Below are 56,551 nucleotides of genomic sequence, written 5' to 3' on the forward strand. Positions count from 1 at the left end.
CGACCTTTCGGTGCAGTCGATGGCCAACATGATCACGGTCATCGCCTCGATCTACCTCGCCTCGCTGGGGGCGTGGGTGGCGGTGCTGTGCATCGCGGCGGGTTTCGGGCTTGGCATGGTGTCGGGCTTCCTGACCACGCGGCTGTGCGTGCCCTCGTTCATCTCGACCCTGGCGGTGGGCGGGGTCTGCTTTTCGATCGCGCAATGGCTGTCGGGCAACCGCGCCCTGAACATGGATGCCGAACAGAGGAACGCCGTCTTCGGCTGGATGATCGGCCATACCGGCATCGTCCCGAACGAGCTGTTCCTGGCCGCCGCCCTGCTGGCGCTGTGCCTGTTCATCGAACGGCGCACCATCCTGGGCCGGGTGCTGAAGGCCGTGGGCGCGGGTGAGCCGGCGGCGAAGGCATCCGGCATCGATGTCGGGCGCTACAAGATGCTGGCCTTCGCGATTTCCGGGGCGCTGGCGGCGATTGCGGGGCTGTTGTTCTCGGTCAAGCTGTCGGGCGGCGCGCCGACCATCGCCAACGGCTTCCTGCTGCCCGCCATCGTCGCGGTGCTGGTCGGCGGCACCCCCCTGACCGGGGGCGTCGGCGGCGTGCTGAACACGCTGATCGGCACGCTGATCGTCGCCGTCATCCGGGCCTCTATGCTTTATCTGGGGGTCGAGGCGACGCAGCAGCAGATGCTGTTCGGACTGGTGCTGATCGGCGCCATCGCCCTGACCATCGACCGCTCGAAACTGCGCACGGTGAAGTAAGCCATGACCATGATGAAAGCAGCCGTCCTGACCGCCCCGCGCCGCTTCGAGCTGCGCGAGGTGCCGCGCCCCCGGATCGGCGCGGACGAGGTGCTGATCCGCGTGATCCGAACCGGGATCTGCGGCACCGACCTGCACATGTTCCACGGCCATTATGCCGCCGACGACCTGCCGATCATTCCGGGGCACGAATTTTGCGGCATCATCGAGGAGGCCGGCGCAAACCAGCGCCATCTGGCGCCGGGCCGGATGGTGGTCGCCGACATCAATATCGGCTGCGGGCATTGCTACTGGTGCCGCCGCAACGAGGTGCTGAACTGCCCCGAGATGGCGCAGCTTGGCATCACCCGCGACGGCGCCTTTGCCGAATGCGTCGCGCTGCCCGGTCGGCTGGTCATTCCCGCGCCCGATGACATCGCCCCCGAGATCCTCGCCCTGACCGAGCCGGTCGCCTGCGTGGTCCGCGCGGCGCGCAAGGCACAGGCCGGGATCGCGCAATCGGTCGTGGTGCTGGGTGCGGGGCCGGTCGGCAACCTGCATGTGCAGATGATGCGGCTTGTGGGGGCTGCGCCGATCATCGTGGCCGACCTGTCCGCGGAACGCTGCGCGATGGCTTTCGATGCCGGCGCCGATGCCGCGGTCAGCGATCCCGCGCGACTGAAGGCCACGGTGCTTGAGCTGACCGGCGGCCGGGGTGCGGATCTGGTGATCGAAAGCGTGGGCCATCCGGCGCTTTACGCCACTGCATTCGACCTGATCCGCAAGGGCGGCCATGTCGCCTTCTTCGGCCTGACCGGCGCTGACGCGGCGGTGCCGGTGCCGATCCTGCGCACGATCCTTGAAGAAAACAGCCTGAAAGGTTCGGTCGCAGGCATGGGTCAGGACATGCATGATGCGCTGGCGCTGCTGGCGCATGGCCGGTTTCGCACCGATGCCTTCACCACGGCCTCTTATCCGCTTGAGCGCATCCAGGAGGCTTTCGAGACCCTGGCCGACCGCCCCGCCGACCTGAAGACCCAGATCGTCATTTCGCAGAACTGACATTGCAGCATTCCCGAGGAGCCCGACACGATGGACCAGATCGCCCGCACCCTTTCCCTTCCGGAGTCGCCGCGCGAATTCGGCTTTTTCATCGACGGCGAATGGCGGCAGGGCCGCGAATTGGCCGAACAGCGCTCGCCCGCGCATGGCGTGCCGGTGACGCGGGTGGCGCGCTGCACCACGGGCGACCTGGACGATGCCGTTGCCGCCGCGCGTCGCGCCTTCGAGGACCGCAGCTGGGCCGGCATCTCGGGCGGCGAGCGTGCGGGCGTGTTGCTGCGCGCGGCCGAAATCCTGCGCCGCCGCCGCGACGAGGTCGCCTATTGGGAGGTGCTGGAAAACGGCAAGCCGATCAGCCAGGCGCGGGCCGAGGTCGAAGGCTGCATCGCCTGTTTCGAGACTGCCGCCGGCGCCGCCCGGCTGCTGCATGGCGACAGCTTCAACTCGCTGGGCGACGGGCTGTTCGGCATGGTCCTGCGCGAGCCGATCGGCGTGGTCGGGCTGATCACGCCCTGGAACTTTCCCTTCCTGATCCTGTGCGAGCGGGTGCCCTTCATCCTCGCCTCGGGCTGCACGATGGTGGTGAAGCCTTCCGAAGTGACCAGCGCCACCACGCTGATCCTTGCGGAGATCCTGACCGAGGCCGGCTTGCCCAAGGGTGTCTACAACGTCGTCACCGGACCCGGTGGCACCGTGGGGCAGGCGATGGCCGAACATCCCGACATCGACATGCTGTCCTTTACCGGCTCGACCGGGGTGGGGCGGTCCTGCGTCCACGCCGCCGCCGACAGCAATTTCAAGAAGCTGGGGCTGGAACTGGGCGGCAAGAACCCGATCATCGTCTTTGCCGACAGCGACCTTGAGGATGCCGCCGACGCGGCGGCCTTCGGCATCAGCTTCAACACCGGGCAATGCTGCGTTTCTTCCAGCCGGCTGGTCGTCGAGGCGTCGGTGGCCGACGAGTTCGAGCGCCTGCTGGTCGAGAAGATGCGCCGCATCCGCATCGGTGACCCGCTGGATGAGGCGACCCAGGTGGGCGCCATCACCACCGAGGCGCAGAACCGGACGATCCTGGGCTATATCGACAAGGGCCGGCAGGAAGGGGCGCGCCTTCTGACCGGCGGCGAGGTGCTGGAAATCGGCGCGGGCCGCTTCATCGCGCCGACGCTGTTCTCGGGCGTGCGCCGGGACATGGCCATCGCGCGGGACGAGATCTTCGGCCCGGTCCTGTCCTCGTTCCGCTTCGAGACCGTGGACGAGGCCATCGCCATCGCCAACGATACCGTCTACGGGTTGGCGGCCTCGCTGTGGACGAAGGATCTGGACAAGGCGCTGACCGTGACGCGGCGGGTTCGTGCGGGCCGGTTCTGGGTCAACACGATCATGGCGGGCGGGCCGGAAATGCCGCTGGGCGGCTTCCGGCAATCCGGCTGGGGCCGCGAGGCTGGCATCTATGGCGTCGAGGAATATACCCAGATCAAGTCGGTCCATGTCGAGATCGGCAAGCGCGCGCATTGGATCAAGTAAGGGGGCGGCGTAATGGCGCAGGGTTACGACTACGTCATCATCGGCGGCGGTTCGGCCGGCTGCGTGCTGGCCGCGCGGCTGTCCGAGGACAGCCAGGCGCGGGTCTGTCTGATCGAGGCCGGGGGCAAGGACAGCAACCCGCTGATCCACATGCCGGTGGGATTCGCCAAGATGACCACCGGGCCGCTGACCTGGGGGCTGGTGACCGCGCCGCAGCGCCATGCCAACAACCGCGAGATCCCCTATGCCCAGGCCCGCGTCCTGGGTGGCGGCTCCTCGATCAATGCCGAGATCTTCACCCGCGGCCACCCGTCCGATTACGACCGCTGGGTCGAGGAGGGCGCCGAGGGCTGGGGCGCGGAGGAGGTGCGGCGCTACTTCCGCCGCTCGGAAGGGAACACGATCCTGTCAGGCGAATGGCACGGCACCGAGGGCCCGCTGGGGGTGTCGAACCTGCCCAGCCCCAATCTCCTCAGCCGCGCCTTCGTGCAAAGCTGCCAGGAGGCCGGCATCCCCTATAATCCCGATTTCAACGGGCCGATGCAGGAAGGCGCGGGCATCTATCAGACGACGATCCGCAACAACCGGCGCTGTTCCGCGGCCGTGGGCTATCTGCGCCCGGTGCTGTCGCGGCCGAACCTGACGGTGCTGACCGGCGCGCTGGTGTTGCGGCTGGTCTTCGAGGGCAGCCGGGCGGTGGGTGTCGAATATGTCGCCGGCAAGGGTGGCGCGCCGGTGGTGGCGCGGGCCGAGCGTGAGGTGATCGTGACCTCGGGCGCCATCGGCTCGCCCAAGCTGTTGATGCTGTCGGGGGTCGGCCCCGCCGATCACCTGCGCAGACACGGCATCGAGGTGGTGCAGGACTTGCCGGGCGTGGGCCGGAACCTTCAGGACCATTTCGGCATCGACATCGTGGCCGAGTTGAAGGGGCATGAAAGCCTCGACCGCTACGGCAAGCCGCATTGGATGGTCTGGGCCGGGATGCAATACCTGCTGTTCAATTCGGGGCCGGTGACTTCGAACGTGGTCGAGGGCGGGGCCTTCTGGTATGCCGACCGCGACGCGCCTTGCCCTGACCTGCAATTCCATTTCCTGGCCGGCGCGGGGGCCGAGGCGGGCGTGCCCTCGGTGCCGAAGGGGTGTTCGGGGATCACGCTGAACAGCTATACCCTGCGGCCGAAATCGCGGGGCACGGTGACGCTGCGGTCCTCCGATCCGCGCGACAATCCGGTAGTCGATCCGAACTTCCTGGCCGAACCCGAGGACCTGCGCATCTCGACCGAGGGGGTGAAGATCAGCCGCGAGATCTTCGGCCAGCATTCGCTGGGGAAATATATCCGCGAATTGCGCTTTCCCGATGCGAGCGTGCGCACGCAGGCGGATTACGAGGCCTATGCACGCCAATACGGCCGCACCTCATACCATCCGACCTGCACCTGCAAGATGGGCCGCGACGAGATGTCGGTGGTCGATCCGCAGCTGCGCGTTCACGGGCTGGACGGGCTAAGGATCTGCGACAGCTCGGTCATGCCCTCGCTGGTCGGCTCGAACACCAATGCACCGACGATCATGATCGCCGAGAAGGCATCCGACATGATCCGGGGCAATCGCTGATGCTTTGCCGGGCGCGGCGATTGCCGCGCCCCTGTATCAGTCCCATACGGGCGCGCAGGGCACCCGGTCGCGATCCACGATGCGGTAATTCGTGCCGTTCAGCGTGTCGATCCGGGCCATCTCATCCGCCGAGAGCGTGAAATCCATGATCTCCAGATTGGCCCGGATATTCTCCGGCCTGGTGGACATGGTGTTCATGCTGAGGCCCTTTTGCAGGATCCAGCGCAAGACGACCTGAGCGGCGGATTTCCCATGCGTCCCGCCGATTTCCCCAAACAGCGGGTATTTAAAGACCTCGCCACGCGCCAGTGAACAGTATGACGACAGCGGAATGCCGGTTTCCCTGGCCGCCTCCAGCAGGCGCGACTGATCCAGCAGGGGGTGGAATTCGACCTGGTTCGTGACCAGTGGCACATCGACCACCGCACGCGCCTGGCGCATCATTGCGGCGGTATAGTTCGAGACGCCGATATGGCTGGCCAATCCAGCCTCATATGCCTTTTGCAGCAGGTTCAGCGACGGCGTGATGTCGCCTCCGGCCGGCGGCCAATGCAGAAGCAGCACATCGATCCGGTCGATTCGCAAGGCACGCAGGCTGGACTCGACCGAAGGCAAAAAGCGCGATTCGCTGAAATTCTCGGGCCTGACCTTGGTGATGATGCAAAGACGGTCGCGCGCGATCCCGGTCTCGGCCAGGGCGGCGCCGGTGTCCGCTTCGTTCTCATAGCCCTGCGCGGTGTCAAAGGTCCGGTATCCCGCCTGGACCGCCGTATGGATCGCGTCACGCAGAGCGCCACCCTTTAAGGGAAACGTGCCGAATCCCTGCAGGAATCCGGGTTGCAGCAGAATGTTCATCGCGATCCTCCTCATCATGTTCCTGCGTCGCGCCGATCCCGGTTTTCCTCTTGCCGGGAGGGGCGGATCACAGATATATAGATAACCAGTTAGTTACTTAAGATGCAATTGCGAAGGAGGAGCGCAATGTCCAAGATCCGCACCGCCCATCAGGCGGCAGAACTGGTCCGCGACGGCGCGGTGATCGCGGTGAATTCGTCCTCGGGATTGCTGTGCCCCGATCATGTCCTGGCGGCCCTGGGCGAGCGCTTTGCGCAGGAAGGTGCCCCGCGCGGCCTGACGACCATCCATCCGATCGCTGCCGGGGACATGTTCGGCACCCCCGGCGTGGACCATATCGCCCATCCCGGCATGATCGCGCGGATCATCGGCGGTTCCTATCCCTCGGGGCCGTCCAATGCCGAGCCGCCGAAGATCTGGCAGCGCATCCTGGCCGAGGAGGTTGCGGCCTATAACGTGCCCTCGGGCATCGTCTTCGACATGCTGCGCGAGGGGGCGGCGCAGCGGCCCGGCGTGCTGACCAAGGTCGGCATGGAGACCTTTGCCGATCCTGCGCTGGACGGCTGCGCGATGAACGCCACCGCCCGCGCCGCGCCCATCGTCAAGCGCCTGGCCTTCGAGGGCGAGGACTGGCTGTATTTCCCCGCGTTGCGACCCGACGTGGCGCTGATCCGCGCGACCACGGCGGACGAGAACGGCAACCTGACCTTCGAGGACGAGGGCGCGACCCTTGGCGCGATGGAAATGGCGCTGGCCGCGCATAACTGCGGCGGCATCGTCATTGCGCAGGTCCGGCGTGTCGCCGCGCAGGGCACGCTGAAGCCGCATGACGTGAAGGTGCCGGGCATCCTGGTCGATGTGATCGTCGAGGCGCCCGATCAGTTGCAGACCACCGCGACGCCGCACGACCCCGCCATCTCGGGCGAGGTCTTCCGGCCGCTGTCCAGTTTCCGCGCGGCGGATTTCAATCCCGGCAAGATCATCGCCAGGCGCGTCGCGCAAGAGCTGCGATCGGGATGGGCGGTGAATATCGGCTTTGGCATCTCGGCCAATGTGCCGCGCATCCTGATCGAGGAGGGCCTGCATGGCGCGGTGACTTGGGTCATCGAGCAGGGCGCGGTCGGCGGCGTGCCGCTGCTGGATTTCAAGTTCGGCTGCGCCAGCAATGCCGAGGCTTTCGTCGCTTCGCCGCATCAGTTCTGCTATTTCCAGGCGGGCGGTTTCGACTGTTCCCTGCTGTCCTTCCTGGAAATCGACGCCGAGGGCTCGGTCAACGTCAGCCGCCTTGCCGCGACGCCGCATCGGACGGCGGGGGCGGGCGGGTTCGTGGACATCACGGCGCGGGCGAAGCGGATCGTCTTTTCGGGCAATTTCAATGCTGGGGCGAAGATGCGGCTTGAGGGTGGCAGGCTGGTCATCGACCGCGAGGGCAAGGTTGCCAAGATCGTGCCCAAGGTCGATCAGGTCAGCTTCTCGGGCCGTCGCGCGGTGGCGCAGGGGCAGCAGGTCATCTATGTCACCGAGCGCTGCGTGTTGCGCCTGTTGCCCGAAGGGCTGACGGTGGCCGAGATCGCGCCTGGCGTCGACCTGCAACGGGACGTGCTGGACCAGGCCGCGACGCCCTTGCGCGTGGCGGATGACCTTGGGGAAATGGATGCAGCGCTGTTTCGGGACGCGCCGATGGGCCTGGTGCTGTGAGCGAAGATCCGCGCCTCGACCTGCGGATCGGGGCGGGCATCGCGCGGCTGGCCATCCGCCGCCCGGACAAGCTGAACGCCCTGGACGCCGAAATGGTGGACGGATTGCTGCCCCTTTGCCAGCGGATCGAGCGATCCGATGCGCGGGTGGTGATCCTGACGGGCGAGGGCGGGCGCTCGTTCTGCGCGGGCGGTGATATTGCCGCCTGGTCGCAATTGTCGCCCGACGATTTCGGCCGCCGCTGGCTGCGCGACGGCCATGCCGCCTTCGACGCGCTGGCCCGCCTGGTGCAGCCGGTGATCGCGGTGCTGAACGGGCATTGCCTTGGCGGTGGGCTGGAGCTGGCGGCCTGCGCCGACTACCGCCTGGCCGAGGCGCATGTGCGGCTCGGCTTGCCCGAAACCTCGCTTGGCATCATCCCCGGCTGGTCGGGAACGCAACGTGCGGTGCGTCGATTCGGTGCCGGTGCGGTGCGTCGGATGGCGCTGTTCGGCGAGGTTTTCGGCGCCAAGGAAGCGCAGCGCCTCGGGCTGGTCGATCAGGTCGTCCCGACGGGCGCTGGCATGGCTGCCGCCGAGGCGCTGGCCGCGCGGGTGATTGCCCGCGCCCCGCGCGCAACGGAAATCACCAAGATGCTGGTCAACGCCGCCGAGGGCGAGGAACGCGAGCGCGTGCTCGAGGCGCTGGCCGGCAGCGTCGCCGCCGCATCCGGCGATCTGCGGGAAGGGCTTGCGGCGTTCCGCGAAAAGCGCTCTGCAAGGTTCGGAGCGACGGGTCGAGAGGGGGAGATGGAATGAAAGCCGAGGATCGCGATTTCCTGGCCGGGCTTTTCGACGCGGCGGTGGCTGCTGCCGATCCCGAAACCGCGCTGGCCGGGCATCTGCCGGATCGTCCCAGGGGCCGCACGGTCGTGGTCGGCGCCGGCAAGGGTGCGGCGCAACTGGCGGCGGCGTTCGAGCGCCTGTGGGACGCGCCGGTCGAGGGCGTGGTGGTCACGCGCTACGGCTATGGCTGCGATACCCGCAATATCCGCGTGATCGAGGCCGCGCATCCCGTTCCCGATCAGGCCGGGCTTGCGGCAGCCGAGGCCTTGTTCCAGGCCGTCCGCGGGCTGAGCAAGGACGATCTGGTCGTGGCGCTGGTCTGCGGCGGCGGCTCGGCGCTGCTGCCGGCGCCGCCCGAGGGGCTGACGCTGGAGGACGAGATAGAGCTGAATCGCATCCTGCTGGCCAGCGGTGCGCCGATCTCGGTGATGAATGCGATCCGCAAGCAGGTCTCGCGCATCAAGGGCGGCAGGCTGGCGCTCGCGGCGCATCCGGCGCGGGTGGTGTCGCTGGTCGTCTCGGACGTGCCGGGCGACGATCCGGCGCAGGTCGCCTCGGGTCCGACGGTGCCGGACGGGGCGACCCGCGAGGAAGCGCGGCGCATGATCGAGGCATGGCGGATCGCGCTGCCGCCGCGGCTGGCAGAGTGGTTCGCGGGTCAGGATGGCCTGCCGCCGGATCCCGCCGATCCCCGTTTCAAGGGGCATGAGGTCCGCGTGGTGGCATCGGCACGGCTGTCGCTTGAAGCGGCTGCCGCGCGGGCCGCGGCGGCGGGGGTTCCGGCGGTGATCCTGTCGGACGCGATCGAGGGCGAAGCGCGCGACGTGGCCCGCGTTCATGCCGCCATCGCGCGCGAGGTGGCGACCCGAAGCCGGCCTTTCGCGCGCCCCGTGGTGATCCTGTCGGGCGGCGAGACGACCGTGACCCTGCGAGGCCGGGGGCGCGGCGGGCGAAACAGCGAGTTCCTGCTGGCGCTCGCCTTGGGAATCGAGGGCCTGCCCATCGCGGCGCTGGCCGCCGATACCGACGGCATCGACGGGTCCGAGGATAACGCAGGCGCCTTCGCCGATGGCGGCAGCATGGCGCGGCTGCGCGCCTTGGGCCTTGACCCCGCGGCGATGCTGGCGGGCAATGATGCCTGGTCCGCCTTCGCCGCCCTGGGCGATCTGTTCGTGCCCGGTCCGACCGGCACCAATGTCAACGATTTCCGGGCCATCCTGATCCGGTAAAGGCGGCGCCGGTGGCGATAACCGGCGCCGGCAAGCTCAGGCCGGAACCGGCGCATCCCCGCGCAGCAGGCCCTTGTCCTTCAAGGCCTGCCAGAACTCGGCCGGGATCGGGTGATCCATCCAGGCGAGGTTCTGCTCCAACTGCCGGACGGTCCGCGTGCCGGCGCAGAAGGACGGAACCGCCGGATGTGCCACCACGAATTGCAGCGCCGCGGCGGGCAGCGGGACGTCGTATTCGGCGCAGACCGCCTCGATCTTCGCCACCCGGTCCATGATTTCGGCCGGGGCGGGGGCGTAGTTGTATTTCGCGCCCGGCTTGGCACCCGTCGCCAGAATGCCCGAGTTGAAGCCGCCGCCGACGACCACGGCCGCGCCGCGTTCCTCGCAAAGCGGCAGGAACTCGTCCAGGGCGTCCTGTTCAAGCAACGTATAGCGGCCGGCCAGCAGGAAGCAGTCGAAGTCGCGCTGCTTCAGCGCCTCGTGGCAGACCTGCCATTCGTTCACGCCGACGCCGATGGCCTTGACCATCTTGTCGTCGCGCAACCGGGCCAGCGCCTTGTAGCATCCATCCATGGCCTGGCGGAAAACCTCGGGCTGCTCGCTGCCGCGGGTATAGACGTCGATGTCGTGGATGAAGAGGATGTCGATGCGTTCCAGCGCCAGCCGCTGCAGGCTGTCCTCGAAGGCGCGCATCGTGCCGTCGTAGCTGTAGTCGAACTCCATCGTGAAGGGTGCCGCATTCACCCAGGGGGCAAAGTCGATGCTGTCGCGCCGGGCCGGGCGCAGCAGGCGGCCGACCTTCGAGGACAGCACGAAATCGTCGCGGTTTCGCCAGCGCAGCGCCTCGGACGTGCGCAGTTCCGACAGGCCGTGGCCATACATCGGCGCAGTATCGAAATAGCGCACGCCGGCATCCCAGGCGTGATCGAACATCGCGCGCGAGGTCTGGTCGTCGATCTCGCGGAATATGTTCCCCACCGGGGCGGTGCCGAAGGCGAAACCAGTCACCTCGAGGTCGGTGCGGCCGAACTTGCGCATATCCGAGGGTTTCATCCATGTCCTCCCATAAGTAACCATATGGTTATTAACTGCCACATTTCGCGATCCCCGGCAAGGGCCGCGATTTTGAGGTTGACGCCTTGGCGCCGGCGAAAATAAAGTAACCAGATAGTTACATATCCGAGGGGGGATTCGCAGATGTATTTGACCGAGACCCAGCTGCAGGTGCGAGACATGGCCCGCGCCTTCGCTGATGAGGTCATCCGGCCTGCAGCCGAGGCGCTAGACCGCGACGAGCGTTTCCCCGCCGAGATCTATGACGAGATGGCCAAGCTGGGCCTGTTCGGCATCGGCGTGCCGGAAGGCATGGGCGGGCCCGGCTTCGACACGCTGACCTATGCCGTGGTGATGGAAGAGCTGTCGCGCGGCTATGCCAGCGTGGCCGACCAGTGCGGTCTGCTGGAGCTGATCTCGACGCTTCTGGTGCGCCACGGCACGGATGCGCAGCGCAAGCTGCTGCCCGAGATCCTGGCGATGCGCCGCAAGGTCGCCTATTGCATCACCGAGCCCGAGGCGGGGACCGACGTTTCCGGCATTCGCACCACCGCGCAGCGCGACGGCGACGGCTGGGTGCTGAACGGCGGCAAGATCTGGATCCACAACGCGCCCGTCGCCGACCTGGGCTTCGTCCTGGCCCGCACCGACAAGGATGCCGGCAATCGCGGCATGTCGATCTTTGTCGTCGATCTGCACGCGGCCGGGGTCGAGCGCGGCCCCAAGGAACACAAGATGGGCCAGCGCGCCAGCCAGGTCGGGGCGCTGACCTTTACCGACGTGCGGCTTGGCGCCGATGCCATGCTGGGCGAGCCGGGGCGCGGCTTCCACATGATGATGAGCGTGCTGGACAAGGGCCGGGTCGGCATCGCCGCGCTGGCCGTGGGCATCGGCCAGGCGGGGCTCGAGGCCGCGCTGGACTATGCCGGGACGCGCAAGCAGTTCGGCAAGCAGATCGTCGAGTTCCAGGGCGTGCAATGGCTTCTGGCCGACATGGCCAAGGACATCGAGGCCGCGCGCCTGCTGGTCCACTCGGCGGCGTCCAGGATCGACAACGGCCAGGACGCGACCAAGGCCTGCTCGATGGCGAAATGCTTTGCCGGCGACATGGCGGTGGCGCGCACGGCGGATGCGGTGCAGGTCTTCGGCGGCTCGGGCTATATCCGCGGCTTCGAGGTCGAGCGGCTGTATCGCGACGCCAAGATCACCCAGATCTACGAGGGCACGAACCAGATCCAGCGCATGATCATCGCCCGCGAATTGCTGAAGAAGGGCGCGCAGGCATGAGACAGGCCGCCCTTGTCACCGGCTCCTCGCGCGGGATCGGCCTGGCCGCGGCCGAGGCGCTGGCGCGCGAAGGTTTCGCCATCGCCGTGAACGGCCCCGCCGACGATGCCGAATTGCAGGCCGCCGTGGCCCGCATCGCCGCGCTTGGCGTGCCGGTCGTCGCCGCGCCTTTCGACGTGACCGGCATCGCCGGCCATGACGCGGCGCTTCAACGGATCGAGGACGCGCTCGGCCCCCTGACCACGCTGGTCAACAACGCGGGTGTGGGCGTCATGCAACGCGGCGACCTGCTTGAGGTCAGCGAGGCAAGCTGGGACCGCTGCCTGGCTGTCAACAGCAAGGCGATGTTCTTCCTGTCGCAAGCCTTCGCCCGCCGCCTGCTGGCGCGGAAACGCCCCGAGGCGCTGTTCCATGCCATCGTCAACGTCACCTCCTCGAACGCGGTGGCGGTGGCGGTGCAGCGCTCGGAATATTGCGCCTCGAAAGCCGCCGCCGCGATGGTGTCCAAGGCGCTGGCGGTGCGGCTGGGCCCCGAAAACATCGCCGTCTACGATGTGCAGCCCGGCCTGATCGCGACCGAGATGACCGCCCCCGTGATCGACGCCTATCGCCAGCGCGCCGAGCAGGGCTTGACGCTGTTTCCCCGCGTGGGCCAGCCCGCCGACATGGGCGCCATCATCGCATCGCTGGCCTCGGGCCGGCTTCCCTATACCACCGGACAGGCGATCTCGGCCGACGCCGGGATGCTGGTTCCGCGCTTCTGAAAGGTGCCGCCATGAAGATCGCACTTCCCGATACCCAAGGCCGTCTGGCCGACTACACGCTGACCGGCACCCCCATCGCGCAGGCCGTGCTGCCCGCGAATCCGGCCCGCATCGTCTATTCCGCCGCCCATGTGGTGGCCGATCCCTTCACCGCCAGCGATCCCTCGGGGCGCGCCGCGGTGGATTGGGACAGGACGATGGCGTTCCGCCGCTACCTGGCGGGCCTCGGCCTTGGCATCGCCGAGGCAATGGATACGGCGCAGCGCGGCATGGGCCTCGACTGGCCCGGTGCGCTGGAACTGATCCGCCGGACCAAGGCGGAACTGCCCGAGGCGCTGGTCGGCAACGGCTGCGGCACCGATCACCTGGACCCGTCGGAGGCGAAGACGCTGGACGACGTCATCCGCGCCTATCTGGAACAGGTCGAGGCGATCCAGGCCGTCGGCGGCCGCATCGTGCTGATGGCCAGCCGCGCCCTGGCCCGCGTCGCGACCTGCCCCGAAGATTACCTGCATGTCTATGGCAAGGTGCTGTCGGCCTGCGACCAGCCGGTGATCCTGCACTGGCTGGGCGAGATGTTCGACCCCGCCCTGGCCGGCTATTGGGGCGGTTCGGATTTCGACGCCACGCTGGAGACCGTGCTGGCGGTGATCGAGCAGAACCTCGCCAGGGTCGACGGCATCAAGATGTCGCTCTTGGACAAGGACAAGGAGATCGCCTTGCGTCGCCGCCTGCCCGCGGGCGTGAAGATGTATACCGGGGACGATTTCAACTATCCCGAACTGATCGAGGGCGACGACCAAGGCTTCAGCCATGCCTTGCTGGGGATCTTCGACCCGCTGGCCCCCGCCGCCGCCTATGCCGTCAACCGGCTGGCCGAAGGGGACAGGGCAGGTTTCCGCACCGCCCTGGACCCGACCGTTCCGCTGGCCCGCACGATCTTTCGCGCCCCGACGCAATACTACAAGACCGGCGTGGTCTTCCTGGCCTGGCTGAACGGTTTCCAGGATCATTTCATCATGCTGAACGGCCACCACGCCATGCGGCCCTTGCCCTATTTCACCGAAGTCTTCCGCCGGTCGGACGCCTGCGGGTTGCTGCGAGACCCGGAACTGGCGGTGCGTCGAATGAAAGCGCTGCTGGCAGTTCACGGGGCATAGGAATGCGTGATTTCAGCCGCGACATGTCCGCATTGGCCCTGAACACCGCCACGCTTGGCCATAATGTCGAGGGGGCAGGCGCCGGCTGGTCGCCCGAACGCACCATCGACGCCTGCGCCGAGCGCGGCTATGGCGGCATCGTCTTCTGGCGGCGCGAGATCGGATCCCGCGCCGCAGGGATTGCCGCCCATGCCCGCGCCGCCGGGCTGACGGTGGCCGGGCTGTGCCGGGCCCCGTTTCTCGTCGGACCCCTGGCGCCACGGGGCAGGCAGGCGGTGATGGATGATTTCCACGCCTCGATCGACATGGCGGCAGAGCTTGGCGCGCCGGTCCTGACCATCGTGACCGGAGGGGTCGAGCCGGGCACGCGCGGCGTTGCCGAAAGTCTGCGCCTCGTCGCCGACCGCGTGGCCGAGGTTGCCCCTTACGCCGCAGAACGAGGCGTGCGCCTGGCGCTTGAGCCGCTGAATCCCGTCTATGGCGGCAACCGCTCCTGCCTGACGACGCTGCGCGACGCCCTGGATATTTGCGACGCGCTTGACGCGCCCAATGTCGGCGTGGCGGTCGATGTCTACCATGTCTGGTGGGACACTGACCTGCCACGGCAACTGGCCCGCGCCGGAAAGCGCATCCTCGGCTACCACCTTTGCGACTGGCTGGCCGATACCTCGGATGTGCTGCTGGATCGCGGCATGATGGGTGACGGCGTTGCCGATCTGAAAGCCATCCGTTCCGCGGTCGAAGCGGCCGGCTACCAGGGCCTCTGCGAGGTCGAGATCTTTTCGGCAGGCAACTGGTGGAAGCGCGATCCAGCCGAAGTGCTCGATACCATCGTCACGCGCTTCCGATCCGTCTGTTGATTGTTCCAGGAGGAAAAACCATGAAGATCCTCGTGCCAGTGAAGCGCGTGATCGACTACAACGTGAAGGCCCGTGTGAAGGCTGACGGGTCTGGCGTCGATCTTGCGAATGTGAAGATGTCGATGAACCCGTTCGACGAGATCGCGGTCGAGGAGGCGATCCGGCTGAAGGAGAAGGGCCAGGCCTCCGAGGTCATCGCCGTCAGCATCGGCGTGAAGCAGGCGGCGGAGACGCTGCGCACGGCCTTGGCGATGGGCGCCGACCGCGCCATTCTCGTCACCGCTACGGATGACGTGCAGCAGGACATCGAGCCCTTGGCGGTGGCGAAGATCCTCGCCAAGGTCGCCGAAGCCGAGGGCACCGAGCTGGTCATCGCCGGCAAGCAGGCGATCGACAACGACATGAACGCGACCGGGCAGATGCTGGCGGCGCTGCTGGGCTGGGCGCAGGCGACCTTCGCCTCGAAGCTCGAGATCGACGGGGGCAAAGCGAAAGTCACCCGCGAGGTCGACGGCGGGCTGCAGACCATCGCGGTGGCGCTGCCGGCGGTGGTCACCGCCGACCTGCGCCTGAACGAGCCGCGCTACGCCAGCCTGCCGAACATCATGAAGGCGAAGAAGAAGCCCTTGGAGGAAAAGACCGCAGCCGATTACGGCGTCGACGTCGCGCCGCGGCTCGAGGTGGTCTCGGTGCGCGAGCCCGAGGGCCGCAAGGCCGGCATCAAGGTCGGCTCGGTGGACGAGCTGGTCGGCAAACTCAAAGAAGCGGGGGTGATCTGATGGCTGTTCTGCTGCTTGGAGAGGTGACGAACGGGGTGCTGAACCGCGACGCGACGGCGAAGGCGGTGGGCGCGGTCAAGGGCCTGGGTGATGTCACGGTGCTCTGCGCCGGCGCCTCGGCGAAAGCGGCCGCCGAGGAGGCCGCGAAGATCGCCGGGGTCGCCAAGGTGCTGGTGGCGGAAGACGCGCTCTACGGCCACCGCCTGGCCGAGCCGACGGCGGCGCTGATCGTGGGCCTTGCCGGCGATTACGACCACATCGCCGCCCCGGCGACGACGGACGCCAAGAACGTCATGCCGCGCGTGGCGGCGCTTCTGGACGTGATGGTGCTGTCGGACGTCTCGGCGGTGATCGACGCGGACACGTTCGAGCGCCCGATCTATGCCGGCAACGCCATCCAGGTGGTGCGCTCGAAGGACGCCAGGAAGGTCTTCACCATCCGCACCGCGAGCTTCGAGGCGGCGGGGATCGGCGGTTCGGCCAGCGTTGCCGAGACCGCCGCCGCCGCCGATCCCGGCCTGTCGGCCTGGGTTGCCGACGAGGTTGCCGAGAGCGACCGCCCCGAGCTGACCTCGGCCAAGCGGGTGGTCTCGGGCGGCCGCGGCCTGGGCTCGAAGGAGAGCTTTGCCATCATCGAGGCGCTTGCCGACAAGCTCGGCGCCGCGGTGGGCGCCTCGCGCGCGGCGGTGGACTCGGGCTATGCCCCGAACGACTGGCAGGTGGGCCAGACCGGCAAGGTGGTGGCGCCCGAGCTCTACGTGGCGGTGGGCATCTCGGGCGCGATCCAGCACCTTGCGGGGATGAAGGACAGCAAGGTGATCGTTGCGATCAACAAGGACGAGGAGGCACCGATCTTCCAGATCGCCGACTACGGCTTGGTGGGCGACCTGTTCAGCCTGGTGCCGGAACTGACCGGCAAGCTCTGAACTTCTCTGTTCCGCAAATACTCCGGGGGGAGCGCCCCTGCGGCCCCATCGAGGGGCCGCTGGGGCGCGGGGGGCAGAGCCCCCCGCCCCGCCCCGCAACCGCCACCAGCCAGCCAGGGAGGCCGAGCCATGTCCGAAATTGAACGCGAGTCGATGGAATACGACGTTGTGATCGTCGGCGGCGGCCCGCTGGAAGCCGGCGCGGCGCGGAAACCCCCGCGCTGCAGGTGCCCGGCGGATTATGCCACCGACCCCCACCATGGGGCGAGACTTCCGCGCCAAGCCCCGCTAGGCTGGCAACTCGTGTCTGGAAACCATGCCATTCCGGCGGGTTGCAAGGGTGCGATGGTCTTCAGCCTCGGCGCGGGCGCAGGGTCCATGTTGCCGCCTACGGCGGAGCCGACTGGATCAGGCGAAGGCCATCAGGGGATAATGAATTGCCGATCACTCGCCGGATCAGGGAGTCCTGACGTTTCAGGTGCGATCTTGGGACCGGAAGTATTTCGGGACAAGGCTACGCGGCCCAGTATCCCGCGGCCTGCCAGCCACAGGCAAGCATTTCTGAAAGCGCGCCTCTCGCGACCACCGTGATTTGCCTCAAGCCCGTGCCACCCGCGGGGCATCACCTGCTTCCCGCAAAGCGACAGGATTGCGCCCCGTTCGCCGTAAAGATCGATCCTCTGGCCCTTCGTTTCCGGCTGGATCACCGTCTTCTCGATCAGTCCGCGCAGGATGGTCGCCGCTTCAGCCCGCGTATCGCCGCGGTCAGCGCAGCCACGTCCTGCCCGCAGATCGGGGCGATGCCGGGTGGATCACCGCAGGCGAGCGCCGGGGGCATGGTCTTGCTGAGCAGCTCGTCGCGCATCCGCCCGTTGAAGCCTTCCACGAAACCGTTCCGCATCGGCTTGCTCGTTGCGAGAGAATGCCATTCCCCGCTGCCCGAGGCAGCACCGCTGAATGGCATTCGAAGTCGGTCCCGCGCCGTGGTTACATGCCGATGGGATCGGAAGGGCCTGGCATCGCCGGCGACGACCATGCCTGACCGTTGACATCCCCATCCCACATTCGCATGCTGGCCACTCCACCAGGGGTGTCCCGACAAGGGGCTGAGATACTGCTGGGCCGCAAGGCAGCGCAGTGACCCTATGAACCTGATCCAGTTCATGCTGGCGTAGGGACGGTGCGGATGCCTTGCCGGTCGCGTGCGGCCAAGGGGGCATTCTTTTCCTTCCTGTCAGTGCTGGGTCTCCAATGCTGCGACGCGAGGAGCCTCGACATGACATCCAAAGAAACCCCGACGGTCACCACCGGACCGCTGCCCGTCTCGACCAAGGTGTTCAAGCCGGGTGTGCTGCATCCCGACATCCGCGTGCCCATGCGTGAGATCGCCTTGCATCCAAGCGCGGGCGAGCCGCCGGTGACGGTCTATGATTCCTCGGGGCCCTATACCGATCCCGGTGCCGAGATCGCCATCGAACGCGGCCTGCCACGCCTGCGCGAGGGCTGGATCATGGCGCGCGGCGACGTGGAATCCCATGAGGGGCGGCATGTGAAGCCCGAGGACAACGGTTTCGTCTCGGGCGACCGGCTGACGCCCGAGTTTCCCATCCGCCACCGGCCCTTGCGGGCGCGGAGCGGCAAAGCCGTCACCCAGCTTGCCTATGCCCGCGCAGGCATCGTCACGCCCGAGATGGAGTTCATCGCCATCCGCGAGAACCTTGGCCGCAAGGCCGCAAAAGAGGCGCTGGCCCGCGACGGGCAGGATTTCGGCGCGGCGATCCCCGATTTCGTGACCCCCGAATTCGTGCGCGACGAGGTGGCGCGCGGGCGGGCGGTCATCCCGGCCAACATCAACCACCCCGAGGCCGAGCCGATGATCATCGGCCGCAATTTCCTGGTCAAGATCAATGCCAATATCGGCAACTCGGCGGTGACTTCCTCGATGGCCGAGGAGGTCGAGAAGATGGTCTGGGCGACCCGCTGGGGCGCGGATACGGTGATGGACCTGTCCACGGGCCGCAACATCCACAACATCCGCGAATGGATCATCCGCAACGCGCCCGTGCCAATCGGCACCGTGCCGCTGTATCAGGCGCTGGAAAAGGTCGGCGGCATCGCCGAAGACCTGACATGGGAGGTGTTTCGCGACACGCTGATCGAGCAGGCCGAGCAGGGCGTGGACTATTTCACCATCCATGCCGGGGTGCGGCTGCACATGATCCCGCTGACGGTGGACCGCGTCACCGGCATCGTGTCGCGCGGCGGCTCGATCATGGCGAAATGGTGCCTGCATCACCACCGCGAAAGCTTCCTCTACGAGCGTTTCGAGGAGATCTCGACATCATGCGCGCCTATGACGTCAGCTTCAGCCTGGGCGACGGGCTGCGCCCTGGCTCCATCGCCGATGCCAACGACGCGGCGCAATTCGCCGAGCTGGAGACGCTGGGCGAGCTGACGCAGATCGCCTGGGCCAGAGATTGCCAGGTGATCATCGAAGGCCCCGGCCACGTGCCGATGCACAAGATCAAGCAGAACATGGACAAGCAGCTGGCCGTCTGCGGCGAGGCGCCGTTCTATACCCTCGGCCCGCTGACGACCGACATCGCGCCGGGCTACGACCATATCACCAGCGGCATCGGCGCGGCGATGATCGGCTGGTTCGGCACGGCGATGCTGTGCTATGTCACGCCCAAGGAACATCTGGGCCTGCCCGACCGCGACGACGTGAAGACCGGCGTCATCACCTACAAGATCGCCGCCCATGCCGCCGACCTGGCCAAGGGGCATCCGGCGGCGAAGATCCGCGACGACGCCCTGTCCCGCGCCCGGTTCGAGTTCCGCTGGGAAGATCAGTTCAACCTGTCGCTGGACCCGGAAACGGCGCGGGCCTTCCATGACGAGACCCTGCCCAAGGAGGCCCACAAGGTCGCGCATTTCTGCTCGATGTGCGGGCCGAAGTTCTGCTCGATGCGGATTTCCCACGACATCCGCGCTGAGGCGCAGAAAGAGGGCCTGGCCGCCATGGCGCAGAAATACCGCGAGGGCGGCGATCTTTACATGCCTGTGCGCGAGGCGACGTAAGCGGTAGGGGCGGTTTCGCGCCTGCACGAGATCGCATCGCTCCTCCGCCATCTCGCGGGGGAGTGCTGCGATCTCTGGCCGTCCTGCATCTGCCGAAGCTGGATCAGGCGGCCGCAGCTGTCATCCCAGCCGGCCAGGCGAACCCTGCCCGCATCCCGCGGGTCCAGGGTGAACCGGATGCCGGACGGGCGCAGCCGCTCGAATGCGCCGGCTGGCTGGAGCTGTTCCATTCCCTCGCCACCCTGCTCGGTGCCGCAAGGGCCGATGTTCTTGGCGGTGATGCGCGGTGCATATCCCAGCGCCTTGAGCCTTGAGCCTTGAGCCTTGAGCCGGGCCGCTGCTGCGGCGGCCGGCATGGCTCATCCAGCCGCATCGCGACGAAGCCGGGGGTTTTCCTGCAGAATTCCAGCACCGGCCGAAAGGTGAAGCCCGGCGGCGGTTTCCAAGCCCGCAGGACCACGGTCGCCCCGAAACTGCGGTGCGGGGAACCTTGGAATCGAAATCCCGCGGTAATTGCCGGGGCGTCTTCTGGCCGGAGGAGGCATCAATCCGCAAATATCCGGCCCCGGTTCAGGATGCCGCGGGGGTCCAGTGCGCCTTTCAGCGCCTGCATGGCCGCGATCTCGGCCGGGCTGCGCGCAAGCGGCAGCCAGGGCTTCTTGTCGATGCCGATGCCATGTTCGGCGGAAATCGACCCGCCATATGCAGCGACCAGGCGCATCAGGCAATCCACCGCCCGGTCCTTGCATCCGGTCTGAAAGACGTAATGCAGATTGCCGTCCGCAAGATGGCCGAAGATCAGGAACCGCGCCGCGGGGTCGATCTGCGCCAGCACGCGCCGGCTTTCATTCAGGAATTCGGCAATGCGCGGCACCGGCACGCTGATATCGCCGTTCGCGATATTGTCCTGTCCGCGCAGGTAATCCGCGCAGGCGTCGCGCAATTCCCACAGGGTCAGGAATTCGCGCTGCGACTGGGCGATGACGGCGTCCAGCGCGACCCCATCCTCAAGCGCCGCGGCCAGGCAATCCATGAAGGCAGCCGGGGCGGCCTCGCCCGCGGTTTCGGACTGGATCTCGGCCAGCACATAGATCGGGGCGGGGGTCGCCAGCGGCGGGGCCATGCCCAGGTGGCCGGCGACGCCGCGATAGATCGTATCCAGCATGATCTCGTAGGCCGAGAGCATGCCGCCCACGCTTTTGCGCAGGCGCCACAGCAGGTCCAGCGCCGCCTCGACCGAGGGAAGGGCCAGCAGGGCGTTCGTCTCGACCGCCGGGCGGGGATGGAGCCGCAGCAAGGCGCGCGTCACCACGGCGAGCGTGCCCTCGCTGCCGATGAAAAGCTGGTTCAGGTCGTAGCCGCTGTTGTCCTTGTCCAGCCCGCGCATGCAGGCGAGGACGGAGCCATCGGCCAGCACCGCCTCCAACCCCGCCACCTGCGCACGGAACATGCCATAGCGCAGCACGCGGATGCCGCCGGCATTGGTGGCGATATTGCCGCCGATGGTCGCGGTGCCGCGCGCGCCGATATCGACGCCGAAGATCAGCCCGGCCTGGTCCGCGGCCTCCTGCACACGCTGGAGCGGCACGCCGGCGTCGGCCAGGATGGTCCGACTGTCAGGATCGGGCGCGGCCAGTTCGGTCAGCCGTTCCGTGGACAGCACCGCCTCGCCCGGCCGTACGCGATGGGCGCCCGACAGGCCGGTGCGCCCGCCCTGCACGACCAGCGGTTGGCCGAAGGCATTGCAGGCCGCAAGCGCCGCCGCGACCTCGGCGGTGCTGCCAGGGCGCATCACGAAACGCGGCGGGGCAGAGAAGCGGTCGCGCCGATCCTCCTGGTAACGCGGGGCGACGGCATCGCCGGTCAGCAGCGCCGCCGGCGGCAGAACCCGGCCGAGCCGGTCGAGCAACGCCAAAACGTCCGGGTCTTGCGGCTTTGCCATGCGATCCTCCCTTGTTGCCGGGAAGGGTGCCGGCATTTTTATATTTGTCAAACCTTTTATGTTTTATGTGGCCCTGCTAGCCTGCCCGAAACGGCGGAGAATCGGATGGCGCTGCAATATGACGAGATCGTGCGGGGAGGGCTGGCCCGGCAAGTGGCTGATCTGATCCGCGATGCGATCATGCAGGGGCGGCTGGCGACGGATGAGCGCCTGCCGACCGAAGAGGAGCTGGCGCGCCGCTTTGGCATCTCGCGTCCGACGGTGCGCGAGGCGCTGAAGGTTCTGGCGGCGCAGAACCTGATCCGCTCGCGTCGCGGGCCGACGGGGGGCACCTTCGTCAACGCGCCCGACGACGATGCGGCGGCACGCAGCATCACCGACACGGCGACGCTGCTGGTCGGCATGGGCCGTTTCGACATCGACGAGATCGTGACGGCGCGGATGCAGACCGAGGCCCTGTGCTGCCGCCTGGCCGCGCAGAACCGCGGCGACGACGACCTTGCGGCAATGGCCGCCGAAATCGCCTTGCAGCAGGACGAGGCATTGCCGGACGAGGATTTCTGCGCCTCGGACGTCCGCTTTCATCGCGCCGTGGTGCAGGCCACGGGCAACGGCCCCTTGCAGCTGATGATGCACGCGATGATCGAAAGCTTCATCCCGATCACCAACATGCTGATCTATCGCGATCACGAGCGTCGCCGCACCGTCGCCGCGCATGAGCGCATCCACATGGCCATTGCCGCCCGCGATGCCGAGACGGCCGCGCAACTGATGCGGGGCCATGTCGAGGGGATGCGCGCCGTGCTGGACCAGGCGCTGGCCCGCCGCAATGCCGACAAGCCCCGAGGAGGAACCCCATGACCGAAACATTCCGCGCCCTGCTGATCGAGGATCGGGACGGCAAGCCCGTGGCGGGCTTCCGCGACCTGACCCGCGACGCGCTGCCCGACCACGAGGTGCTGGTCGAGGTCGCCTATTCGACCCTGAACTACAAGGACGGATTGGCGATCACCGGCAAGGGCCGCATCGCCCGCCGCCTGCCGATGGTGGCGGGGATCGACATTGCCGGCACGGTGGTCGAAAGCCGCTCGGACCGCTGGCAGCCGGGCGACAAGGTGATCGTGAACGGCTGGGGCCTGTCGGAAACCGAATGGGGCGGCTACAGCCGGTTCCAGCGCCTCAAGCCCGAATGGCTGACCCGCCTGCCCGAAGGGTTTTCGCTGCAGGATGCCATGGCCATCGGCACCGCGGGCTATACCGCCGCGCTTTGCGTCGATGCGCTGGAGGATTGGGGCGCGATCCGGCCCGGCGGTGCCGAGGTGCTGGTGACGGGCGCGGCCGGCGGGGTCGGCTCGACCGCGATCAGCCTGCTGTCGGCCAAGGGCTATGCCGTCACCGCCGCCACCGGCCGCCCCGAGACGCATGACTATCTGGCCGGGCTGGGCGCCACAGGCTTCGTGGATCGCGCCACCTTGGCCGAAAAGGGCGGCCCGCTGCAAAAGGAACGCTGGGCGGGGGCGGTGGACAGCGTGGGGTCCACCACGCTGGCCAATGTGCTGGCGCAGACCAATTACGGCGGCGCGGTCGCGGCCTGCGGGCTGGCAGGCGGCTTCGACCTTCCGGCGACGGTCATGCCGCATATCCTGCGCGCGGTCGCGCTCTTGGGCATCGACAGCGTGATGGCGCCGCAGGCGAAACGCGACCGGGCCTGGGCGACGCTGGCCGCGCATCTGGACAAGGCGCATCTGGCCAGCATCGCGCGGGTCGAACCCATGTCGAAGCTGCCCGAACTGGCCGCCGACATCGTCGCCGGCCGCATCCGGGGCCGCGTGGTCATCGACGTGGCCGGCTAGGGCCGGCGCGGGGCCGGGGGGCGGCAGAGCCCGCTCCCCGCCCGTCAGGCCATGGCCTGCGCCAGTTCGGCCGCGCGCGCGCGCAGGGCGAATTTCTGGATCTTTCCGGTCGAGGTCTTGGGCAGGGGTTCGAACACCACCCGCGACGGGCATTTGTAGCCCGCAAGCCCCGCCCGGCAATGGGCGATCATCGTGGCCTCGGTTTCCGTGCTGCCCTCGCGCAGTTCCACGAAGGCGCAGGGGGTCTCGCCCCATTTCTCGCTGGACATGGCGACCACGGCGCAAAGCGCGACGGCGGGATGGCGGTAGAGCTGTTCCTCGACCTCGATCGAGGAGATGTTCTCGCCGCCCGAGATGATGATGTCCTTCGAGCGGTCCTTGAGCTGGACATAGCCGTCGGGATGCATCACGGCCAGGTCGCCGGAATGGAACCAGCCGCCGGCAAAGGCCGCCGCGGTCGCATCCGGGTTCTTCAGATAGCCCTTCATCACAACATTGCCGCGAAACATCACCTCGCCCAGCGTTCGGCCGTCGGCCGGCACGGGCAGCATGGTGTCCGGGTCCATCACCGCCAGCTCGTCCAGCGACAGATAGCGCACGCCCTGCCGGGCCTTGCGCGCCGCCTGCTCCGAAGCCGGCAGCCCGTCCCAGCCGGGATTCCATTCGTTCACCACGGCCGGGCCATAGGTCTCGGTCAGGCCGTAAAGATGGGTGACGCCGAATCCGGCCTTCGCCATGGCTTGCAGCACCGTCTCGGGCGGCGGTGCGGCGGCGGTGTTGAACATCACCTGCTGCGGAAAGCGGCGCTTCTGGTCGGCCGGAGCGTTCAGCAGGGTGGACATGACGATGGGCGCCCCGCACAGATGCGTGACGCCGTGATCGGCGATGGCATCGAATATCGCGCCCGCCCGCACCCAGCGCAGGCAGACCTGCGTGCCCGCCTGCACCGGCACCGTCCAGGGAAAGCACCAGCCATTGCAGTGAAACATCGGCAGGGTCCACAAATAGACCGGATGCCGGCCCATCCCGGCATGGATGACGTTGTTCAACGCCATCAGCGCCGCCCCGCGATGGTGACAGACGACGCCCTTGGGATTGCCGGTCGTTCCCGAGGTATAGTTCAATGAGATCGCGTCCCATTCGTCGCCGGGCAGGGTGCCCGGGTGATCCGGGTCTCCCTCGGCCAGGAACTGGTCATAGTCGAGGCTGCCGATGCGCGCGCCCTTGGGATGGGGGGCATCCCCGGGATATTCGGCGTCGTCGAAGTCGATCACCAGCGGCCGGACCTGGGCCCGCGCCAGCGCCTCTGCCGCCAGCGCCGAAAACTCGCGGTCGACGATGAGCACGCGCGATTCCGCGTGGTCCAGCTGGAAGGCGACGGTCGCGGGATCGGAGCGGGTGTTGATCGAATGCAGCACCGCGCCCCCGGCCATCGGCACGCCGAAATGGGCGTGGATCATCGGCGGCGTGTTCGACAGCAGGACCGAGACGGTATCCCCGTGCCCGATGCCCCGTCTTGCCAGGGCCGAGGCGAGCCGGCAGCAATCGGTCCACAGCCGGCCATAGCCGTGGCGCTGGCGGCCGTGGATCACCGCCGGATGATCGGGAAAGGCCTGCGCCGCCCGCCGGAGGTAAGAGATGGGCGTCATCGGCTGATGGTTGGCCGCCGTTCGGTCCAGCCCCTCGTCGTATTTGGTCATGCTTCTCCCCCCAATTTGTTGCCTCGCCCGGTGGTCTAGCCCTTGGCGTGCCGTTCGGCCACCGGCTGGCCGGCCCTGCGCCATTCCCCGAAGCCGCCGCGCAGGGAGCGCGTGTCCAGCCCCATCTCCTGCGCCACCCGTGCCGCCAGCAGCGAGCGCCAGCCCGAGGCGCAGTAGAACACATAGGTCCCGCCCTCGGCAAAGCGGGGCTTGTGATAGGGGCTTTCGGGGTCGATCCAGAACTCCAGCATCCCGCGCGGGGCGTGGAAGGCGCCGGGGATCATCCCTTCGCGCTCAAGCTCGCGCGGGTCGCGGATATCGACCAGGACCACCTGCGGATCGTCCCGCATCCGGGCCGCCTCGTCGACCGTGACCGATTGCACCACGGAATCGGCCTCGGCCAGCATCTGCTTGTAGCCGACAGCCATGATCAGCGGCCCATCGCATAGAATTCGTCGTTGGGCCGCATGCTGGACACGTTGGCCAGCCGGTTCGACATGCCGAAGAAGGCGGCGATGGCGGCGATGTCCCAGATGTCGTCCTCGTCGAAGCCATGGCCGCGCAGGGTGGCGAAGTCATCGTCCCCGACCTCTTGCGCGCGGGCCGAGACCTTCATGGCGAAATCCAGCATCGCCTTTTGCCGCGGCGTGATGTCGGCCTTGCGATAGTTGATTGCCACCTGGTCGGCGACCAGCGGGTTCTTGGCGCGGATGCGCAGGATCGCGCCATGGGCGATGACGCAATACTGGCACTGGTTCACGGTCGAGGTGGCGACGACGATCATCTCGCGCTCGGCCTTGGTCAGGTTGCCGGGGCGGTCCATCAGCGCGTCGTGATAGGCGAAGAAGGCGCGGAATTCGTCCGGCCGGTGCGCCAGCGTCAGGAACACGTTGGGGATGAAGCCGGATTTCTCCTGCACCGCCTCGATGCGGGTGCGGATGTCCTCGGGCATGTCGGCAAGGCGGGGAACGGCAAAGCGGCTGACGGGGGCGTCGGCGGTTTCGGTCATGGGGTCTCCTCCGGGTTGGGCAGGATGTCTGCCAGTTGCGATTGATAGGTCCGCATCGGGTCGCGGTTGTCGCCGGCATGGGGGGCGACGCGGATCAGGCACGTATGGGCGGAACAGCCCTGCCCAAAGGCCGAGGTGCCGATGTCGAGCGTCAGCACATTGGGATTGCCCGAGATTTCCGGGCCGTCCCCGACGGGCGTGAACCAGGCTCCGGTCGGCAGCACCGCGACGCCGGGTGCGGTGTCGCTGCTCAGGCAAGCCGTGGCAAGGCAGGCGCCGCGCGCGTTCCACAGCCGCACCGTCGCCCCGTCGTTGATGCCGCGCGCCTGCGCATCGGCGGGGTTCAGCCGCAATTGCTCGCGCCCGTGGCGCTTGCCGGCCATGCTGGCGGCGCCGGTTTCCAGCTGGCTGTGCAGCCGCCCCTGCGGCTGGTGCGAGATCAGGTGCAGCTCGTCCCCCCTGGCCTTGCCCAGCCATTCGGCGGGCAGCAGCCAGGCCGGATGCGCCGGGCAGTCGTCATGGCCCAGCCGCTCCAGCGTCTTGCTGCCCAGCACGATCCGCCCGCTTTCCGTGTCCAGCGCATGGCCCGCGGGGTCGTGGCGAAAGCCGGCCAGATAGACATGGTCGCGCTGCACCGGCACCGGGGCATGGCCGCGCTCCCAGAAGGTCTCGAAATCCGGCATCGGGAAGCCATGCGCGCGCAGGGCATGGGTGCGGCTTTCGTCGTAGAGATGCCGGATCCAGCCCATCTCGTCCCGGCCCTCGTTGAAGGCGGGGCCGACGCCCAGGCGTTGGGCCAATGCGTCGAAGATGTCGAAATCCGAGCGCGCCTGGCCCAGCGGCGCGATGGCCTGCCGCATGGCCAGGATCAGGTCGCAGCGCTTGTTGCCGGCCAGGTCGTTGCGCTCGATCGAGGTCGAGGCCGGCAGCACGATATCCGCCCGCCGCGCGGTCGCGGTCCACATCGGATCCTGCACGACGATCGTCTCTGGCCGGGTCCATGCCTGAGACAGCCGGTTCAGATCCTGGTGGTGGTGGAAGGGATTGCCGCCCGCCCAATAGACCAGCCGCGTGTCGGGATAGTGCCGCGTCTCGCCCTGATAGGTAAAGGGAGCGCCGGGGTTCAGCAGCATGTCGCTGATCCGCGCCACCGGGATGAAGCTGTCGATGGGCTTGACCCCCTGCGACATGCCCGGCGACTTGCCGACGGAAAAGGGCGCGCCCACGCCGCCGAGCGAGCCGTAGCCGTATCCGACCCCGCCGCCGGGCAGGCCGATCTGGCCCGCCACGGCCGCAAGCCCCAGCGCGGCCCAGAAGGGCTGCTCGCCATGATGGGCGCGCTGCAGGGCCCAGCTGACGGTCAGCATGCTGCGGCTGTCCACCAGCCGCAGCGCCAGGGCCCGGACCTGTTCGGCGGGCAGGCCGGTGATGGCCGCGGCCCAGGCGGCGTCCTTGCGCTGCCCGTCCGGTTCGCCGCGCAGATAGGCCAGGAATTCGTCCGAGCCGCTGGTGCAGCGGGCAAGGAAACCGGCATCCTGCCGCCCCGCCGCCACGATTTCGCCCGCCAGGCCCAGCATCAGCGCCGCGTCGGTATTGGGCCGGATCGGCCACCATTCCGCGCCCACCCAATCCGGCAGGTCGTCGCGCAGCGGCGAGACATGGATCACCCGCACCCCGCGTTCCGCGATCCGGCGCAGATAGCCTTCCAGGTAATGCGCGCCGATGCCGCCGGCCTCGCTTTGCGCGGTGCGGGGCGACATGGCGCCAAAGACCACCAGCGTTTCCGTATTCTCGGCGATGTCGTCCAGCGTATTGGCCTGCCCGCCACAGGCGCGGTCGTCCCCCAGCACATGGCGCAGGATCACCGGCCCGGCGGCGATGGAATAGGTATCGACATGGCCGGTATAGCCGCCGGCCAGGTTCAGCATCCGCTTCAGCAGCGAAGAGGCATGGTGGAACCGCCCGCAAGAGGTCCAGCCGTAGCTGCCGGCAAAGATCGCGGCATTGCCGTGGGTCTTGGCCACGCGCGCGATCTCGCCGGCGACAAGGTCCAGCGCCTCGTCCCAGGGGAGGGCCAGGAAACGCTCGTGGCCCCGGCCATGGCGGTCGCTACCTTCGCGCTTGGCCAGCCAGCCTTCGCGCACCATGGGGCGCAGCACGCGGCGGTCGGGCTTCGCCCATTCGGCGACGGAATGGATGATGGCCGAGGGCGCGGGGTCCATGGCCAGCGGTTCCACGCCTGCGATCCGGCCGTCCTCGACCAGGATGGTATAGGCGCCCCAATGGCTGCAATGCGGGATGCGGCGGATCATGGCTGGCCCCTTTCAGACCACGGCTTCGATCAGGAACGGCCCCTTGCGCGACATGGCGGAACGCAGCAGGTCGAAGAAGGCTTCGGCGGTATCGGCCCTGGCCGCCTCGACCCCCATGCCGCCGGCGATGCGCACCCAGTCCAGCGCCGGATCGTCCAGGTCCAGCATCCGCCGGGCGTTCTCGCCGGGGGTGCCGGCGCCGACGTTCTGCAATTCGCCATGCAGGATCTTGTAGAGGCGGTTGGCAAAGACGATGGTCACGACGTCCAGCCGCTCTCGCGCCTGCGTCCACAGGCCCTGCACGGTATACATGCCGCTGCCGTCGGCTTGCAGCCCGATCACCTTGCGGTCGGGGCAGGCCACCGCGGCGCCGGTGGCCATGGGGATGCCCTCGCCGATGGAGCCGCCGGTCAGTTGCAGGAAATCATGCGGCGCGGCGCCGTGGGTCGAGCGGAAGAAGTCCCGCCCCGAGGTCACGGATTCGTCGCAGACGATGGCGTTTTCCGGCATCAGATGCGCCAGGGCGATGGCGATGGCGTCCGGGGTCAGCGCGCCGCCGGGCATGTCCGGCGCGCCGCGTTCCGCCAGTCGCGGGGCGGACGCCATGCCGGTTTCCCCGGCCAGAGCGGCGATGGCGGCGGGCAGGTCGTCGTCCGCGCCCGCCATGGCGATCACCCGGCAGCCTTCGGGCAGCATCGAGCCGGGCTTGCCGGGATAGGCAAAGAAGCCGACCGGGGCATTGGCGCCAATCAGCACCAACTGCTCGGTTTCGGCGAAAGTCGCCAGCGCCTGGTCGATGACATAGGGAACGCGGTCCAGCGCCACCCGGCCCGCGCCGCGCTGCATCCGGGCATTGGCCTGCTGCGCCATGAGGCGCGCGCCGGTCTTTTGCGCGATGCGGTCCAGCATCTCGGCCTGCGGGGCGCGCAGGGCGCGGCCGGTGACAAGGATGGTGGTGCGCTTGCCGTTCCGCAGCGCCTCGGCCGCGGCGCGGATGCGGGCGGGATCGGGGGCGGCGGGGGCGGCGGGGACCACCGCCGCCGGCACTTGGGCCGAGGTCCGGGTCCAGGCGGCGTCGGCATGCAGGATCAGCGTGGCGATGCCGCCGGCGCCGGCCCGCGCCGCCGCGATGGCTTCGGCGGTGCGGCTTCCCACGGCATCGGCGGCCTCGGCCCGGCCGACCCAATGCGACATCGGCCGGGCGAGGCTGTCGATGTCGCTGGTCAGCGGTGCATCCAGCGGCAGATGACAGGTCGCATGGTCGCCCACCACGTTGACCATGGGCGAGCGCGCGCGCCGCGCGTTGTGCATGTTCGCCAGCCCGTTCGCCAGGCCGGGGCCGAGATGCAGCAGCGTCGCTGCCGGCTTCTCGGCCATGCGGGCATAGCCGTCGGCGGCGCCGGTCACGACGCCCTCGAACAGGCCCAGCACGCAGCGCATCCGCGGCTGGCGGTCCAGCGCCGCGACGAAATGCATCTCGGAGGTGCCGGGATTGGCGAAGCAGGTGTCGATGCCGTTCGCCAGCAGGGTTTCGCACAGAAGATCGGCGCCGTTCATGGGGTCTCCATCAGTTTTTCGGCCTGTTCGCGCAGGTCGGAGAGCGGTTCCCAGAACGGGGACACGGCCTCCAGCAGGGCGGCGAACAGGCGGTATTTGCCTTCGGCATAGGCTGCGACGGGGCCGGGGTCGGGCGCAAGCCCGTGCCCGGCAGGTCCGATCCATGGCGCGGGGTCGCGGGCGTCCAGCAGGAAGCGCGCGGCGATGGCGGCAAGGCCGCGCAGGCCGGCATGGCTGCCGGGACTGCGCTGCACCGTGCAGCCGGTGACGGTCGCGAGGAACTGGGCGAAATGTTCGTCGCCCGCCAGCCCGCCGCCCAGCGACAGGGCGCCGCCGGGCGCGCCCATCATCGCGTGGCTGGCGCGGGTGACGAAGGCCAGCGCCTCGCGCCCCGCCCAGGCGATTTGCGCGGGGGTGCTGGCCGCGGTCAGGCCGATGACCGCGCCCGAGGCATGGGGGTCGGTCCAGGGCGCGCGCTCACCGCCCGGCTCAAGAAAGGGATGCAGGATCAGCGCCGAATAGTCCGGTGCGGGCGCGGCGGGCAGGTCGGCAAAGCGGCGCGACAGGTGATGCAGCAGCGTGGCGCCGTTGAAACAGGGGTGAAAGCACAGGTAGCCGGGACCAAGCGCGAATTGCTGGATCATCGCCCCGGCAGGGGCCTGCGGCATGGCGGCGGGATCGTCCAGCAGGCAGGCATGGATCGCGCTGGTACCGAAGATCGAGGCGCGGCCGACGCCGGCCCGGCTGCCGAGGCCGAGCCCGACCAACGTCGCCTGCACGTCGCCCGGACCCAGCAGCACCGGCAGGCCCTGCGGCAGGCCGGTCGCCTCGGCCGCGGCTTGGGACAGCCCGGCCCGCGCCGCGCCGACGGGGGCCAGGTCGGGCAGCAGCTCGGTCCCGCGCGACAGGCCAAGGCTTTCCGCCACCACCGGCGCCAGCGCGCCGCTGCGCCAGTCGCCCCAGACCGGCAGCAGCGCCGTCGGCTCGGCCAGCGGCCGCCCGGTCAGCGCCAGGAACAGCCATTCCTTGAGCCGCAGGGCATGGGTAATGCGGGCATGGCGGGCGGGGTCGTTTTGCTGAAGCCACAGAAGCTGCAGGCTGGCCGAGGCGGCGGTCGGCCGCGACCCGGTCGCCGCCTGCACCGCGTCCAGCGCCGGCGCCATCGCCGCGACCAGCCCGCGCGCGCGGCCGTCAAGCCAGGTCAGCGCCCGCCCGACTGGCTTGCCGTCCGCATCCACCGGCCAGAGCCCGTCGCCCTGCCCGGTGACGATCAGCCCCGCGAAGGGGCCCGTCGCCTGCGCCGCGCAGTCGCGCAGCACGGACAGCGCCTCGGCGCGGGTCCGGTGCATGTCCTGCTCGACCCGCGCGCCCTCGCGTTGCAGCGCGCCGTTCGGGTGCTCGGCCTGGGCCAAGAGGCGCCCGGCTTCGTCGAAGGCCGCCGCCTTGACCGAGGTCGTGCCGGAATCGAGGCAAAGCAGCACAGCCATCAGGATGCCTGGCGCAGCCCTTCCAGCGCGGCGCTGCCTTGCTGGCCATAAGTCTTGAACTTGACCAGAACCTCGGCGATCTGCTCGTCCGACAGCACCGGCGGCTCGCCCAGCGGCAGGCACAGCAGGTATTGCCTGGCCAGCTCCTCGACCGTGACGGCCAGCGCCAGCGCGCGGGCGATATTGGCATGGGCGGCGATGACGCCGTGATGCGCCATCAGGCAGGCGCGGCGCCCCTCCAGCGCGGCGACCACGCGGTCGGCCAGTTCCTGCGTGCCGAACAGCTCATAGGGCGCGCAGCGGATGCTGCTGCCGCCGGCGGCGGCGATGACGTAATGGATCGCCGGGATCTCGCGCCCCAGGATCGACAGCGCCGTGGCATGGGTCGAATGGGTATGGACCACCGCGTTCAGGTCGGGACGCGCCTGCAGGATGTCGCGGTGAAAGCGCCATTCGGACGAGGGCTGCACCTCGCCGGCATAGGTCGCGTCCCAGTTCATCGCCACGACATGCTCGGGCTGCAGCTTGTCATAGGGGATGCCGGTGGGCGAGATCAGGAAGCCGTCGCCGTAACGGACGCTGATATTGCCCGAGGTGCCCTTGTTGATGCCCAGCCGGTTCATGGCGCGGCAGGATTCGATCAGCTCAAGGCGCAGGGCGCGTTCTTCGTCGGTCATGGGATGCCTCACTTGCAGGGATGGAGCGGCGGCTTGCCGTCAAGGATCAGCGCGATGTCGCCGGCGATCATGGTCGCGGCCTTGATCGCGGAATGGCGCGAGGCGCCGGCGATATGCGGCGAAAGCGTGACGTTGGGCAGCTTCAGCAGCGGCCAGTCCGCGGGCGGCGGCTCGGGCTCGAACGTGTCCAGCGCGGCGCCGCGCAACTGCCCCGAGGCCAGCGCGTCGTAAAGCGCGTCATAGTCCAGCACCTGCCCGCGCGTGGTGTTCACGATATAGCCGCCGGGCTTCATCATCGCGATCCGCGCGCGCGAGATCATGCCCTTGGTCTCGGGCGTGACGCGGGGGTGCAGCGTCACCACGTCGGCCCGCGCCATCAGGTCGTCCAGCTCGGCCTTTTGGAAACCGGCGGCCTTTTCCTCGGGCGTCAGTTCCTTGAACGGGTCGTAGATCAGGATGCCGCAGCCAAAGGGCTGCAACAGCCGTGCGACCCGCGTGCCGATGTCGCCATAGCCGACGATGCCGACGGTCAGCTCGCACAGTTCGGGGCCGGTGTTGGCGTAGTGATAGAATTCGCGCCCGAACCGGCCGCTGGCGACGGCCATATGGCCCCGGATCAGATTGCGGGTTTCCGCCAGCAGCGAGCCGACGGTGAACTCCGCCACGGCCGAGGCATTGCGGCCGGGCGTGTTCACCACCGGGATGCCGCGCGCGCGGGCCGCCGCCATCTCGATATTCACCGGCCCGCCGCGCGACACGGCGATGGCCTTGAGCCGGGGGGCATGGTCGAGGCTTTCGGCCGTGATGGGCGCCAGATGGGTGACGAGGATGTCGAGATCGGCGAGGAAGTCGAAATAATCCTCGGGGCGGCCGACGAATTCGCCCACGGGCAGGGTGGGGTCGTATTTGGTGGATTTCAGCCGCAGCGGCCAGTCGACCTCCATGCTGCGGATGGTCAGCGCGCGGCCGGGCAGTTGCTCGCGCAGCGCGGTTTCAAAGAAGCCCGGCTGCATGAAGCCGTCGCCGATGATGCCGATGGTCAGGCGGTCCGTCATGCTTTCCTCGCGGCTTTCTCTTCGGGGTCAAGGCCCGGCAGCACCTCGCGGTAGCTGTCGGGGTCCAGCGCGCGTTCCGCCATGACTTCGCCCGTGTGCTGGGCAAAGCCGGGCGGCGCGCGGCGATAGCTGGCGGGCGTGCGCGACAGCTTGATCGGGCTGCCGGTGCCGCGATAGTCGCCGATGTCCACCACCATCTCGCGGTGGATCGTATGCGGGTCGGCGATCACCTGGTCGATTGTGCGCACCGCACCGCAGGGCACGCCGGCCTTGATCAGCCGGTCCGAGAGATCGGCGCAGTCAAAGGACGCCAGCGCCGCCTCAAGCTCGGCCTTCAGCGCGTCGCGATGGATGTTGCGCTGGCTGTTCGAGGCAAATCGGGCATCGTCAGGCAGGTCGGGCCGGCCGATCATGGCGCAGAGCGTGGCAAATTGCCGATTGTTGCCGACGGCGAGGAAGATCGGCTCGGACCCGGTGGCGAAGGTGTCATAGGGGCAGATGTTGGGATGCGCATTGCCCGAGGGCCCCGCCACCTTGCCCGAGAGGTAGTAGTTCGGCAAATGCGGATGCAGCAGCGAGACGCCGCAATCGTAAAGGCTGGTCTCGACGAACTGGCCCTTGCCGCTGGTCGCGCGCTCGCTCAGCGCCATCAGGATGCCGATGGTGGCGTTGAGGCCCGTCACCATGTCCACCACCGGCAGGCCCACGCGCAGCGGCTGGCCGCCCGCCTCGCCATTCACGCTCATGATGCCGCAAAGCGCCTGGATCGCGGCGTCGTAGCCGGGCAGCCCGCCCATCGGCCCGTCCGCACCGAAGCCCGAGACGCGGCAATGCACCAGCCGGGGGAAGCGCCGCGCGAGTTCGTCCTGGCCCAGGCCCCAGCGCTCCATCGTGCCGGTCTTGAAATTCTCGATCAGCACGTCGGCGTCTTCCAGCAGCGCCAGCAGCAGCTCGCGCCCCCTCTCTTGCGACAGGTCCACGGCGATGCCGCGCTTGTTGCGGTTCAGGCCCAGGAAATAGCTGGCCGCATCGCCCAGGAAGGGCGGGCCCCAGCCGCGCGTCTCGTCGCCCGCAGGGGGTTCCAGCTTGACGACATCGGCGCCGTGATCGGCCAGGATCTGGCCGGCATAGGGACCGCCCAGCACGCGGCTGGCGTCGATGACCCGAAGATTGGCGAGCGATCCGGGATTGATCATGCGGGGCTTCCTTCGCGGGTCAGGGCCGCCAGGTCGCTGCGCCATTCGGCGGCGAAGGCGGGGTAGGTTTCGGCAAGCTCATCCAGCACCCGGCCGCGCAGCAGCGACAGGGTGGCGGCGTCGGGGGCAGGGGTGGCGGCGGGCGTTTCCGCATGGTCGAAGGCAAAGCCGGTCGCCGCGCGGATCTCGTCCAGGTCATGGCCGGGGTGGACGCTTTCCAGCGTGAAGCCCGGCCGCGCCTTGTCAAAGCGGAACAGCGCCTTGCCGGTCAGCAGCGCGACCGGCCCGCCGGCGCGATAAACGCCGGGGGCGCTGGTGCCGGGGGCGCTGATGAAATCGACCTTGTCCACCAGCACGCGCGGCGAATGCTCTTCGCGGAACAGGATCACGCGCGGGACGGTGAAATACAGATAGGCCGAGCCGAACGAGCCGGGCCAGCGCACCTTGACCTGCGGATAGTCGCCGACGCCGACCAGGTTCACGTTGGCCTGGCCGTCGATCTGGCCGCCGCCCAGGAAAAAGGCATCCAGCCGGCCCTGGCCCGCGCTGTCGAACAGTTCTGCCGAGCCGTTGGTGAAGAAATTATGCTCGACCGAGCCGAGGATCGACAGCCGCACCGGACGCTGGCCGTCGTCCAGCGCCCGGCGCAGCATCGCGCCGGCGGCAGGCATGGGAGAGGAGGCGCCGACCGCGACATGGCGCACGCCGTCGAGCAGCCGGGCGATGGTGCAGATCAGGATCTCGCGGGGCAGGGCGGCGCTCATGCCGGCATCTCCTGCCCCATGAAGCCCGCCATGTATTCGGCAAAGCCCGTGGCCGTGCGGGCGGCCGCGGCATAGCGCATCAGCTCATCCGTGTCGGAGGCATATTCGCCCCAGAGGCCATAGGGCCAGGCGCCGCGCGGCGCCTCGGCCACGGCGCCGACGTAAAGCGCGGGCAGGGTGCCGGCCGCGGTCATCTCGTCGGCCAGCAGGCTGCGGTCCACGATGCGTTCCACCGTCACCAGCGTTTCGGTCGCGGCATAGGCCATGGCGGCCAGCTCGCGCCGGCGGCCGATCCAGACATTGCCTTCGCGGTCGGCCATCGGCGCGTGAAAGATCGCCACGTCGGGCCTGATCGCCGGGATCAGCGCGATGGGATCGCCCGCGGCAAAGGGGTTGTTGATCACCCGCCAGTCGGGGCGGTTCGCCAGCACGTCCGAGCCGATCAGCCCGCGTATCGGCAGGAAGGGCACGCCCTTCTGCGCCGCCATCAGCCCGGCATGGATCGCGGGGCAGGTGGCGTCGAGGATGCGGATGCCGCCCTGTCGCACGGCATCGTTGAACCGCGGCGCGCCCCCGGCCTCGCCCAGCGACAGGGCGCTCGTTTCGACCGTGGCGACCAGCCCGGCACCGATCAGCATGTCCACCTGCAGGCCGCCGGTCGGCACGCAGACCAGGTGCAGCCCGCCCGCCCCATGTTCGATCAGCGGCCGGGTCATCGCCATCGAGACCCCGGCGTAATCCACCGGCAGCGCCAGCGACATGCCCGGCGTGACGCGGCGGGCCATGGCGCGCAGATCCTGTGGCATGATCGTTCCCCTCTTCCCGCGCGTTCCAAAATATGGAACATAGTTCTGAAAATCATGATAGGCAGAGCCAAACCGGCAAGTCAATCCATTCCCATCGCGGCATTTTGCAGAAATTTCGCCCGCCCGTCGGAAATTCTTGACAAGCGGGGCAGAGCGCCGACAATGAAATACAGAATAGCGTTCTATAATATGGAACGAGGGAGGAAATGATGGCGCAGACATTGGCGCGGCGCGAGATGCGCCTTGAAACGTCCGGCACCACGACCACTGCCGCCGTGCGGGCGCAAGAGGCGATCGGCGCCGGCATCTCGATCCGCGAGGTGGTCAAGAGATACGGCGCCTTCGTCGCGGCCGACCGCATCAGCCTGGACATCGAACCGGGCGAGTTCATCACGCTGCTCGGCCCCTCGGGCAGCGGCAAGACCACGCTGCTGAACCTGCTTGCCGGGTTCCAGAGCCTCGACGGCGGCCAGATCCTGGTCGATGGCAAGCCGATCCAGCACGTGCCGGTGCATCGGCGCGGCTTCGGCATGGTCTTCCAGAGCTATGCGCTGTTTCCGAACATGACCGTGGCGCAGAACGTGGGCTTTCCCATGCGCATGGCCAGGATCGACCGCGCGACAGCCGACCGCCGGGTGGCCGAGACGCTGGAGATGATGCGGCTGTCCGACCATGCCGGCAAGCTGCCGGCGCAGATGTCGGGGGGCCAGCAGCAGCGCGTGGCCATCGCCCGTGCCATCGTCATGCGCCCGCGCGTGGTGCTGATGGACGAACCGCTGAGCGCGCTGGACCGCCGGTTGCGCGAATCGATCCAGATCGAACTGCGCGAACTGCACCAGGCCATCGGCTCGACCATCCTCTTCGTGACCCATGACCAGTCCGAGGCGCTGACCATGTCCGACCGCATCGCGGTGATGGACGCGGGCCATATCGTGCAGATCGCCCGCCCGGCCGAGATCTATCGCCGCCCGCAAAGCCGATTCGTCGCGGGCTTCGTGGGTGAAAGCAACCTGATCGACGCGCAGGTGCTGGGCCGAAACGGCCGCGTCCTGACGCTGCGCACCCCCGGCGGCCATGTCTTCGAGGCGGAATCGCGCCATGGCGTGTCCGGCGACAGCGCCACCGTGCTGATCCGCCCCGAGCGCATCGCGATCCACGCCGCCCCCGCGCCCGGCACCCTGCCCGCGACCGTGACCTCGGCGCTGTTTTTGGGCGAGGTGCTGCGCATCGAGGTGGTGCTGGACGACGGCCAGCGCCTGCTGATCCGCTGCCCCGACATCGCCGGGCGCGAGCTGCCCGAGCTCGGCGCGCAGGTGCATGTCGGCTGGGGCGCCGCCGACAGCTGGGTGCTGTCATGAGCGACGCGACCCTTGCCGCCCCCCGCACGCCCCTGGCGCAGCGGCTGAAAAGCCCGGCGCTGCTGCTGGTGCCGGCGGTGCTGTTCCTGGCGGTGATCTATCTGCTGCCGCTGATCGACCTGTTCCGGGTCAGCATGTCCGGCCCGACCTGGTCCACGCATTTCGAGCGGGTGTTCTCGGTCCCGCTTTACTGGGAATCGCTGGTCCGCACCATGAAGATCGCCTTCACGGTGGCCTGCCTTTGCGTGCTGCTGGGCTATCCCACGGCGCTGCTGATCCATCGCACGCGCGGCATCACCCAGATCCTGATCGCGACGGCGGTGATCCTGCCCTATTTCATCGCCATCCTGATCCGCACCTATGCCTGGATGGTGCTGCTGGGCCGGAACGGCCCGATCAACAAGCTGCTGCAAATGCTGGGGCTGATCGACACGCCGCTGGCGCTGCTGTTCAACCGGGGCTCAGTGCTCTTGGGCATGACGGCGGTGCTGTTGCCGCTGATGGTGCTCAGCATCTATGCCTCGGTGGCGCGGCTGGACAGCAGCCTGACGCGCGCGGCGCTGGCCTCGGGCGCGGGGCCGCTGGCGGTGTTCTGGCGCGTGCTGCTGCCGCTGACGCTGCCGGGAATCGGCGCGGGTTTCCTGCTGGTCTTCGTGGCGGCGCTGGGGTTCTTCATCACGCCCACGCTGCTGGGCGGGCCGGGCGACCAGATGTTCGCCATGCACATCACCCAGCAGGCCGATTCCATCACCGGCGAGGGGTTCCTGCAGGCGCTGGCCGTGGTGCTGCTGGTCATCACCCTGGTCGTGGTCGGCGTCGCCGGCCGGATCATGGGGTTCGAGTTCATCTGGGGCGGCGGCAAGCTGGGCGATGGCAAGCCCAAGCCCGTCGCCACGGCGGCCCGCGTGCAGGCGCCGCGCCGGGGGCTCGGCATGGTGCTGGCCGACCTGCTGGGCTGGCCGCTCTTGCGGCTGATGGGGCGGCTGCCCGCCGGCTGGGGGCGCTGGACGGTGCGGATCATGGGCGGGGCGGTGATCGTCGCGCTGGTCGTGCCGATCATCGTCGTGATGGTGATTTCCTTCAGCAAGGCCAGCTACCTGACCTTTCCGCCGCCCGCCTGGTCGCTGCGCTGGTACGAGAAATTCTTCAGCGACAGCAACTGGATGAACGCCTTCCGCAACTCGCTGCTGATCGCCCTGCTTTCGGCGACGATCTCGGTCAGCCTGGGCGCCACGGCGGCGATGGGCATCGTGCGCAGCAACATCCGCTACAAATCCGCGCTGATGCTCTTGCTGGTCAGCCCGATGATCGTGCCGCCGGTGGTGCTGGGCCTGTCGCTTTACGCACTGTTCCTGAAGCTGGGGCTGGTCGGCACCTACCTCGGCCTGGCCGCCGCCCATGCCATCGGCGGCATCCCGATCGTGGTGGTGATCGTCGCGGCATCGCTGCAGGCGGTGGACCAGCGGCTGGAGCAGGGGGCCGCGGTGCATGGCGCCTCGCCGCTGACGGTGTTCCGCACGGTGACGCTGCCCGCCATCGCGCCGGGCCTGGCGGCGGCGGTGTTCTTTGCCTTCCTGCATTCGTTCGACGAGCTGGTGCTGTCGCTGTTCCTGTCCAGCCCGCGGATGAAGACCCTGCCGCTGATGCTGTGGGCGGACATCAACTATCAGCTGAACCCGGTTCTGGCCGTCGTCTCGACGCTGGAGGTGCTGCTGGTCGTGGGCGGGATCATCCTGGCCCGGCCGGTCCTGACGCGCGGTAAGCCCGCGTAACCACAAGAATGTTCCAATGGAGGAGGATGGAATGCTGCGACTGAACAGACTGACCGGCGCGGTCTCGGCGCTGGCCCTGGGCGCGCTGCTGGCCGGCCCCGCACTTGCCGAGGGCGAGGTGGTGATGCAGGATCCCGGCGGCGCCTATGGCGATGCGCTGCGCGAGGTCATGTATGACCCGTTCGAGAAGGAAACCGGCATCGACGTGGTGACGGTGCAAGAGGCGCGTTCCGGCCCCCGCATCAAGGCGCAGGTCGAGGCGGGCAAGACCGAATGGGACCTGACCTTCATCTTCGACCAGGAAACCCGCCTGCTGGGCGATTGCTGCCTGGCGGACATCGACTATGCCAAGCTGTCGCCCGAGGCGCAGGAGACGCTGGCGACCATGCCCGACAACCTCAAGCGGCCCAAGGGCGTGGCCTTGCAGGTGATCGGCGTCGCCATGGTCTACAACACCGACACCTATGCCGAGGCGCAGCCGGAAAGCTGGGCCGATTTCTGGGATACCGAGAAATTCCCCGGCAAGCGCTGCCTGCCCGCCTGGCCGCGCTTTGTCATGGAGGCCGCGCTGATGGCCGATGGCGTGCCCAAGGACCAGATCTATCCCATCGACATGGACCGCGCGCTGAAGAAGATCGCCGAGATCAAGCCGCATGTCTCGAAATGGTGGACCACCTCGGCCCAGGCGCCGCAGCTGCTGCTGGACGGCGAGGCGGACATGTGCATGGCCTATACCGGCTCGTCCTCGGTCCTGGCGCTGGAAGGCGCGCCGCTGGAAGTCGAATGGAACCAGGGCTTCGTCTATTACGACTTCTTCTCGATCCCCAAGGGCGCGCCGAATTACGACAACGCGCTGAAGCTGCTGTCCTGGCGGCTGGATGCCAAGCGCGCGGCGGAACTGACCTCGGCCTATCCGGTCGCGCTGCCCTCGCCCCTGGTCTATGAGCAGGCCGATCCCGAGATCAGCACGTATTGGGCCAACAACCCCGAGAACCTGGCCAAGGCCATCGAATGGAGCCCGGATTACTGGGGCGCCGCCTCGGGCCACGGCACCACCACGAACGAGGAATACGGCCAGGAACAGCTGAACGCGCTTCTGGCGCAGTAAGGATGCCTGGGCTGGCCTGTTCGGTGCGGCCTGGGGCATATATGACAAAAGGGCGGGCCGCGCCGGCCCGCGCCAGCAAGGGAAGACCAAGCCGGACATGGACAAGGCATTCATCAAGGGGTTGCGGCTGATCGAGGCGCTTGCGCTCAGCGACCAGCCGCGGGGCGTGACCGACCTGGCCAATGCGCTGGGGCTGACGAAAAGCAATGTCCACCGCCTGCTCGCGACGCTGATCGCGCAGGGCTATGTCCGGCAGGTGCCGCCGCAAAGCCATTACGAGCTGACCACCCGGATCTGGGAACTGGGCAGCCATGTCATCCGCCGCATGGACCTGACCCGGATCGCCCGCCCCGCCATGGCCCGGCTGGCCGAGCAGACCGGCGAGACGGTGCATCTGTCGGTGCTGGATGGCAGCGAGGTGGTCTATCTCGACAAGATCGAAAGCGCCCATCACATCCGCGCCCATACCAGCGTCGGCGCCCGCGCCCCCGCCTATACCGTCGCCACCGGCAAGGCGATGCTGGCGCAGATGCCCGACAGCTATCTCGACCGCTTCGAGGGCCGGATGCAGCGCTATACCGACACCACCCGCACCACGCTTGCCGAACTGCGCGAGGATATCCGCATCGCACGCGAGCAGGGTCATGCCCTTGTCCCCGAGGGCGAATGGCGCGAGGGCATCGCCGCCTGCGCCTGCGCGATCCTGAACCGCTCGGGCGAGCTTGCCGGCGCCATCGGCATGTCCGGCCCCGATTCCCGCATCAAGCGCAAGCAGCTGCGCGAGATCGCGCCGCTTGTGATGGAGGCCGCCCGCGCCATTTCCCTGGCCCTGGGCTATGCCCCGCGCGACTGAAACAGCAAAAGGTAAAGACATGACCGCCGCCTATCCCGACACGCTTCTGTTCATCGACGGCCAATGGCGGCCGGGTGCCGGGGGCCGCAGCATCGCGGTAACCGATCCCGCCAGCGGCGCGGTGATCGGCCAGCTGGCCCAGGCCGAGCGCGCCGATCTGGATGCGGCGCTGGCCGCCGCCGCGCGCGGCTTCCGGGTCTGGAGCGCGACCGGCGCCTTCGACCGCTATCGCATCATGCGCCGCGCCGCCGAACTGCTGCGCGAGCGCGCCGATGCCATCGCCGCCATCATGACCCGCGAACAGGGCAAGCCGCTGGCCGAGGCCAGGGGCGAGACCATGGCCGCCGCCGATGTCGTCGACTGGTTCGCCGAAGAGGGCCGCCGCGCCTATGGCCAGATCATCCCCGCGCGCATGCCGGGCGTCACGCAGATGGCGATCAAGCTGCCGGTCGGGCCGGTCGCGGCCTTCACGCCCTGGAACTTTCCGATCAACCAGGTCGTGCGCAAGCTGTCGGGTGCGCTGGCCGCCGGCTGCTCGATCATCGTCAAGGCGCCCGAGGAAACCCCGGCCTCGCCCGCCGAACTGATCCGCGCCTTCGCCGATGCCGGGGTGCCGGCGGGGGTGGTGAACCTGGTCTATGGCGTGCCGGCCGAGATCTCGGAATACCTGATCGCGCATCCGGTGATCCGCAAGATCAGCTTCACCGGCTCGACCCCGGTCGGAAAGCATCTGGCGGCCCTGGCCGGCCAGCACATGAAGCGCGCCACGATGGAGCTGGGCGGTCACGCTCCGGTCATCATCTGCGAGGATGCGGATATCGCCCGCGCGGCGCAGACCATGGCGGGCAGCAAGCTGCGCAACGCCGGGCAGGTCTGCGTTTCGCCCACGCGCTTTCTGGTGCAGGGCGCGGCCTTCGAGCCTTTCCTGGGGGATTTCAGCGCCGCGCTGTCCCGCGCCCGCGTCGGCAACGGCTTCGACGAGGGTGTGCAGATGGGACCGCTGGCGAATGACCGCCGTGTCGCCGCCCTGCAGGGACTAGTCGCCGATGCGGTCGAACAGGGCGCGCGGCTGGTCATCGGCGGCGAGCGCATCGGCAACAGCGGTAATTTCTTTGCGCCGACGGTGCTGGCCGATGTGCCTTTGGCAGCGCGGATCATGCATGAGGAGCCCTTTGGCCCCATCGCCGTGGTCAATCGCTTCGATACATTGGACGAGGCGATCACCGAGGCGAACCGGCTGCCCTTTGGCCTTGCCTCCTATGCCTTCACCCGCTCGGCCGAAACGATGCAGCGGCTGGGACTGGAAATCGACGCGGGCATGACGACGATCAACCATCTGGGGCTGGCGCTGCCCGAGGTGCCCTTTGGCGGTGTGCGCGAATCCGGCTATGGCACCGAGGGGGGCTCGGAGGCGATCGAGGCTTATCTGGTGACAAAATTCATCACCCAGCTTCCGGGTTAAGGCGGCGACGAAGACCTCTCGATGGTCAGATGAGCGTCAGCCCGCATGCGCAAGGCCGTATCCGAATGCCGTTCGCTGGGCCGGCTTCGGCCCGTTCTTGACAATGGCTTGCCGCCCGCGCTCGGACGGGATTTGCGATCACCCCTGCGGTCGATGGGACCGTGGCAGGCGACTTGCAGAGCGGGGGCGCTGATGCTGCGCGACCCGCGCCAGGCGCAGCGGATGCAGCCTTTTCGATCGAAATTCGGGGCCACTCGGCTGGGGCCGATCCCGGCGACGGCTCTGCCCTGTGCTGCATCTCCCCTCGCCAGGGGAGGGGAAATTCCGCATCGTCCATCGTCCTGCAAGGTCAACATCCGCCGGGATTGCCGGATGCCGAATTTTGGAAGCGGCGACCGAATGCAGCAGTCGGAACGGGATACTGAACGCTTATAGGCCGACCAGCACCACCTCGCCCGCGCCGGCGCCTGTCGCGATCTGCAGCGCCGCCCATTCCTTGGCCGCCTGGTTGCGCGCCGAGGCGGCCGAGAGCCGGGCGCTGGCCGTCGGGCGGTCGGAATCCAGCAGGTCCAGCAGCGCCAGCGCGGCCAGGTCGTATTCGGCCGAGCGCAGATCGGGCCGGTTGCGCAGCAGGTCGGCCGGCAGGCCGGCGCGGCTGCTGCCGGGACTGCGCGGCTGGCGAGAGCCGCGCCGCATCTGCGCCTGCACCCAAGAGGCGGGCTGGTTGAGCAGGGTCGCGATGGCGAACACCTGCGCGTCGAACTGTGCCTCGTGGCCCGGCAATTCGGCCCGCGCAGCAGCAAGAAGCGCCTCGGCCTGGGCCATGTCGAATTCGCTGACCACGCCGAATTCGCGCTGCTCGCGGATGATGCGGACGGTTTCCTTGTGGCTGGAAACCATCTGCCGCGTCAGCGCCAGCGGGTCATAGCGCGCGTCGCTATCGGCACCGATCAGCTCGGCGATCCAGGCCAGCCGCGCCGTGCCCAGATCCGCCTTGGCGGATTCCAGGCTGGTCCTTGCGCCTTGCCGTTCGCGCCGCGCGCCGCCGAACAGGTCAAAGACGAAACCGGCGCCGAGGCTGGAGGCGTTGACGTTCTGCACCGCTGCGCCCGCAGTCGAGCCGCGTTTGCGCGACGCATCGGCCGAGCCGGATGCCTGGGCCGCCAGAACCCCGGTGCCGCGCAGATCGGCGGCGGCGGCGCGGATGCGCTCGCGCGCGGCGGCCTCGTCCAGGTTCTGCTTCAGCCCGCGCGCGATCAACTCGTTCAGCACCGGATCGCGATATGCGGCCCAGAAGGCCTGGCTGGCCAGCGTGTCGGCCGATGCGGCCTCGCCTTCGGCGAAGATCGCGGGGCGGTCGTCGGGATCGGGTCCGATGGCCGCGCAGCCCGCCGCCAGAAGCAGCAGCGCCGGGCCCGGAAGCGGGAGGGGGAAATCACGTCTTGGCTCTCTTTCCGGTGAAATGCTGCACGGTCCTCAGGACCGCGATGTAGAAGATCCGGCCTGCCCTTCATGAGGCGCGGCGGACGGCTCCGGGCGCTCGGCAAGGCATTCGTGCAAGGCAATGCAATCGCGAAGGGCGCCGGCGACGACCGGATTCAGCATCAGGTCCAGCAGGTCGCCCCGCGCATCGACCAGCCGAAAGACCAGCCTTTCGCCGCCGAACTCGATCAGGCTGAACGAGACCGGCTCCATTCGCCGGGCGCCGGCATCGGCCGCTATGCCGCGCGGCACGCAAAGCGTCATGCGCCGTCGGGCTTCGGCCAGGGTCTGGCTGGTCATGGTCGCGTCCTGTCGCCTGTCCTTGGGCCGCGTCTTGCCGTGACCCGAAACCATGATGCCCGACAATCGTCCCGGCGCACGCAGAGATTTGTAAGGAAGTGTTTCCGAGGGTGCGGGGGAAACCTTTCGTTACAAATTCGGCTTTCGCGGAAACCTCCCGACACGGACAAGATCAACGATGGAAACGGCCCGCCGCTATCTCGGGGCGCAAGCGGGCGAACCGGCGCCGTTCCCATGCCGGATCGATTCGCTTGAAGCAAGGAAAGAGATCCGATGCGCCAGCCCTTAGCCCTTGCCCTGACCGCCGTGGCGCTGGTCGCCGTTCTGGCCGGCGTGGCCGGGCTTACCGAGGGCAAGTCCGCGACCCCCGGCTACATGACCGCGCCGGTCGCGCGCGGCGACATCGAGATGGCGGTTCTGGCGGAGGGGCGGCTGAAGCCCTCGAGCCTGGTGGCGGTGGGGGCGCAGGTCTCGGGGCGGATCACCGAACTGGCGGTCCGGCTGGGCCAGCGGGTGGAACAGGGCGACCTGATCGCCCGGATCGACTCGGTCCAGCAGGCGAACGAATTGCGCACCGCCCAGGCGGCGCTGGCCAATCTCAGCGCGCAGATGGCCGAGCGGCAGGCGGTGCTGGCGCTGGCGGAAAAGACGCTGGAGCGGTCGGAAAACCTGATCCGCTCGGCCGCGGCCGCGCGCAGCACCATCGACAGCGCCCAGCAGGACGTCGCGGTGGCCCGCGCCCAGATCACCGCGCTCCAGGCGCAGATCGCCCAGGCCGAGGTCGCGATCGAGATCGCCCGGACCGACCTCGACTATACCCGCATCACCGCGCCCACTGCCGGCACGGTGCTGGCCATCGTCAGCCAGGCCGGGCAGACGGTGAACGCGGTGCAGTCCTCGCCCACCATCGTCGTGCTGGGGCAGCTGGACCGCATGGAGGTGCATGCCGAGATCTCGGAAGCCGACATCGGCAAGGTCCGGCCCGGCCAGCAGGTGCGCTTCACCCTGCTCGACGACAGCGGCCGCAGCTATCGCGGCGTGCTGGCCTCCATCGCGCCGGCGCCGCAAAGCATCGTCAACGACAGCGCCATCCAGGGCGGCGCCAGCACCGACAGCAGCAGCGGCGCCATCTATTACACCGGCATCGTCCCGGTCGAAAACCCCGACGGGCACCTGCGCAGCTACATGACGGCGCAGGTCAGCATCGTCCTGGGCGCGGCGCAGGACGTGCTGACCATCCCGTCGAGCGCGCTTGGCCGGCGCAACCCCGACGGCAGCCACCAGGTCCGGGTGCTGGCCGCGGGCGGCGGCATCCAGACCCGCGACGTGGTGATCGGGCTCAACGACAAGGTGGTGGCCGAGGTGGTCTCGGGCCTCGACGAGGGCGAGCAGGTGGTGACCGGCGAACAGGGCGGCGCCCCGGCGGCCGGCGCGGCCCCCCGCAGCAGCCGGCGCATGATGGGCCCGCTGGGTGGCTGAGATGGGATCCCCGCTGATCCGGCTGCGCGGCATCGCGCGCGAATACCCCTCGGGCGAGGGGGTGCTGCGCGTGCTCAAGGACATCGACCTCGACATCGCCCAGGGCGAATTCGTCGCCGTCATGGGCGCCTCGGGCTCGGGCAAGTCGACGCTGATGAACATCCTGGGCTGCCTCGACCGGCCCAGTTCGGGCAGCTACCTGCTGGACGGGCGCGAGGTGGCGCAGCGCGATCCGGGCGAGCTGGCGGCGCTGCGCCGCGAAACCTTCGGCTTCATCTTCCAGCGCTACCACCTGCTTTCCGAGATGACGGCGCTGGGGAATGTCGAGGTGCCGGCGATCTATCGCGGCCTGCCGCGCGAGGCGCGCCGCGCCCGCGCCCGCGACCTGCTGGACCGGCTGGGCCTGGGCGACCGGCTGGGCCACCGGCCGGGCCAGCTTTCGGGCGGCCAGCAGCAGCGGGTCTCGATCGCCCGCGCGCTGGTCAACGACGCCCGCGTGATCCTGGCGGACGAGCCGACGGGCGCGCTCGACAGCCGCAGCGGCGACGAGGTGCTGGGCATCCTGGAACGGCTGAACGCCGAGGGCCGCACCGTCATCATCGTCACCCACGACCCCAAGGTCGCCGCCCGCGCCCGCCGCGTGGTCGAGATCGCCGACGGCCGCATCATCGCCGACCGCCGCAGCGATGCGCCCGCCGAGCCCGCGCGGCTGGCCGCCTTGCCGCCCGCCCGCGCCGCCGCCCCGGTGCTGGGCCGGCTGGCCGAGGCGCTGCGCATGGCGGTGCTGGCCATGCGCGCCCACAAGCTGCGCAGCTTCCTGACCATGCTGGGCATCATCATCGGCATCGCCTCGGTCGTCTCGGTGGTGGCGCTTGGCGAGGGCTCGCGCCAGCGCGTGCTGCAGAATATCGCCGGGCTGGGCACGAACACGCTGCAGATCTATCCCGGCCGGGATTTCGGCGACATGCGCTCGGGGCGGGTGACGACGCTGGTCACGGCCGACGGCGCGGCGCTGGCGCGCCAGCCCCATGTCGCCTCGGTCAGCCCGACGGTCAGCAGCGCGCAGACCCTGCGCCACGGCGCGACCGAGGCCAGCGCCCAGATCAGCGGCGTGGGCGAGCAGTATTTCGACGTGGCCGGCGTCGCGCTGACCCAGGGCCGCGGCTTCGACGCAAGCGACGTGGCGGAGATGGGCCAGAACGTCGTCATCGACGAGAGCACCCGCCAGAGCCTGTTCGGCGAGGGCGCGGCGCTGGGGCAGGTCTTCATGGCCGGCAAAGGTGCCCTTGCGGGTGATCGGCGTGGCCGAGGCGCAGAACCGCGGCCCCGGCGGCTCCACCAGCCTGACGGTCTATGCGCCCTATACCACGGTGCAGGCGCGCTACCTGGGCTCGACCAGCGTCAGCGGGCTGACGCTGCGCGTCGCCGACGAGGTGGACATGGCCCTGGCCGAGCAGATGGTCTCGGACCTGCTGGTCCGGCGCCATGGCGGCAAGGATTTCTTCATCGTCAACAACGACCAGATCCGCCAGACCATCACCTCGACCACGCAGACGCTGACGCTGCTGGTCGCGGCCATCGCGGTGATCTCGCTGCTGGTGGGCGGCATCGGGGTGATGAACATCATGCTGGTTTCCGTGACCGAGCGCATCGGCGAGATCGGGCTGCGCATGGCGGTGGGCGCGCGGCGCGGCGACATCCGCGCGCAATTCCTGATCGAGGCGGTTCTGGTCTGCGTCATCGGCGGCGCGGCGGGCATCCTGGCGGCGCTTGGCTTCGGCCTGGCCTTCGAGCGGCTGAGCAGCAATTTCACCCTGGTCTATTCGCCCCTCTCCATGGTCGCCGCCCTGGCCAGCGCCTGCGGCATCGGCCTGATCTTCGGCTACCTCCCAGCCGTCAACGCCGCAAAGCTCGAACCCGTAACAGCACTCGAAAAAGGGTGAGGGGACGGGGAGCAGCTTCCCAGGAAAAGCAATCCCGAAAGGAAATCATCGTGAAAACCATTCCTCCGCTCGCCCTGGTGATCGCCCTGGCCGCCTGCTCGGAAAAGGACGAGCCGACGGGGCGTATCTACCGCTATCCTGTGGGCACGGAAGCCCAGGGCCTCGAGCCGGTGGTGCGCAGCGGCCGGGGCGTCAGGGTCGATTACCACAATCACGCATTGCCAAGACCCGACGACGGCCAGCATTGGGAGTTGCAACCCGGCGTCTTCCTGCGGGTGGATGCATCGGGGCGTGTGATTTCGACCGTCCCGGCGCGCTACGCCGGGCAGTAAAAGAAGAGGCGTCGGCCGGGTGTGTCCGGCCGTCGCCTCTGGTGCGTCACCTGGAAGCGGTCAGCGCAGGATGTCCGAGGCCAAGCCCAGAACCTGCAGCACCTTCATGGTTCCGGCATCGACCAGAACCACGCGCTCCTCCACCACGCGATAGGCACGGCCGGTCGCGGGCCTGGCCAGTTTCCGCGCTTCGGCGGTCCTGAGCGACCGGCCGCCACGGGTGACTTCGCCGACTTTCGGTCCTTTGCGGGGCTGCTCGCCGGTGTCGGATACGGCGGGTCTTTTCGCCGCCTCGGTCTTGAGCACACAGCGCTGCGCGGCCTGCTCGCAACGCGCGGCAGGCTCGGCCAGGCCAGGTGTCGTGGCCAGGTTCAGCAGGGTCAAGGCCACCAGAATCATCGCCTTTTTCATGGGATTTCCTTCAGCGTTGCGCCTGGATCGGGCCAAGGATCGACACGATGCGCTTGGTCTTCTGGTCCATCAGCACAAGCTGGTCGCGGACCACGCGATATTCCTGGCCGCGCGGTGCCGGGGCGTATCGGCTGTTGCCGGCGCGCTGGAAGGCGCGGCCGTCGCGGCCGCTGTCGCCCACGCGCAAGGCATTGCGGCTATCCGCCGGCGGCTTGCCTTTCGCGTCCCGCACCTTGCCCGGACGGTGATCCGGCGCTTGGGGCGGCTTGTGCCCGTCGCGCCGGGCTTCCTGCGGCGGCGGTTCGCGGCGTTCACCCCTGGGCCCTTCGCCCTTTTTGCGGGCATCCTTTGCCGGGGGCGCCGGGCATTTGCGATCGTCCTGCCGGCATTCCGGCGGCGGGCCATCCGGCCGGGTCTCGGCCATGGCCATCTGGCTGCTGCCGATTGCCGTCACCGCTATCGCGGTCATCATGAGAAAGCGACGCATTGCATCAGTCCTTGCTGTTCTGCGGTCTGGAAGGAAGGTGCGTCTGGCGTCTTTGCCTGACGCAGGATGGCTCAGCGCGCTGGTGCGGGCTGATGGCCCGGCCGGGGCTGGTGCAGACCCGACCGTTCCGGGCTTTCATGCCGCGGGTTGCGCGATCCCGGACCAAAGCCCGGATCGACCTGCTGCAGCCTCTCCAGCTGGGTCGGCTCCAGCGTTCCGCGCAGGGCGGTCGCGGCATCCAGCAGGGCGCGGGCCTTGCCGGCGCGGGCAAGGGCCTGCGCTGCCATGCGCTCGGCGGCCAGGGGGCGGGCCTGACCAGCCGGGGGCCTGTCGCCCTGGGCCCCGGCTTCAGGTGCCGGCGGGGCAGCCGGCTCGAGGAAGGAGATCAGCGCCTGGCAATAGTCGCGCCAGGCATCCTGCTGCTCTGCGGTGATGCCCAGGAAGGTCTCGGCGGCGGCAAGATGGCCGGCAAGGCCGAGGGTCGGGGACAAGCCTGCGGGGCCGGGCCGGTCGATGGGGGGACGGAAGGCATCGGGACGGCCGTGGCCGTGCCCTGCAAGGTCGGGCATGGGATGGGCAGGTTCCTCTGCCGCGGGGGGCGGCGCCTCGCCGGCACTCTGCGCCAGCGCGGCCAGGGGGGTGCCGGAGGCGCATAGCAGGGCGGCCACCGCCAGGGTTTTCGACAGGGCGTTCTTCATCGGACGGGCCTTTCATCGGTTGCGATGCCGATGACGCTACGCCCCTCCCTTGTCCGGCTTAGGTCTTGTCGGTGACGAATTCTTTCCGGGCGACCGAGTTTTGCAAACGAAGGTTTCCGAGGGCCGTTTCGGCAATGTTTCGTCACAAATTTGCCCAGGCGGGATGCCCGAAAATCCGCTAGAACGGCGGCATGTCAAGGTGGTGCCGATGAACCGTATCCTTATCGTCGATGACGACGCTGAAATCCGCACCCTGCTGCGCCGCTACCTGGAGGGGCAGGGGTTCCGCGTCTTGACCGCCGCCGACCGGCGCGAGTGCGAGGCGCGGGTGGCGGACGGCAGTCCCGACCTGATCGTGCTGGACGTGATGCTGCCCGACGGTTCGGGGCTGGACATCTGCCGCAGCCTGCACGAACACCGGCCCGAACTGCGCATCATCCTGTTGACGGCCCTGAAGGAGGACGTCGACCGCATCATCGGGCTGGAACTCGGGGCCGACGACTATCTGGGCAAGCCCTTCAACCCGCGCGAACTGGTCGCCCGCATCAAGGCCGTGCTGCGCCGGACGGCCGGACCGGACGAAACCGCCGCCCCCGAGGCCCGGACCTACGGCTTTGCGGGTTTCGAGGTCGATCCCGGTCAGCGCCGGGTGCTGGCCGAGGATGGCAGCGAGGTCGAGTTGACCGGCGCCGAGTTCGACCTGCTGCGGGTCTTTCTGGAACGGCCGGGCCGGCTCTTGTCGCGCGACCAGTTGCTGGACCTGACCCAGGGCCGCGACCGCGATCCGCTGGACCGCTCGATCGACGTGCTGATGAGCCGGCTGCGCCGCAAGCTGGGCGAAAAGCACGACGCGACGATATTCCGCACCGTGCGCAACGGCGGCTATCAGCTTGCCGTGCCGGTGAGCAGCGTGGGCGAGGGGCGGGGATGAGTTCGCTGCGCACCCGCATCGCGGCCCTGCTGATCGCGGCCATCGTCAGCGTCGTGGTGCTGGCGAGCTATGCCGCGACGCAGGTGATGCAGCCGCCATCGCCGCAGGCCACGATGGAGCCGGTGGCGATGCAGATCCACCTGACCGTCGCCCTGCTGGGCCATGGCAGCGGCGAGGCACCCCGGACAGAGCTGCGGCCCGAACCAGCGCCGGGCGAGATCGACATGCACGAGACCGGGTTTCTGCGCGAGGCGCTGCGCCGCACCGGCACGCCGCTCGACGTGGTGGTGACGCGGCAGGGCGAGCGCCAGCCGCTGGTCGCCTCGGTCCATGTGCTGCCGCAGGGATGGCTGGTGCTGCCGATCCCGGATATGTCGCCGCCGCCGGGGCGCTGGCAGGTGCTTGCAGTGTGGCTGGTCCTGATCGTGCTGGGCAGCGCCGCCATCTCGCTCCATGCCGCGCGCCGGTTGACGCGGCCGCTGCAACTGCTCGAGGATGCGGTGGATCGCGTCGGCCCGGACGGCGGTCTGGAGCAGATCCCCGAAACCGGCACGGGCGAGGTGCGGACCGCGGCGCGGGCGCTGAACCGGCTTTCGGCGCAGTTGAGGCAGGCGATGGAAAGCCGGATGCGGCTGGTGGCGGCGGCGGGGCACGACCTGCGCACGCCGATGACCCGGATGCGGTTGCGCGCCGAGTTCATCGAGGACGAGGCCGAGCGGGCGAAATGGCTCCTGGATCTCGAAGAGCTGGACATGATCGCCGACAGCGCCATCCGCCTGGTGCGCGAGGAGGTCGGGGCGGACGGGGCCGAGCCCATCCGGCTGGACCCGCTGTTGCGCCAGATCGCCTCGGAGTTGTGCGCCCTGGACCAGAAGGTCGAACTGGGCGAGCTGCCGCCGCTGACCGTCCATGCCGGCCCCATCGCGTTGAAGCGGGCGCTGCGCAACCTGATCGCCAATGCCGCGACCCATGGCGGCGGGGCGCGGGTGGCGCTGGGGCGCCAGGGCGACCATGCGGTGATCCGTATCGAGGACGATGGTCCCGGCGTGCCGCCCGAGCTGCTGGCGCAGATCTTCGAGCCCTTCTTCCGCGTCGACCAGGCCCGGCGCAAATCCTTTCCCGGCGCCGGGCTTGGGCTGGCCATCGCGCGCGAGATCATCGAGCGGCACGGCGGCAGCATCGCGATCAGCAACCGCGAGCCGCATGGGCTTTTGCAGATCTGCCGACTGCCATGTGCGGAAACCGTCGCGATTTGATGGAAGGCCTGCCTGGGAAATTTGGGATCATCCCGGATTTCTAAGTTTTCGCACGCCAAAAACACTGGACGGTTTGAAATGCCGGCGGGGATTTTGCGCAATCTTTCGCGGGCATATTCCATCCTGGCGATGCTATTAAGTCCAACATTCATGTCGGAGCTGAAAATTCGGTATGCCATTATGGCGCAGAAGCATTTCGTAACAAAATAATGATGTTGGCGGGAGCGAAAGGCTATTAGGTGCGAAGTGCCAGCCATTCGCCAGCCCAAACACATCTTTATGGCGTGATAAATGAAACTCACCGCGGTCATATCCGGCGGAGGATGCTCGGCTCTGGCGATCGTGGCGTATCTCCAGGATCAGGAAATAACCTCGGCTGCTGAAGGCAAAATCGTCCTGAACGCGATTACGCTGGTTGCGGATGGCCAGGGGAATATCGAGGCAACGGGCGGGCTGTCCTGACCAAGGAAGACATCGAGAAGCTTCAGCCAGCCTGTTAACCAGGTTCCTTCGCTCCGATCAAAAACGGTTATCCTCCCGACTTCAAGAATGTCATCGACGTGGGTTTCCGCATCTTGCCCTTGTGCAGGGTGGACAATTCGGGCGGGCCTGCGTGGATCAAGCGGCTACCTTCGTCTTATCCCCTTCCTCGCAATGCGCGTCGTCATTCCATGCAGGCAGGCATTGGCATCTGATGGACAGATCGTTTCATGCGCGCGCTGCGGAGTGTCCTCCGAAACCGGAGCGGACGTCAGAGCAACCGCTGAAGAAGAACGGTTGCATAGGCCTGGGCGCGGCCGCCGATGGCCTGGCCGAATGGGACCGGGTAGCGGTCGGTCTTCGTGTTGCCGTCGCCGTTGATGATGCGCCGTGCGGCGGTGAAATCGAAATTCTCGCCGCTTCCGAAGGTAGCCAGCACCGGAAAGCCGCGGGTATAGCCAAGCCGGCCCATGCCGATCGCCATCAGCCGCGCGGCAGTTTCTTCCTCGGCTGCGAGGTCGGGGTTGTCCTCCAGCGGCAGGTCGATCGCCTTGCCGAACCGGCGATAATTGTCGCGGAAGGTCAGCTGAACATAGCCGCGCCCCCGGAACCGCTTGCCATCGCCGGCGTGGATATTGCCGAACCGGCCCTGATACCGCTGCTGGTTGGCCGAGGGCGGATTGCCCCATTTCTCGATCATCTGGCGGCCGAAATTGGTTTCATGCTCGGCGGTCGCAAGCACATAGGCCAGGTGGCTCGGGTCGGTGATCCCCTCGGCCAGGCAGGCGGCGAGGATGATGGGCACCGCTTTCTGGGCCGCATCCTTGTTCAGGCGATGGGTCAGTTGCGAAACCGCCTGCGCGATTTCGGCAAAGGCTGCGGGATCCATGGGGCCGGTCGGCGCGGCGGGCCTGGCAGCTGGAACGACCGGCACCAGAACCTGAATGCCGGCGGCCAGCGTGCGCGCCGTTGATTCGTTGAACACCTGGCCATCGGGATCGCGGATCTGCCGCCACAACTCCGGGTCGCCGAGATGGTGGCGCGCGATGGCGCGAAGGGTATCGCCGCGCGCCACCGTGACCCGCTGAAAGCGGGTGCCGTCGAGCGTTGCAAACCCGCCGCCGGGATCACCCTTGAGCTGTCGGGTGCCGTCGGGTTCGATGCTGAGGCTGAGGTCCAGTTCCTCCACGAGATCATCGAGAAAGATCAGATCCATCCCTGCCTCGGTGCGTAGATCGACCCAGGCCGTGGCCTCGCCTGCGCGGATCAGCACTGCCGGGCCCGTCAGGGTCACGCTGGACAGGCCCTCGGGCGATTCGCTCTGCCAGCCGGTCGCTTCCAGAAGGGGGGCGAGCGGCACCCAATCCTCGCCATCCTCGGGGATGCCGCCGCCGGCCACCTCGCGGCCGTTGATGAAGAGGGGGAACCGGCCTGGGGCTTCGTCGCCCCCGACCGGATCGGCGGCGGGAGAGGCGAGCGCTTGGGCGACCTCGGCGCGCAGCAGATCGCCGACCTCTCGCGGAGAAAGCTCCGGTCGCCAGGGCAGGACCAGCGGATCCCATTTGCCGTTCTGGGGGATTTTCAGGATCGACTGGACCTCGCCATGCGCCAGCACCGTTTCGCGGCTGACCGGAATGTCGTAGCGCTGGCAGATCTGGGCGGCGAGACGGGCGAGCACCGGAATCTGCGCCTCGCGTATCGGCGCGCGGCCAGCGCGAAAGGGTCGCTCCTGCGCCCCGGCCATGCCGCACAGCGCCAGACCGACAGAGCGAGTGTTGCATTGCCGCGTGTGGGCGGCATAGCGGCCATCCGCGGTGGAGTCATTGTCTGCGATGGTGCGGTTGCCGCGCCGAATGGTGCCGTCCTGTTCGATGCAGAAGTGATAGTGCTGCAGATCCTGGGTTGACGCCCTGGCATTGCCCGCCGTCCAATGCAGAATGATCCGCTTGGGCCGGGCATTGGGCAGCTGATCCGCTGGAACAGCGCGAAGCCGCTCGGCAGGCCGCGGGCGCGGGTGCCGAGGCGGCCGCAGGCCCGGCTGGAGCTGGGCGCCAAGCCCGGCGGGTGACGCCATGGTGGAAAGGGTCGCACTTGCCGAAAGCTCTGGTCGCGCATCATCGGCCAGCCCGGCGATCAACTGGCGGGCCAGATCAGCCTCCAATGCGCCGGTTATCGGCAGGCGCATGCGGGCCTGCAGCGCCCGCACCGCCTGCGCGGTCTGCGGACCAAAGAGACCGTCCACCCCCTCGATCGGCAGAAGCGCAAGCTGGGCAAGACGGAGCTGCAGCAACAACACCATTGGCCCTCTCATCATCGGCGGGCCGAGATACTGAAGGATCGCGGTCTCCATCATGTGCATCCCCCGGCTTGGTTGCGCTGGGAAAGCCGGTTAGCCAGCGTGGCCGCGGCCGCCCGATTGTCGAGCCCTTCGGCCGGTCCAGCGGCGGCGGCCTGCCGGGCATGACCCTGCGCCTCCTGCAGGGCAGCGCAGGGGACAGGACCGGCGAAAGCGGCCTGCCAATCGACGGCGCTGGCGCGATAATAGCCCGCAGCGGGGTGATCCACCCCTGCGGCCAGCGCGGCCAGCGCGGCCAGCCGCATATTGGCCTCATTGGCCTCTGCGCGGCTGGCCGTTTCCCGCAGCAGCCTTTCGGCCTCCAGCCCGCGCAGGCTGGTGCCGAGCACCCCGGCATTGCGCAGGACGCCGAACCGGGCGGCCGCACATGCGGCATAGGGCGCGGCACCGCCGCTGGCCAGCCGGTCCTGCGCCATGCGCAGGCATGCGTCGCCGGTGATCTCATGGACGCGGGCGCAGCCTTCTTCCCTTATGCGACATTGCGGAACATGCGCAGCCGCCGCAGGCCGGTCCATCGCCTGCACTTTGGCAAGTTCCGCCATTTCTGGATCGACAACTCTGGCGATCTGGTCGCCGGGGTTGTCGCAGCCCGCCAGCACGACCAGCGCAGTCAGCGTGGCGGCAAGCAGATAGGGCAGTCTCATGACATGGCCTCCTTTTCTGCGGCAGCCAGGGCCTCGCGGAGCAATTGCAGGTCGATTGCCGCGGTGGGGCTGTCGCGCATGGCGGCGGCCATTAGGAAAAGCTTTTCCAGTTCCGCCAGCGTTTCCGGCGTTTTCTGGAGCGTGTCGAGCGCAGCAAGCAGGCTGCCGCGGTCGGGCGCGCCGGACAGGACGAGCATCGGTTCCGGGATCTCCGCCGTCACCAGCCGGTCGAGTTCGACACGGCGCAGTTGCCTCATCCGGTCCCGGAAGCCGGCCACGGCAGCATCGAACTCCTCGCGCGTGCCGGCGAAGGCGCGGCCGAAGCGGTCGAAGAAGCTGTCGTGATCAAGGTCGGCCGCAGCCTGGCCGAGACGGTTGAGCGCAGCCATGTCGTCCGACCCCGGTTGAAGGGCGGCCAGGGCATCCGGCATGTCGTCGAGGGCGGATTGGACCGCCGCAGCGTCGATCGGATCGACCGGCAGGAGATCGGGCAGGTAGGGAGCGTTCAGCACCCGCGCTTTCCAGCGGCGATAGGCGACGGCGCCGTGCTGGCCGGCCAGCGTCACCACCATCAGCGCAAGGCCGCCCGGCGAGATGCCGAGAGGGGCGAGCGGCCCCGCAAGCTTTCCCAGGCTGGCGGCAAGGATGCCCTTCAGCGGCCCTTTGGCCAGGGCGAGACCGCCAAGCTTCGCCGCCTCTGCCGCCAGCTCCCCACGGTCGTCGATGTTGCGGACGCGGGCGATCCCCTTTTCCAGCCGGTCCAGCGCATCACGCAGCTTCGCGCCTTCGCCAGAGGGCAGGATTTCCAGCGCGCGATGCAGGAAGGCAGCGGTCGCCGCGGCTTTCTGCACCGTAATCGTGACAGGATCGGAGGCGTTCCCGGCAGCGGCCTGTTCCGTGCCCGAGGACCGCGCGAGGAACTCGCGGGTGGCGGCGGCGCGGGCGGCAGGATCGCCCGCCGCCTCCATTTGGGCCGCAAAGGTCACCGCCTCCACCGTCTGGGCGGCTTGCCGACGCTGGATGGCCGCCTGTTCGCGCACCTCGGCTTCCCGCGTGATCCGCTCGACGAGGCTGCGGGGATCTTCCTTGAACACACTTTCGACGGCACCCACCAGCTTGTTCAGGATGTGATAGATCAATTCGCCCGCAAATCCGCCCAGCAATGCCAGGACAACCCGGCCGAAAAGGCGCGCATCGCCGGTCAGGCCGAAAAGCACCTGCGAAAGCAGGAATCCCGACATCATGCCCAGCCCGATGCGAATGGCATAGCTCGATCCCCGCCGGGGATCATAGGTGCCTTCGCAGACATAGCGGTTGGCATCGTAGAGCGTGGCGAAACAGGCGCCGATCGCGCTGAGCGAGACGTAGAACAGCGTAAGGCAG

48 protein-coding genes, 3 pseudogenes and 1 riboswitch (2 of these 52 cut by a window edge) are annotated in these 56,551 nt (G+C 68.3%); of the genes and pseudogenes, 27 read left to right on the forward strand and 24 right to left on the reverse strand.

Annotated elements, in window-relative coordinates; all coding sequences use genetic code 11:
• The 4 genes in view from KF941_RS25705 to KF941_RS25720 are tightly spaced (at most 30 nt apart) and all read left to right on the forward strand, a layout consistent with a single transcriptional unit that may run on beyond the window.
• Positions 1-760 carry the 3' portion of an ABC transporter permease gene (locus KF941_RS25705; protein ID WP_028717433.1) on the forward strand. 182 nt of this gene lie to the left of the window's left edge, so only the last 760 of its 942 coding nucleotides appear in the window; the start codon falls outside the window, past its left edge; it ends in the stop codon at positions 758-760.
• A gap of 3 nt (positions 761-763) precedes the next feature.
• Positions 764-1,801 carry an alcohol dehydrogenase catalytic domain-containing protein gene (locus KF941_RS25710; RefSeq protein WP_036750617.1) on the forward strand — a complete coding sequence of 346 codons (1,038 nt, stop codon included), beginning with the start codon at positions 764-766 and terminating at the stop codon, positions 1,799-1,801.
• 30 nt (positions 1,802-1,831) lie between these two features.
• Positions 1,832-3,328, forward strand: coding sequence for an aldehyde dehydrogenase family protein (locus KF941_RS25715; protein WP_214274979.1), 1,497 nt, complete (start codon positions 1,832-1,834; stop codon positions 3,326-3,328).
• A gap of 12 nt (positions 3,329-3,340) precedes the next feature.
• Positions 3,341-4,942: a GMC family oxidoreductase N-terminal domain-containing protein gene (locus KF941_RS25720; RefSeq protein ID WP_214274980.1), complete on the forward strand. Its 1,602-nt coding sequence runs from the start codon at positions 3,341-3,343 to the stop codon at positions 4,940-4,942.
• Between the two features lie 36 nt (positions 4,943-4,978).
• On the opposite strand, the gene KF941_RS25725 is transcribed toward KF941_RS25720, so the two are convergent.
• Entirely contained in the window at positions 4,979-5,797 is an 819-nt protein-coding gene (locus tag KF941_RS25725) for an aldo/keto reductase (protein WP_214274981.1), read from the reverse strand.
• A 126-nt stretch (positions 5,798-5,923) separates the two neighbouring features.
• Here KF941_RS25725 and KF941_RS25730 point away from each other — a divergent pair, with 126 nt between their 5' ends.
• Genes KF941_RS25730 through KF941_RS25740 form a run of 3 tightly spaced genes read left to right on the forward strand, consistent with a single transcriptional unit; the run spans position 5,924 to position 9,548 of the window.
• Complete coding sequence (locus KF941_RS25730) at positions 5,924-7,495, forward strand: acyl CoA:acetate/3-ketoacid CoA transferase (RefSeq protein WP_214274982.1); 1,572 nt, start codon at positions 5,924-5,926, stop codon at positions 7,493-7,495.
• On the forward strand, positions 7,492-8,292 hold the full coding sequence (locus tag KF941_RS25735; protein ID WP_214274983.1) for an enoyl-CoA hydratase/isomerase family protein: 801 nt from the start codon (positions 7,492-7,494) through the stop codon (positions 8,290-8,292). The genes KF941_RS25730 and KF941_RS25735 overlap by 4 nt, the downstream gene beginning before the upstream one ends.
• Positions 8,289-9,548 carry a glycerate kinase gene (locus KF941_RS25740; protein ID WP_214274984.1) on the forward strand — a complete coding sequence of 420 codons (1,260 nt, stop codon included), beginning with the start codon at positions 8,289-8,291 and terminating at the stop codon, positions 9,546-9,548. Before KF941_RS25735 ends, KF941_RS25740 begins: the two co-directional genes overlap by 4 nt.
• Before the next feature lie 36 nt (positions 9,549-9,584).
• Here the strand turns inward: KF941_RS25740 and KF941_RS25745 are convergent, their stop codons facing one another.
• Entirely contained in the window at positions 9,585-10,601 is a 1,017-nt protein-coding gene (locus tag KF941_RS25745) for an aldo/keto reductase (protein ID WP_072461869.1), read from the reverse strand.
• Between the two features lie 144 nt (positions 10,602-10,745).
• Between KF941_RS25745 and KF941_RS25750 the strand changes: the two genes are divergently transcribed.
• The 6 genes from KF941_RS25750 to KF941_RS25775 are packed head-to-tail and all read left to right on the forward strand — an operon-like array spanning position 10,746 to position 16,377.
• Positions 10,746-11,888, forward strand: coding sequence for an acyl-CoA dehydrogenase family protein (locus tag KF941_RS25750; RefSeq protein WP_214274985.1), 1,143 nt, complete (start codon positions 10,746-10,748; stop codon positions 11,886-11,888).
• Entirely contained in the window at positions 11,885-12,652 is a 768-nt protein-coding gene (locus KF941_RS25755; protein WP_072461871.1) for a 3-ketoacyl-ACP reductase, read from the forward strand. Before KF941_RS25750 ends, KF941_RS25755 begins: the two co-directional genes overlap by 4 nt.
• 11 nt (positions 12,653-12,663) lie before the next feature.
• On the forward strand, positions 12,664-13,812 hold the full coding sequence (locus KF941_RS25760) for a dihydrodipicolinate synthase family protein (protein ID WP_114537438.1): 1,149 nt from the start codon (positions 12,664-12,666) through the stop codon (positions 13,810-13,812).
• Positions 13,813-13,814: 2 nt separating this feature from the next.
• On the forward strand, positions 13,815-14,672 hold the full coding sequence (locus KF941_RS25765) for a sugar phosphate isomerase/epimerase family protein (protein WP_214274986.1): 858 nt from the start codon (positions 13,815-13,817) through the stop codon (positions 14,670-14,672).
• Between the two features lie 20 nt (positions 14,673-14,692).
• Positions 14,693-15,451 (forward strand): electron transfer flavoprotein subunit beta/FixA family protein, encoded by a 759-nt coding sequence (locus KF941_RS25770; RefSeq protein WP_214273354.1) that lies wholly within the window; start codon positions 14,693-14,695, stop codon positions 15,449-15,451.
• A complete protein-coding gene (locus tag KF941_RS25775) occupies positions 15,451-16,377 on the forward strand; it encodes an FAD-binding protein (RefSeq protein ID WP_214273355.1) in 927 nt (308 codons plus the stop codon). Before KF941_RS25770 ends, KF941_RS25775 begins: the two co-directional genes overlap by 1 nt.
• 835 nt (positions 16,378-17,212) lie before the next feature.
• On the opposite strand, the pseudogene KF941_RS28210 reads toward KF941_RS25775, so the two are convergent.
• A pseudogene (locus tag KF941_RS28210) lies at positions 17,213-17,308 on the reverse strand (integrase core domain-containing protein); the annotation flags it as partial.
• Positions 17,309-17,453: 145 nt separating this feature from the next.
• Positions 17,454-17,573: riboswitch (TPP riboswitch) on the forward strand.
• Between the two features lie 80 nt (positions 17,574-17,653).
• Here KF941_RS28210 and thiC point away from each other — a divergent pair.
• Positions 17,654-19,458 (forward strand): annotated as a pseudogene (gene thiC / locus KF941_RS25785) (phosphomethylpyrimidine synthase ThiC).
• On the opposite strand, the gene KF941_RS25790 reads toward thiC, so the two are convergent.
• Together KF941_RS25790 and KF941_RS25795 are read right to left on the reverse strand one after the other, a co-directional pair.
• A complete protein-coding gene (locus KF941_RS25790; protein ID WP_214274988.1) occupies positions 19,431-19,814 on the reverse strand; it encodes a hypothetical protein in 384 nt (127 codons plus the stop codon). The pseudogene thiC and the gene KF941_RS25790 sit on opposite strands and share 28 nt — an antisense overlap.
• A gap of 188 nt (positions 19,815-20,002) precedes the next feature.
• Positions 20,003-21,400 (reverse strand): FAD-binding oxidoreductase, encoded by a 1,398-nt coding sequence (locus KF941_RS25795; protein WP_036760832.1) that lies wholly within the window; start codon positions 21,398-21,400, stop codon positions 20,003-20,005.
• A 105-nt stretch (positions 21,401-21,505) separates the two neighbouring features.
• Here KF941_RS25795 and KF941_RS25800 point away from each other — a divergent pair, with 105 nt between their 5' ends.
• Entirely contained in the window at positions 21,506-22,261 is a 756-nt protein-coding gene (locus tag KF941_RS25800; RefSeq protein ID WP_036760830.1) for a FadR/GntR family transcriptional regulator, read from the forward strand.
• Positions 22,258-23,253, forward strand: a complete 996-nt coding sequence (locus tag KF941_RS25805; RefSeq protein WP_036760828.1) for an MDR family oxidoreductase — start codon at positions 22,258-22,260, stop codon at positions 23,251-23,253. The genes KF941_RS25800 and KF941_RS25805 overlap by 4 nt, the downstream gene beginning before the upstream one ends.
• A gap of 44 nt (positions 23,254-23,297) precedes the next feature.
• On the opposite strand, the gene KF941_RS25810 is transcribed toward KF941_RS25805, so the two are convergent.
• Genes KF941_RS25810 through KF941_RS25860 form a run of 11 tightly spaced genes read right to left on the reverse strand, consistent with a single transcriptional unit; the run spans position 23,298 to position 35,816 of the window.
• Positions 23,298-24,953, reverse strand: coding sequence for an acyl-CoA synthetase (locus KF941_RS25810; RefSeq protein ID WP_214274989.1), 1,656 nt, complete (start codon positions 24,951-24,953; stop codon positions 23,298-23,300).
• A gap of 35 nt (positions 24,954-24,988) precedes the next feature.
• Entirely contained in the window at positions 24,989-25,381 is a 393-nt protein-coding gene (locus KF941_RS25815; RefSeq protein WP_036760825.1) for a rhodanese-like domain-containing protein, read from the reverse strand.
• Positions 25,382-25,383: 2 nt separating this feature from the next.
• Positions 25,384-25,962, reverse strand: coding sequence for a peroxidase-related enzyme (locus KF941_RS25820; protein WP_036760824.1), 579 nt, complete (start codon positions 25,960-25,962; stop codon positions 25,384-25,386).
• Entirely contained in the window at positions 25,959-28,274 is a 2,316-nt protein-coding gene (locus KF941_RS25825) for a molybdopterin guanine dinucleotide-containing S/N-oxide reductase (protein WP_214274990.1), read from the reverse strand. The genes KF941_RS25820 and KF941_RS25825 overlap by 4 nt, the downstream gene beginning before the upstream one ends.
• A gap of 12 nt (positions 28,275-28,286) precedes the next feature.
• A complete protein-coding gene (locus tag KF941_RS25830; RefSeq protein WP_214274991.1) occupies positions 28,287-29,831 on the reverse strand; it encodes an acetolactate synthase large subunit in 1,545 nt (514 codons plus the stop codon).
• Entirely contained in the window at positions 29,828-31,318 is a 1,491-nt protein-coding gene (locus tag KF941_RS25835; RefSeq protein WP_214274992.1) for an FGGY family carbohydrate kinase, read from the reverse strand. Before KF941_RS25835 ends, KF941_RS25830 begins: the two co-directional genes overlap by 4 nt.
• The gene (locus tag KF941_RS25840; RefSeq protein ID WP_072463879.1) at positions 31,318-31,995 is read right to left on the reverse strand and encodes an L-fuculose-phosphate aldolase; all 678 of its coding nucleotides are present in this window, start codon (positions 31,993-31,995) and stop codon (positions 31,318-31,320) included. Before KF941_RS25840 ends, KF941_RS25835 begins: the two co-directional genes overlap by 1 nt.
• Before the next feature lie 8 nt (positions 31,996-32,003).
• Positions 32,004-33,050, reverse strand: coding sequence for a 2-hydroxyacid dehydrogenase (locus KF941_RS25845; RefSeq protein WP_214274993.1), 1,047 nt, complete (start codon positions 33,048-33,050; stop codon positions 32,004-32,006).
• Entirely contained in the window at positions 33,047-34,246 is a 1,200-nt protein-coding gene (locus KF941_RS25850; protein ID WP_072463877.1) for a CoA transferase, read from the reverse strand. The genes KF941_RS25845 and KF941_RS25850 overlap by 4 nt, the downstream gene beginning before the upstream one ends.
• On the reverse strand, positions 34,243-35,010 hold the full coding sequence (locus KF941_RS25855; protein WP_114536592.1) for a CoA-transferase: 768 nt from the start codon (positions 35,008-35,010) through the stop codon (positions 34,243-34,245). Before KF941_RS25855 ends, KF941_RS25850 begins: the two co-directional genes overlap by 4 nt.
• Positions 35,007-35,816: a CoA transferase gene (locus KF941_RS25860; RefSeq protein ID WP_214274994.1), complete on the reverse strand. Its 810-nt coding sequence runs from the start codon at positions 35,814-35,816 to the stop codon at positions 35,007-35,009. The genes KF941_RS25855 and KF941_RS25860 overlap by 4 nt, the downstream gene beginning before the upstream one ends.
• A 206-nt stretch (positions 35,817-36,022) precedes the next feature.
• Here KF941_RS25860 and KF941_RS25865 point away from each other — a divergent pair, with 206 nt between their 5' ends.
• The 5 genes from KF941_RS25865 (at position 36,023) to KF941_RS25885 (ending at position 42,369) form a co-directional block, all read left to right on the forward strand.
• Positions 36,023-37,174, forward strand: coding sequence for an ABC transporter ATP-binding protein (locus KF941_RS25865; protein WP_240540625.1), 1,152 nt, complete (start codon positions 36,023-36,025; stop codon positions 37,172-37,174).
• Positions 37,171-38,946, forward strand: a complete 1,776-nt coding sequence (locus KF941_RS25870; protein WP_140848193.1) for an ABC transporter permease subunit — start codon at positions 37,171-37,173, stop codon at positions 38,944-38,946. Before KF941_RS25865 ends, KF941_RS25870 begins: the two co-directional genes overlap by 4 nt.
• Positions 38,947-38,977: 31 nt before the next feature.
• Positions 38,978-40,054, forward strand: a complete 1,077-nt coding sequence (locus KF941_RS25875; RefSeq protein ID WP_036760561.1) for an extracellular solute-binding protein — start codon at positions 38,978-38,980, stop codon at positions 40,052-40,054.
• Positions 40,055-40,151: 97 nt separating this feature from the next.
• Positions 40,152-40,907, forward strand: a complete 756-nt coding sequence (locus tag KF941_RS25880) for an IclR family transcriptional regulator (RefSeq protein ID WP_036760543.1) — start codon at positions 40,152-40,154, stop codon at positions 40,905-40,907.
• Between the two features lie 19 nt (positions 40,908-40,926).
• Positions 40,927-42,369, forward strand: coding sequence for an NAD-dependent succinate-semialdehyde dehydrogenase (locus tag KF941_RS25885; RefSeq protein ID WP_214274995.1), 1,443 nt, complete (start codon positions 40,927-40,929; stop codon positions 42,367-42,369).
• A 429-nt stretch (positions 42,370-42,798) separates the two neighbouring features.
• On the opposite strand, the gene KF941_RS25890 is transcribed toward KF941_RS25885, so the two are convergent.
• Positions 42,799-43,641, reverse strand: a complete 843-nt coding sequence (locus KF941_RS25890; protein ID WP_346429030.1) for a TolC family protein — start codon at positions 43,639-43,641, stop codon at positions 42,799-42,801.
• Positions 43,642-43,845: 204 nt separating this feature from the next.
• Positions 43,846-44,151 carry a hypothetical protein gene (locus tag KF941_RS25895; protein WP_214274996.1) on the reverse strand — a complete coding sequence of 102 codons (306 nt, stop codon included), beginning with the start codon at positions 44,149-44,151 and terminating at the stop codon, positions 43,846-43,848.
• A gap of 273 nt (positions 44,152-44,424) precedes the next feature.
• Between KF941_RS25895 and KF941_RS25900 the strand changes: the two genes are divergently transcribed.
• The 3 genes and pseudogenes from KF941_RS25900 (at position 44,425) to KF941_RS28465 (ending at position 47,905) form a co-directional block, all read left to right on the forward strand.
• Positions 44,425-45,630, forward strand: a complete 1,206-nt coding sequence (locus KF941_RS25900) for an efflux RND transporter periplasmic adaptor subunit (RefSeq protein ID WP_214274997.1) — start codon at positions 44,425-44,427, stop codon at positions 45,628-45,630.
• A gap of 1 nt (position 45,631) precedes the next feature.
• Positions 45,632-47,573: pseudogene (locus KF941_RS28600) on the forward strand (MacB family efflux pump subunit).
• Positions 47,574-47,623: 50 nt separating this feature from the next.
• Positions 47,624-47,905, forward strand: coding sequence for an RcnB family protein (locus tag KF941_RS28465; protein WP_214274998.1), 282 nt, complete (start codon positions 47,624-47,626; stop codon positions 47,903-47,905).
• A 60-nt stretch (positions 47,906-47,965) separates the two neighbouring features.
• Here the strand turns inward: KF941_RS28465 and KF941_RS25915 are convergent, their stop codons facing one another.
• The 3 genes from KF941_RS25915 to KF941_RS25925 form a co-directional block, all read right to left on the reverse strand.
• The gene (locus KF941_RS25915) at positions 47,966-48,316 is read right to left on the reverse strand and encodes a hypothetical protein (RefSeq protein WP_214274999.1); all 351 of its coding nucleotides are present in this window, start codon (positions 48,314-48,316) and stop codon (positions 47,966-47,968) included.
• A gap of 10 nt (positions 48,317-48,326) precedes the next feature.
• Positions 48,327-48,803, reverse strand: coding sequence for a hypothetical protein (locus tag KF941_RS25920; protein ID WP_139294133.1), 477 nt, complete (start codon positions 48,801-48,803; stop codon positions 48,327-48,329).
• Positions 48,804-48,874: 71 nt separating this feature from the next.
• Positions 48,875-49,501, reverse strand: a complete 627-nt coding sequence (locus KF941_RS25925; RefSeq protein WP_214275000.1) for a hypothetical protein — start codon at positions 49,499-49,501, stop codon at positions 48,875-48,877.
• 208 nt (positions 49,502-49,709) lie between these two features.
• Here KF941_RS25925 and KF941_RS25930 point away from each other — a divergent pair, with 208 nt between their 5' ends.
• The 3 genes from KF941_RS25930 (at position 49,710) to KF941_RS25940 (ending at position 52,150) form a co-directional block, all read left to right on the forward strand.
• Positions 49,710-50,432, forward strand: coding sequence for a response regulator (locus tag KF941_RS25930; RefSeq protein ID WP_240540627.1), 723 nt, complete (start codon positions 49,710-49,712; stop codon positions 50,430-50,432).
• Positions 50,429-51,688 carry an ATP-binding protein gene (locus KF941_RS25935; protein WP_214275001.1) on the forward strand — a complete coding sequence of 420 codons (1,260 nt, stop codon included), beginning with the start codon at positions 50,429-50,431 and terminating at the stop codon, positions 51,686-51,688. The genes KF941_RS25930 and KF941_RS25935 overlap by 4 nt, the downstream gene beginning before the upstream one ends.
• A 291-nt stretch (positions 51,689-51,979) precedes the next feature.
• Positions 51,980-52,150 (forward strand): hypothetical protein, encoded by a 171-nt coding sequence (locus tag KF941_RS25940; RefSeq protein WP_214275002.1) that lies wholly within the window; start codon positions 51,980-51,982, stop codon positions 52,148-52,150.
• A gap of 289 nt (positions 52,151-52,439) precedes the next feature.
• Here the strand turns inward: KF941_RS25940 and KF941_RS25945 are convergent, their stop codons facing one another.
• The 3 genes in view from KF941_RS25945 to KF941_RS25955 are tightly spaced (each overlapping or abutting the next) and all read right to left on the reverse strand, a layout consistent with a single transcriptional unit that may run on beyond the window.
• Positions 52,440-54,521: an N-acetylmuramoyl-L-alanine amidase gene (locus KF941_RS25945; protein ID WP_214275003.1), complete on the reverse strand. Its 2,082-nt coding sequence runs from the start codon at positions 54,519-54,521 to the stop codon at positions 52,440-52,442.
• The gene (locus tag KF941_RS25950) at positions 54,518-55,168 is read right to left on the reverse strand and encodes a hypothetical protein (protein WP_214275004.1); all 651 of its coding nucleotides are present in this window, start codon (positions 55,166-55,168) and stop codon (positions 54,518-54,520) included. The genes KF941_RS25945 and KF941_RS25950 overlap by 4 nt, the downstream gene beginning before the upstream one ends.
• Positions 55,165-56,551, reverse strand: the 3' portion of a protein-coding gene (locus KF941_RS25955) for a hypothetical protein (RefSeq protein ID WP_214275005.1). It continues 512 nt past the right edge of the window; the window shows 1,387 of its 1,899 coding nt (coding positions 513-1,899); its start codon lies beyond the right edge, outside the window; its stop codon occupies positions 55,165-55,167. The genes KF941_RS25950 and KF941_RS25955 overlap by 4 nt, the downstream gene beginning before the upstream one ends.

Source organism: Paracoccus sp. pheM1, from assembly GCF_018499825.1.
Classification (GTDB): Bacteria; Pseudomonadota; Alphaproteobacteria; order Rhodobacterales; family Rhodobacteraceae; genus Paracoccus; species Paracoccus versutus.

What these genes read in the sequence shown, in the direction of transcription:
- KF941_RS25710 (WP_036750617.1), top strand. Translation starts at nt 764, where the DNA reads ATGACCATGATGAAAGCAGCCGTCCTGACCGCCCCGCGCCGCTTCGAG.
- KF941_RS25715 (WP_214274979.1), top strand. Translation starts at nt 1,832, where the DNA reads ATGGACCAGATCGCCCGCACCCTTTCCCTTCCGGAGTCGCCGCGCGAA.
- KF941_RS25720 (WP_214274980.1), top strand. Translation starts at nt 3,341, where the DNA reads ATGGCGCAGGGTTACGACTACGTCATCATCGGCGGCGGTTCGGCCGGC.
- KF941_RS25725 (WP_214274981.1), bottom strand. Translation starts at nt 5,797, where the DNA reads ATGAACATTCTGCTGCAACCCGGATTCCTGCAGGGATTCGGCACGTTT.
- KF941_RS25730 (WP_214274982.1), top strand. Translation starts at nt 5,924, where the DNA reads ATGTCCAAGATCCGCACCGCCCATCAGGCGGCAGAACTGGTCCGCGAC.
- KF941_RS25740 (WP_214274984.1), top strand. Translation starts at nt 8,289, where the DNA reads ATGAAAGCCGAGGATCGCGATTTCCTGGCCGGGCTTTTCGACGCGGCG.
- KF941_RS25745 (WP_072461869.1), bottom strand. Translation starts at nt 10,601, where the DNA reads ATGAAACCCTCGGATATGCGCAAGTTCGGCCGCACCGACCTCGAGGTG.
- KF941_RS25750 (WP_214274985.1), top strand. Translation starts at nt 10,746, where the DNA reads ATGTATTTGACCGAGACCCAGCTGCAGGTGCGAGACATGGCCCGCGCC.
- KF941_RS25755 (WP_072461871.1), top strand. Translation starts at nt 11,885, where the DNA reads ATGAGACAGGCCGCCCTTGTCACCGGCTCCTCGCGCGGGATCGGCCTG.
- KF941_RS25760 (WP_114537438.1), top strand. Translation starts at nt 12,664, where the DNA reads ATGAAGATCGCACTTCCCGATACCCAAGGCCGTCTGGCCGACTACACG.
- KF941_RS25765 (WP_214274986.1), top strand. Translation starts at nt 13,815, where the DNA reads ATGCGTGATTTCAGCCGCGACATGTCCGCATTGGCCCTGAACACCGCC.
- KF941_RS25770 (WP_214273354.1), top strand. Translation starts at nt 14,693, where the DNA reads ATGAAGATCCTCGTGCCAGTGAAGCGCGTGATCGACTACAACGTGAAG.
- KF941_RS25775 (WP_214273355.1), top strand. Translation starts at nt 15,451, where the DNA reads ATGGCTGTTCTGCTGCTTGGAGAGGTGACGAACGGGGTGCTGAACCGC.
- KF941_RS25790 (WP_214274988.1), bottom strand. Translation starts at nt 19,814, where the DNA reads ATGCCGGCCGCCGCAGCAGCGGCCCGGCTCAAGGCTCAAGGCTCAAGG.
- KF941_RS25795 (WP_036760832.1), bottom strand. Translation starts at nt 21,400, where the DNA reads ATGGCAAAGCCGCAAGACCCGGACGTTTTGGCGTTGCTCGACCGGCTC.
- KF941_RS25800 (WP_036760830.1), top strand. Translation starts at nt 21,506, where the DNA reads ATGGCGCTGCAATATGACGAGATCGTGCGGGGAGGGCTGGCCCGGCAA.
- KF941_RS25805 (WP_036760828.1), top strand. Translation starts at nt 22,258, where the DNA reads ATGACCGAAACATTCCGCGCCCTGCTGATCGAGGATCGGGACGGCAAG.
- KF941_RS25810 (WP_214274989.1), bottom strand. Translation starts at nt 24,953, where the DNA reads ATGACCAAATACGACGAGGGGCTGGACCGAACGGCGGCCAACCATCAG.
- KF941_RS25815 (WP_036760825.1), bottom strand. Translation starts at nt 25,381, where the DNA reads ATGGCTGTCGGCTACAAGCAGATGCTGGCCGAGGCCGATTCCGTGGTG.
- KF941_RS25820 (WP_036760824.1), bottom strand. Translation starts at nt 25,962, where the DNA reads ATGACCGAAACCGCCGACGCCCCCGTCAGCCGCTTTGCCGTTCCCCGC.
- KF941_RS25825 (WP_214274990.1), bottom strand. Translation starts at nt 28,274, where the DNA reads ATGATCCGCCGCATCCCGCATTGCAGCCATTGGGGCGCCTATACCATC.
- KF941_RS25830 (WP_214274991.1), bottom strand. Translation starts at nt 29,831, where the DNA reads ATGAACGGCGCCGATCTTCTGTGCGAAACCCTGCTGGCGAACGGCATC.
- KF941_RS25835 (WP_214274992.1), bottom strand. Translation starts at nt 31,318, where the DNA reads ATGGCTGTGCTGCTTTGCCTCGATTCCGGCACGACCTCGGTCAAGGCG.
- KF941_RS25840 (WP_072463879.1), bottom strand. Translation starts at nt 31,995, where the DNA reads ATGACCGACGAAGAACGCGCCCTGCGCCTTGAGCTGATCGAATCCTGC.
- KF941_RS25845 (WP_214274993.1), bottom strand. Translation starts at nt 33,050, where the DNA reads ATGACGGACCGCCTGACCATCGGCATCATCGGCGACGGCTTCATGCAG.
- KF941_RS25850 (WP_072463877.1), bottom strand. Translation starts at nt 34,246, where the DNA reads ATGATCAATCCCGGATCGCTCGCCAATCTTCGGGTCATCGACGCCAGC.
- KF941_RS25855 (WP_114536592.1), bottom strand. Translation starts at nt 35,010, where the DNA reads ATGAGCGCCGCCCTGCCCCGCGAGATCCTGATCTGCACCATCGCCCGG.
- KF941_RS25860 (WP_214274994.1), bottom strand. Translation starts at nt 35,816, where the DNA reads ATGCCACAGGATCTGCGCGCCATGGCCCGCCGCGTCACGCCGGGCATG.
- KF941_RS25865 (WP_240540625.1), top strand. Translation starts at nt 36,023, where the DNA reads ATGATGGCGCAGACATTGGCGCGGCGCGAGATGCGCCTTGAAACGTCC.
- KF941_RS25870 (WP_140848193.1), top strand. Translation starts at nt 37,171, where the DNA reads ATGAGCGACGCGACCCTTGCCGCCCCCCGCACGCCCCTGGCGCAGCGG.
- KF941_RS25875 (WP_036760561.1), top strand. Translation starts at nt 38,978, where the DNA reads ATGCTGCGACTGAACAGACTGACCGGCGCGGTCTCGGCGCTGGCCCTG.
- KF941_RS25880 (WP_036760543.1), top strand. Translation starts at nt 40,152, where the DNA reads ATGGACAAGGCATTCATCAAGGGGTTGCGGCTGATCGAGGCGCTTGCG.
- KF941_RS25885 (WP_214274995.1), top strand. Translation starts at nt 40,927, where the DNA reads ATGACCGCCGCCTATCCCGACACGCTTCTGTTCATCGACGGCCAATGG.
- KF941_RS25895 (WP_214274996.1), bottom strand. Translation starts at nt 44,151, where the DNA reads ATGACCAGCCAGACCCTGGCCGAAGCCCGACGGCGCATGACGCTTTGC.
- KF941_RS25900 (WP_214274997.1), top strand. Translation starts at nt 44,425, where the DNA reads ATGCGCCAGCCCTTAGCCCTTGCCCTGACCGCCGTGGCGCTGGTCGCC.
- KF941_RS25915 (WP_214274999.1), bottom strand. Translation starts at nt 48,316, where the DNA reads ATGAAAAAGGCGATGATTCTGGTGGCCTTGACCCTGCTGAACCTGGCC.
- KF941_RS25920 (WP_139294133.1), bottom strand. Translation starts at nt 48,803, where the DNA reads ATGCGTCGCTTTCTCATGATGACCGCGATAGCGGTGACGGCAATCGGC.
- KF941_RS25925 (WP_214275000.1), bottom strand. Translation starts at nt 49,501, where the DNA reads ATGAAGAACGCCCTGTCGAAAACCCTGGCGGTGGCCGCCCTGCTATGC.
- KF941_RS25930 (WP_240540627.1), top strand. Translation starts at nt 49,710, where the DNA reads ATGAACCGTATCCTTATCGTCGATGACGACGCTGAAATCCGCACCCTG.
- KF941_RS25935 (WP_214275001.1), top strand. Translation starts at nt 50,429, where the DNA reads ATGAGTTCGCTGCGCACCCGCATCGCGGCCCTGCTGATCGCGGCCATC.
- KF941_RS25940 (WP_214275002.1), top strand. Translation starts at nt 51,980, where the DNA reads ATGAAACTCACCGCGGTCATATCCGGCGGAGGATGCTCGGCTCTGGCG.
- KF941_RS25945 (WP_214275003.1), bottom strand. Translation starts at nt 54,521, where the DNA reads ATGATGGAGACCGCGATCCTTCAGTATCTCGGCCCGCCGATGATGAGA.
- KF941_RS25950 (WP_214275004.1), bottom strand. Translation starts at nt 55,168, where the DNA reads ATGAGACTGCCCTATCTGCTTGCCGCCACGCTGACTGCGCTGGTCGTG.